Genomic DNA, 57,671 nt, shown 5'->3' on the forward strand with positions numbered 1-57,671 from the left:
GACTGATGACTGATGACTGTTCACTGTTCACTGTTGACTGACATATGTGTTACCTCTGTTACTTTTTAACAATATATGGTTAATAAACGCAAAAATGACGGAGGGTGATAAATTATGAATGATGAGTTGATTTTACACCTTACAGCTTAATTAATTGTTCATTTTTAATTATTAATTGATTTCTGTTACTTTTGTTACCTTTTAACTGTATATTGTGAAATAAGGTTAATTTAATAAGGGTTTTGGTCGGATAATAGTTAAATGTGTAGGTGATTTGTAATTCAAACCTGTTACTTTGTTTATATAAGGTTTTTATAGTTTTAGAAATACATTACTGGGGCTGATAGAGGGAACCTGTCAGCTAAAACTAAATACAATGATAGATAATTCGATATTTGAAAATAAAAAAGCAGCCTATCTTACATTAGGATGTAAATTGAATTTTGCCGAAACATCTGCTATCGGGAAGCAACTCTCCCAGGTGGGTGTACGCAGAGCAAGAGAAGGGGAAATTGCGGAGATATGTGTGATAAATACTTGTTCGGTTACCGAATTTGCTGATAAAAAATGTCGTCAGGCTGTCCGTAAATTAATTAAGGAGAATCCTGGGGCATATGTAATCGTGACCGGTTGTTATGCTCAGCTCAAGCCTGAGGATATAGCCGGTATTGAAGGTGTCGATATTGTATTAGGCTCGGAGCAGAAACTTGATGTAGTCGCTTATCTGGATGAGTTGAAGAAGAAAGACAAGGGAGTAGTACATACATCGAAAACAAATAAAATAAAGTCCTTTGTACCTTCCTGTTCGCAAGACGACCGTACCCGCTACTTTCTGAAAGTGCAGGACGGATGTGATTATTTCTGTTCTTTCTGTACCATACCTTTTGCCCGTGGGCGCAGCCGTAATGGTACGATTGAAAGTATGGTAAAGCAGGCGCAGGAAGTGTCGGCAAAAGGAGGAAAAGAAATTGTGCTTACAGGAGTGAATATCGGTGATTTCGGGCGTACAACAGGAGAGACATTTTTTGATCTGATAAAGGCATTAGACGAGGTGGAGGGTATCGAGCGTTACCGCATATCATCTATTGAACCTAATTTGCTGACAGATGAAATTATAGATTTTGTGTCAAAATCGAAACGTTTTGCACCGCATTTCCATATTCCGCTGCAATCAGGCTCTGATGCTGTATTGAAGCTGATGCGCCGCCGGTATGATACGGCACTGTTTCGCCACAAAGTGGAAAAAATTAAAGAAATTATGCCTGATGCTTTTATCGGGGTGGATGTAATTGTAGGTACAAGGGGAGAAACGGATGAATACTTCGAAGAAACCAGGCAGTTTCTGGAAGGTCTTGATTTTTCTCAGCTTCATGTCTTTACATATTCTGAACGCCCGAATACACAAGCATTGAAGATAGAACACGAGGTGGACCCGAAAACAAAACATGCCCGTTGCAAGGTTTTGCTGGATTTATCGGATAGTAAACTGCAAGCATTTTACCAGTCGCAGCAGGGTACGCAGCGCAAGGTGTTATTTGAGCATGCGCAACATGATAATATGATGTATGGATTTACCGAGAACTATGTGAAAATAGAGACGTCTTATCAGGCAAGTAAGGCAAATGAAATAAAAATAGTTACCTTAGGAGACTTTAATAAAGTAAAAACAGCACTGGTAGAAAATTAAGAAATGAGCAGACTGTTATATTATATACTATATGTATGGATGTATTTACATGCCCTTTTGCCGTTCAGGGTATTGTATGTACTATCCGATATACTTTATTTTTTCGTCTATAAAGTAGCCGGTTATCGTTTAAAAGTAGTCAGGCACAATCTGGAAGCCAGCTTTCCGGAGAAGACTAAACAGGAAAGATTGACCATAGAGAGGGAGTTCTATCATCACTTTTGTGATTATTTTGTTGAAACATTGAAACTGTTGTATATATCTGATGGAGAAATGCAAAAGCGAATGCAGTTTGAAAATGTGGAGCAAATCAAAGAATTAATGAAAGATGGAAATTCTGCCCTGATGTATCTCGGGCATTATTGTAACTGGGAATGGGTTACATCTATAAATCTGGTTTTTAAGCAAGAGGGTAAAATTCTGGGTGAGATATACAAGCCATTGAAAAATAAAGCGATGGATGATCTGTTTCTCAAGATACGGAGCCGCTTTGGTTCTCTGGCTATTTCTAAACAAGATACATTCCGGGTAATTGTAAAACTCCGGAACGAAGGTAAACAGACCTTAATCGGTTTTATGGCAGACCAAACGCCTGCATGGAGGAATATTCATTACTGGACACCTTTTCTTAATCAGGAAACACCGGTATTTACCGGAGTTGAGCGCATTGCAAAGCAAACCGGTTTTGCAGTTGTTTATCTGGATATGGAGAAAATAAAGAGAGGCCATTATAAGGCTACCGTTCGCCTGATTACAGATGATGCGAAGGAAGATCCCGAAAATCATATTACCGAAACATATATCAGGGCTATGGAGAAAACGATTCTTCGCAATCCTGCTTACTGGCTCTGGACTCATAAACGTTGGAAACGGACACGTGAAGAAGTAGAAGCAATGCAACAACATAAATGAAAAAAGTAGCAGTTGTTATTCTTAACTGGAATGGTAAGGTGCTTTTAGAGCAATTCCTGCCTTCCGTAATACGATACTCTACACATGCCGATGTGGAACTGGTCGTGGCCGATAATGGTTCTACTGATGATTCTATTGCTTTTCTTCAAGCTGTATATCCCCAAATTTCCAGAATAGCCTTATCCGGGAATTACGGCTTTGCAGGTGGATATAACAAGGCTTTACAGGAGGTGAATGCCGAATATTATGTCCTGCTCAATTCGGATGTTGAAGTGACTGACGGCTGGTTGTTGCCAATAATAGATTATTTGGATAGCAATAAAGATATAGTTGCTGCCCAGCCTAAAATATTGGCTCAGAGAAATAAAGCGTACTTTGAGTATGCCGGCGCGTCAGGGGGATTTCTCGATAAATATGGTTATCCTTTTTGCCGAGGGCGTATTTTTATGCATGTGGAGGAAGATAAGGGACAATATGATAACCCGATTGATGTGCTTTGGGCTACCGGGGCATGTTTGTTTATCCGCTCCAAAGATTTTTTTGAAGCTGGAGGCTTTGATGCATCGTTTTTCGCTCATATGGAAGAAATTGATCTTTGCTGGCGTTTGAATTGCCGCGGAAAGCGGATTGTTTGCCTGCCCTCGTCGGTTGTCTATCATGTAGGCGCTGCTACATTGAAGAAAGAAAGTCCGCGCAAGACTTTTCTCAACTTTCGCAACAATCTGATTATGCTTTATAAGAATCTGCCACAGGAAAAATTGAAGAGGGTGATGTCAGTCCGTCTTATTCTTGATTATATCGCAGCCATTCAATTTACTCTAACAGGAAAGTATGCCAATGCAAAAGAGGTTATCCGGGCGCATAAAGACTTTTATGATAACAGAAGGTTATATCGTCAGGCGCGTCTCGAGAACTTGCAAAAGAGGGTGACGGAGGAGATCGAAGCCATTTACCCGAAAAGTATTCTTGCTGCATATTACCTGAAATGGGTGAGGATCTTCTCTAAATTACAGGGTTTTAATTGACTTATAATTATTCTGCATATCAGGATTGTTTGTGTGCGTTTTTTCGGAGAATCTTTATCTATGGTTGTGAGCGTATAACTTTTGTACAGGCTCACCGTTCTTTGAAAAAATGATATACCATACCATATGACGAAAAACAGCAATATCTGTCACTGTTATATTCTGATGTAAAATGAAACACCTGCGAGCTTAATTTATTCTAAAAATGATTTCTCTGTTTATTTTTCTTGTATATTTGAATGTTTTTATTCAATGAAATATGAAAAGGGTTTTATCTGTACTATGTTTACTCCTGCTTCTTTCTATATCGGTCAGGTCGCAGGAAGAGAAACCCAAAACGTATATAGATATAGCAGCTATATATGAAGGCGATACTATTGCCGTTGTGAATCTGAAACCTGTCTATATTTTTGCACAAATCAAATTTAAAAACAATAAGGAGAGGCAGGAATATTCCAAATTGGTGCGGGATGTGAAAATTGCATATCCTTATGCCAAAACAATCGCATACTCCATCATAGAGACCTACGAATATATGGAAACTTTGCCTACCGAAAAGGCCAAGCAAAAATATCTGGAAGATGTGCAAAAGTACATGATGGATGAGTATAAGCCTAAGATGAAAAAGATGACCAAGAATCAGGGTAAGATATTGGTAAAGCTTATAGACCGGGAATGTAACACTCCTTCATACAATATTGTAAAAGCCCTTGTCGGCAGTTTCAAAGCAGGGGTGTATAACGCTTTTGCAGGGCTTTTTGGCAATAGTCTGAAAACTAAATATGACCCTAGTGATAAGGATGCATCAATAGAAGCTATTGTTATCCAGATAGAACAGGGTACTATCGACTATAATTACGCCCGTAATTATCACGGATTCAGATAATATTCAGACCTGACAAAATAAAAAGAGAGTAACTTTCCTTACTCTCCTTATCCTTTGAACTTTCGGTTAAGAACCTTTTAACCTAAGTAGCTTTTTAATAATTTGCTTCGTGAATTCTGACGCAGACGCTTAATTGCTTTTTCCTTGATTTGACGTACACGTTCACGTGTGAGTTGGAATTTATCACCAATTTCTTCCAGGGTCATTTCCTGATATCCGATACCGAAGAACATTTTGATAATTTCACTTTCTCTTTCTGTCAATGTTGATAATGCGCGCTCGATTTCTTGTTGCAGCGATTCGTTTATCAACGTACGGTCAGCAATTGGGGCATCGTCATTTACAAGTACATCCAGCAAGCTGTTATCCTCACCTTCAACAAAAGGTGCGTCCATAGAAATGTGTCGTCCGGAAACTTTCAGCGAATCGGCGATTTTATCAACGGGTATGTCTAATTGCTCGGCAAGTTCTTCTGCAGACGGTTTGCGTTCGTTTTCCTGCTCGAATTTGGAGAAGGCTTTACTGATTTTGTTCAGTGAACCCACTTGGTTGAGCGGAAGGCGTACGATACGCGACTGTTCTGCTAATGCCTGCAATATAGATTGGCGAATCCACCATACCGCGTAACTGATAAATTTAAACCCTCTGGTTTCGTCGAATTTTTCTGCAGCTTTGATAAGTCCCAGATTTCCCTCGTTGATTAAGTCGGGTAAGCTTAGCCCCTGATTCTGGTATTGTTTTGCAACAGATACGACAAATCTAAGGTTGGCCCTTGTAAGTTTCTCAAGCGCAGCCCTGTCACCTTTTTTTATGGCTTGGGCTAATTCTACTTCTTCCTCGACTGTAATCAGGTCTTCACGACCAATTTCTTGCAAATACTTGTCCAGAGATGCACTCTCACGGTTTGTAATTGACTTTGTAATCTTTAACTGCCTCATATATAAGTATATATGTTAAAATGTCCCAAAAATGTCTGCAAATATAGTAAAAATAATGCTATATATGGCTATCTGTTTGGGCTTAATGTCAGATAGCTTTAGTTAATAATACTCAATTGTTGTTCTTGCTTACTTACTTAAAGTTTATATCTAAGTTATATACAAATAAATAACGCTTAAGCAAGATATTTAGTTTTTACTTAAGCGTTATTTGATATTTGTTAAGTTAATGTTACTCGCTCAGATCCACGGCATAATATTTTCTTGATCCGTTAGCTGTTATTCCGGTTATGAATAGCGCCTTATCCTGACTGTTGGCCGTAGCGGTGATGATGCGTTCCACTTCGCTGGCCGAAGATACAGGCTGATTGTTTATTTTCTGTATAATAAATCCTTTGGCTATACCTTCTTTGTGGAACTTACCGCTATTATCTACGCCGGCTACTTCTACACCATAGCTAACGCCCAAAGCTTTCTTCTTTTCGGGAGTAAGGTCTTTGAATGCAGCTCCCACACTGGCTATACCGTCTTCTTTCTTCACAACGGAAGTGCTACCGGCGCTGTTTTTGAGAGTTACGTCGAATGTCTTGGTTGAAGCTCCGCGTACTACATCTACTTTAACTTTGTCTCCCGGACGGAATCTGTTTACTTGTTCCTGTAATTCGCTTACTGTTTTTACCTCTACGCCGTTTACCGCTGTGATAACATCGCCTTCTTCTATTCCGGCCTGTTTAGCCGGGCTCATATCAGCGAATCCACCAACATAAGCGCCCTCATTTATTTTCAGGTTCTTTGTCTTTTCTGGATCAGCTTCTTTTGCTGCAGCGACTTCACCTATCTGTACGCCAAGAACAGCACGTTGCACAGTTCCGTATTCTTTGATGTCGGCTACTACTTTTCCGGCAATTGAAATAGGTACGGCAAATCCATATCCGGAAAAGTCCCCGGTCTGAGAGTAAATAGCAGTATTGATTCCTATTAGTTCGCCATTGGTATTAACTAATGCACCTCCACTGTTTCCCCGGTTGATGGCAGCGTCGGTTTGTATATATGATTGAATACTCATATCTACTCCCCCCCGGTTACCTCCACTTATGTTACCGCGACCTTTGGCACTAACTATACCGGCTGTAACGGTGGATGTCAGATTGAAAGGGTTTCCTACTGCCAATACCCACTCACCAACTTTCAGATTATCGGAATTACCGAATGGGATATATGGAAATTCTTTACCTTCTACCTTTAGTAATGCTATATCGGTAACAGGGTCTGTTCCGACCAGTTTTGCAGTGTATTTACTGTTGTCGTTCAAAGTAACTTCTATTTCGTCGGCTTTGTCGATAACGTGATTATTGGTGATTATAAACCCGTCGGCGGAGATTATAACACCCGAGCCAAAGCCGACACTTGGCTGAGGTTGTCCGTAACCCTGTCCCCCACGGTCACCGAATCCGAAGAAATATTCGAATGGGTCGATCATCCGTTGGCGTCCCTGGCCTTGCGAAGCTTGTGCTTTAACTGTAGATTTGATGTGCACTACCGCATGAATAGAATTTTCTGCAGCTTTTGTAAAATCAGGATAACCGTCAGCTGTCAGGCTTGCCAGATGCACGCCTTTTTGATCAAATTCGGTTCCATAATTATAAGTATCAGCAGCGCTGTATCCTCTTTTGTAGTCCATGAAGCTATACATACCATATGTAGCTCCTATACTCACTAATGCAACCACAACATAGGTTGAAATATTCTTCCAAAATTTTTTCATATGCAAGTATCGTTTAAATTGTTTATTAATTCACTTTATTTTTATTTCAAATGTAAACACAAAAAGTGTACACTTAGTACGGGGTAACTTCATTTTTTAACACTTTTAACCGAGACGAAAATCTTTATTGCAATTTTAACAATTCGGTCGGACTTTTTGTCAGTTTAACGTAAATGTTCTGAAGTTAAAGATGACAATCTTTTGAAAAATCGTATATTTGCGCGCAAATTAAGGATGCGGATTTTTGTCTGATCTTAAGAGCTAATTAGATATATGGGAACTTCTATCCTGGTTATTATAGCTGTATATTTTGCGGTACTTTTGCTGATATCTCACATTGTGAGTACAAAAGACAGCAATAATGACGCATTCTTCCTTGGAAACAAAAAATCTCCCTGGTATATTGTTGCTATAGGCATGCTCGGAGATTCTATTTCGGGAGTCACATTTGTCTCTGTTCCCGGGATGGTGGGACAATTCGATATGACATATATGCAGATGGTTCTGGGCTTTTTTCCCGGTTATCTCATTGTGGCCTTTGTGCTATTACCTTTATACTATAAACTAAATCTGACTTCTATTTATGGCTACTTGCAACAGCGTTTTGGCCTGTTCTCATATAAAACAGGGGCGTCATTCTTTATATTATCGCGAATTGTAGGAGCGGCCTCTAAATTATATTTGATCGTATTGATTCTACAGACATTGGTTTTCGATCAGTGGCATGTACCGTTTTATGTGACGGTTATCGTTATTGTAGTCCTGATATGGACTTACACGCATCGGAGCGGGATGAAGACAATCGTCTGGACCGATGCCCTGCAAACTATATGCCTGCTGGCAGCATTGGGCCTTATCATCTGGCAGGTGGCTTCGAAAATGGGGCTCGATATTTTGCAGGTTGCTGATACTATTCAGAGTAGCAGGCATAGCCGCATCTTTGTTTTTGATGACTGGGTGTCGAAGCAAAACTTCTTTAAGCAGTTTTTTAGCGGTATTCTTATTGTTATAGTCATGACGGGTCTGGATCAGAATATGATGCAGAAAAACCTGACATGCAAGACACTTAAAGATGCCCAGAAGAATATGGTCAGTTACGGATTTGGCTTTATTCCCATGAATTACTTGTTTCTGTCGCTGGGTATATTATTACTTGCATTTGCATCTCAATATGGGATTACGCTTCCGGATAATCCGGACCAGATATTGCCAATGTTAGCAACTGAATATTTAGGAATGCCTGTGCTGATTTGTTTTACCATTGGTATTATAGCCGCATCGTTTTCCAATGCCGATTCTGCACTAACGTCTCTTACGACCTCGGTATGTATCGATCTGCTGGATGTGGAGAAGAAGGAGGCTAAAGAGGCGAAGAAGATAAGGGCTAAGGTGCATCTGCTTGTCTGTATTGTATTTTTACTGGCTATCCTCTTTATTGACCATATAAATCAGACGAGTATATTAGATACTATTTATAAAGCGGCGTCATATACTTACGGACCTTTGCTGGGACTATTCTTTTTCGGTCTGTTTACAAAGATAAATATAAAGGACAGGTTTGTCCCTGTTGTTTGTATTCTTGCTCCTCTGTTAAGTTATGCCTTAGAATATACTTTACTGCATACTCTGGAATATAGGGTGGGGTATGAGATACTTCTTCTGAATGGTTTACTGACCGCAGCCGGATTATTCCTCTTGTCAAAAAAGGGTAATGAGATTAAAGTTGGCTTGAATTGAAAAGGTAACAAAAGTAACACTATTTACAGTTAACAGTAAACAGTTAGCAGTTAACAGAAATGCAGGTCTTTCAACTTAGTCCTTATTACTTATTAAAAGGTAACAAAGGTAACACCTTTTTACATATTTTTCCGGTGTTACTTTTCTGCAATCTTATAATTGATAAATGATTTCAAAGAACGACAAGATTATCACTGTCTTTAATCTTATTATATAGATAAACCTTTTTACTTTTCTCAATGCAAATATAAAATAAGTAGGAGGGTGTGTCAAAAGCCAAATTGTACTATCAAATTGCTATTCTCTTTGTCATCCTGAGTGCAACGAAGGATCTCGACCCTGAGAAACGAGATGTTTCACTCCGTTCAACATGACAAAAAGAAAGTGAAAAATACTTTTGACACACCCTCCTAATAACTATTTAATAGAATAAATCTCACTTTATGTTTTCCATAATCTCATGCAATGCATTCGACAGACCTTCCAAATTCTTTCCTCCTGCGGTAGCAAAATGAGGTTGCCCGCCTCCGCCGCCTTGGATATGTTTAGCTGCATCACGGATTATCTGAGAAGCATTCAGTTCGTGATCCTTCACCAGATCGTCACTAATCATCAATGTAAGCATCGGCTTATTTTCATATTGGGTAGCCCCAACGAAAATTGAATTGACAGGGAACTGGCTCCTGATTTGGAATGCTATATCTTTTGCAATATCAGCAGGGAATGGTCCGGCTAAAGAATATACATCTATACCGTTGATAACCTGTTTTTTCTTTATTAAAGCGTCCTTTACCTGAACGATTTTTTCCTTGACGTATTCATCCACCTGTTTTTTAAGTTCTGAATTTTCTTCGAGGAATTTCTGGAGAGCCTGAGTCAGATTTGGCGTATTGTTGAAGAATGATCTCACTTCGGTCAATACATCCTGTTGTGTATAGAAGTAGTTTTCACATGCCTCGGCTGTAATAGCCTCTATGCGGCGTATGCCGGCTGCAATAGAGCTTTCATTCACAATGCGGAATGAACCGATACGGCCTGTAGATGAAATATGTGTACCCCCGCAAAGCTCTACGGAATCACCGAAACGTATAACACGTACATCGTCACCGTATTTTTCACCAAACAGGGCCATCGCTCCCATTGCCTTGGCTTCGGAGATAGGAACATGGCGTTTCTCATCGCGGGAAATATCTTCGCGTATTTTTGCTGTTACAAACCGTTCCACTTTACGGATCTCCTTATCCGTCAGTTTCTGGAAATGTGAGAAGTCGAAACGCAGAACACCTGGAGATACATATGAACCTTTCTGTTCCACATGGCTTCCCAGTATTTCGCGAAGGCCTTCGTGCAATAAGTGTGTCGCGGTATGATTACACTCAGTAGCGGTACGGTTCTTCGTGTTGATGCGTGCGATAAATGTAGCTGTCACATCTTCGGGCAATTTAGAAGAGAGATGAACCGCCAGATTGTTCTCACGTTTTGTATCAGTGATTTCTATTTTCTCATCGTCGTGTATCAGCCAGCCGCTGTCACCGACCTGTCCGCCCATTTCGGCATAGAAAGGTGTGCGGTTAAGCACTATCTGGTAAAATTCATGATTCTTTTGTTTTACTTTCCGGTAGCGGAGTATTTCCGTTTCACATTCTGTAAAGTCGTATCCTAAGAATTCCTGATCGCCTTCTTTCAGTACTACCCAGTCGCCGGTTTCCACTGCGGCGGCATTACGCGCACGGTCTTTTTGCTTCTGCATCTCCGCCTTAAACCCTTCGTTGTCTACGGTCATACCGTTTTCGCGAAGGATAAGCTCTGTGAGGTCGAGTGGGAAGCCGAATGTGTCGTATAGTGTAAAAGCGTCGGCGCCATGCAGTTGTGTTTCATTCTTCGCTTTTGTTTCGGATATTTGCTTCTCGAGTAATTTAATCCCTGTCTCAAGTGTACGCAGGAATGATTCTTCTTCTTCCTTTATCACTTTCTCAATCAGCGTTTGTTGTTGGATAAGTTCCGGATAAGCATCGCCCATTGTCTCTATCAGGGCAGAAATGAGCCTGTACATAAACGCCTTATGCTGGTCGAGGAATGTATATCCATAGCGAACGGCACGGCGGAGAATACGCCGGATTACATAACCAGCTTTAGCATTCGAAGGTAATTGACCGTCGGTAATTGAGAACGCGATGGTCCGGATATGGTCGGCAATGACACGCATAGCGATGTCTTGTTTTTCATTCTGCCCATAAGAGCTTCCGGTTAACTCGCCGATAGCTTTTATAATAGTCTGGAATACATCTGTATCATAATTGGAAGTTCTCCCCTGTACTGCCATGCAAAGCCGTTCGAATCCCATACCTGTGTCAATTACTTTTGCAGGTAGCGGTTCCAGTGATTTGTCAGCTTTACGGTTAAATTGCATGAATACAAGATTCCATATTTCAATCACTTGCGGATGGCTTTCATTTACAAGGGTCAGTGCGTCAACCTTTGCGCGTTCTTCGTCGGGACGTAAATCTATATGTATTTCCGAACATGGGCCACACGGTCCGGTATCTCCCATTTCCCAGAAATTGTCTTTCTTATTTCCGTTTATAATGCGGTCTTTGGATAGGTATTGCTCCCAGTATCCGGCAGCTTCGTCGTCGCGCGACAGGCCTTCTTCGGGACTGCCTTCGAATACCGTTACATATAAACGGTTTTTATCCAGCTTGATAACTTTAGTCAGATATTCCCATGCCCATTCTATAGCCTCTTTTTTGAAATAGTCGCCAAAAGACCAGTTGCCAAGCATTTCGAACATCGTATGGTGATATGTATCGTGGCCGACTTCTTCAAGGTCGTTATGCTTGCCGCTAACACGAAGGCATTTCTGTGAGTCCGCCACACGTGGATATTTGATAGGCGCATTTCCCAGAATAATGTCTTTGAACTGGTTCATACCCGCGTTTGTAAACATCAGAGTAGGGTCATCCTTGATAACCATCGGGGCTGACGGTACTATCTGGTGTCCTTTGGAAGCAAAGAAAGATTTGAAAGAGTCACGAATTTCTTTAGAAGTCATCATAGTTTTAATGAGTCAATTTATAATATGCCGATGTGCCGATTTATTCTACCTGATAACTTATAATATTGGCATATTGGCACATTTTCATATTAGCATATTTATATTAATAATTTCAATTTGCAAAAATAGTTCAAAAACTTTACTTTTGTCGAACTCTCTAAACAAAATATCAGAGAAGTACTAAAAATGAAGCGAAAAGTATACTATCGTTACAATCCGCAAACTCTCACATATGAACGGATTTATCCTAGCATGAAGGATAAAGTTTTCACCGTTTTCCGTCATTTAATATCGGGCATAGTGGTTGGGATAGGAGCCTTGATAGCGTTTGTTTATTTCTTTGGTACCCCTTGGGGAGAAGCTCAGAAAAAAGAGAATCAGCTCATACTTACACAGTACGAAGTATTGTCGAAGCGGGCCGACGAGATGTCTAAAGTTCTGAGGGATATACAACAACGAGACGATAATCTGTACAGGGCTATTTTCCATGCCGATCCTATTCCTACATCTATCAGGACATCGGGAGTGGGAGCCCCGGGCAGATATGATTATCTGACGGAATTGTCCAGTCCGGAGCTTATTATTCAGACAACGAAGAAGATCGACTATATTTCGAAACAGATCTATATTCAGTCGAATTCTTTCGATGAAGTACTGAGTATGGCAAAAAATCAAAAAGACCGTCTTAAACATATACCAAGCATTCAGCCGGTTCCTGATAAATTTCTGAAACAGATAGCGTCAGGGTATGGTACGCGTATAGATCCTATTTACGGAACAGCCCGTTTCCATGCGGGAATGGACTTTGCATCCAATATAGGTACTCCCGTATATGTCACGGGTGATGGGGTGGTTACCCTTGCCGACTGGAAACAAGGTTATGGTAAGTGTATTATAGTTGACCATGGTTATGGCTATGAGACTTTATATGCGCATTTGAATGATTATAAAGTGCGTTATGGACAGAAGGTTACGCGTGGGGAACAAATCGGTGAAGTAGGGAATACCGGAAAGTCTACCGGCCCGCATCTTCACTACGAGGTTCATGTAAGGGGTGTTCCCGACAATCCGGCAAAGTATTACTTTATGGACTTATCTCCGGAAGAGTATGACAAGATGTTGCAGATAGCCGCTAACCACGGACAGGTAATGGATTGATGTCAGTTAACAGTTAGCAGTAAACAGTAAAAAAAGCTAAGAGCTATCGGCTAAAATATGAAGATTGATTTAGAAAATAGTAATCGTTTGTACTATTCCATCAAAGAGGTTGCAGCCCACTTTGGTGTAAATGAATCATTACTTCGTTTTTGGGAGACCGAATTTGGTATAATCAATCCACGCAAGACAGATGGGGGTGCCCGCCAATATACCAGGAAGAATATTGAAGATATTGCAGTCGTATATCATCTTGTAAAAGAAAAAGGGCTGACCCTGGAGGGCGCCCGTCAGACTTTGAAACAAAGAAAAGATGAGGAAACACGTAAGGTACAGGTCATACAGAAACTGGAACAGATAAAGAAGGAACTGGAAGACCTGGAGCGTGAGTTCGATAATACCCTTGACTGAAAACGTTCTATACCGGTTTTATAAAAGACCAGTGATTATGGATAATCTTCCATTCATTTGCTACTAACTTATAAACCTCAGTACAGTTCCACTTATATACCGTTTCCCCTGTGTATGATAGCAGATTATAAGTTAAGACCGCCATTTCATCTGTAGCCTGTACCATAGGTTCGATCATTTCATACTTATCTACCAGCACCTTACCTCTCATTTCCTCGTAAAGAGTTTCTATTTTATCGAAGCCATCCGATCTTTTCTCCAGAAAAGGGTCGAAATAAGAGAAGTCCGGCGTGTATAGCTCCAGATAGCCCGACGGATTACCGTTGTTCCATTTCTCTAATGCGGCTGTTTCCAGTGCGATAATCTTTGTTGCGATGTTTTTGTAATTCATGTTTGTAATGATTTAAATTATTTCATTACAAAGGTATTATCTCGCTGTAGAATGCTGGTAATGCATATGATGGGGAAAATAGCACTTTTTATGGTTTATTGGTATTTCGGTATTGTAAAGGTGTATGGCCTGTTTGTTTCCTGAAAAAACGGATAAAGTATGATGTATTTTCGTAATTGAGAGACGCAGCTATATCTGATATGGAATCGGATGTGTATAAGAGCATTTTTTTTGCTTCTTGTATAAGCTTATTCTGAATAACTTGTTTGGCGCTAATCCCCATTGCCGATTTTATCAGTTCGTTCAGATAATTTGGAGTAATACAGAGTTTGTCTGCATAATGACGGATAGAATGGTTTTGCTTATATCCGATGTCTACAAGTTTTATAAAAGTGTCGGCATGTCTGTTTTTTACATTTTCGGTATTACCGGAAGATGAATTTCTAAGGATATAAATTCTGTCCAGTGATTTCAGTATCTGATATAGTAACGCTCTTAGTATATGCTTATCTTTTTCTTTATAAGAGTCTATTTCCTGTTTGATCTCATTTATCAGCCGGATAATGTGCGCGGATTCTTCTTTAAGACTTAATTTATTAAAAGCATACGAGCTTTTGAAATATGATAAGTGCTCCAGAAAATCAGGATCATTAAAGAAGGTGAGCAGAAATTCTTTTTCAAATATGAGGGCGTAACCGTCTGTAATATTATCGATGTCCCACCAGCGTATCTGATTGGGCGAGGAGAATATGATATCCCCTTCCCGTACATAATATTCTTTTTCATCAATTTTAAACTTGCCATAGCCATCTGTAATCAGGGTAATGTCATAGTATCCCAACCTATGGATTGCATCCTCTTTCAGATATTTCTTTATATCCTTTAGCCGGACAACATCAATTAACAGCTCTTCGCCATATTTGGTTTTGTGGAAGGCGTATTGTTTGATCCGATGCATAGGATATACATTTTTAATGACTTTTGTAATGCCATTTAAAATTGGAAATAGATAAACGGCTGAGGGCCGCTCGACATAGTAGCATACACCAGCCAGAATACTAATCCGGCCAATCCTGCTTTGAATACCAACGGAGTATTGTTGAACCCGGCTTTTACCAGATTCACAAACTTCTCAGGTAAGAAATGCATAACATATCCTATGGCGACAAGGATAAATACATTCTTGTATCCTTCGAGTACAACCAGCCAGTCATGTGGTGCGAATGTCAGGTTGCCGATACTCATAATCACATCACCGGCCAGTTCGAAACTACCCGCGCGGAAGAATATCCAGCAGAAGGCTACAAAGTGGAAGGTGAGCAGTATGCAGATGATACGGGTAAAACGGTTGTCCGGTACTTTTATAAATTGTTTGAAGAAACGCTCTACCACCAATATTCCCCCATGTAGTCCGCCCCACATGACGAATTTCCATGATGCCCCATGCCAAAGGCCACCTATAAGCATTGTGAGGAAGAGGTTTACATAGGTTCTTATTTTCCCCTTACGGTTTCCTCCTAATGAAATGTATAGATAGTCGCGTAGCCATGAAGATAATGATATATGCCAGCGGCGCCAGAATTCTGTGATGGATTGTGATTTATACGGAGTCAGGAAGTTGGGTGGAATGGTGAATCCCATCAGTAAGGCCAGCCCGATTGCCATATCTGAATACCCCGAAAAGTCACAATATATTTGCAATGTATAGCCATATACAGCCATCAGGTTTTCGAATGCCGTATAGCTCAATGGAGAATCAAATACACGGTCGACAAAGTTGGTAGATATATAGTCCGATATGACGGCCTTTTTTATCAGACCTATCAGTATAAGGAATATGGCTGTACTGGTTTCCTCTCTGGTCAAATGTAATTTTTTGTACATCTGTGGAAGGAAATCTTTTGCCCTGATGATGGGCCCTGCTACCAGTTTAGGGAAAAAGCTGATATAGAAGCAGAAATCGAGAGTAGACCTGGCCGGTTCCATCTGCCTGCGATAAAGATCTACGGCATAGCTGATAGCCTCGAACACAAAGAATGAAATACCGATAGGCAATATTATATTCCGGAACGATAAATCTCCGTGGAATATCGCATTAATGTTATCAATCAGGAAGTTTGTGTATTTATAATACGACAACATACCCAGATTGGCAACAATGATGAGTGCAAGCAACAGTTTCCGTGAAGAAGGTTTCTCTATCTCATACATCTTTTTTGATAACAGATGGGTAACAACAGCGCAAACAACCAGCAGTATATAATAATTTCCTCCTGCTTTATAATAGAAGAATAGCGAGAAAACAATAATATATATCTTACGGAAAAGCTCATGCTTCTGAGACTTTGTGAGCACATATATAATATAGAATACAAGGAAAAGCCCAAGGAACAGCGCACTATTGAATAACAGGGGATGCTCGGGGTTATATACAAACCACGAATGAATGTCTAAGTCTCCAAATAGTTTGGAGATATAATCGGGAAGATATATGCCGGTTATATTTGATAGTGCTTTCAATTTGTCTTTTTCTTCTTAAAATTATTATATGCATCAATGAAGTCGGAGGCAAATAGCTGTCCTTGAGCCTGATATCCACTAGTGGTGTAGTGGACTTTGTCGCGGGCAATCAGACGTGCATACTCTCCTTTGGGCGCGATACCGGAGGCTCCACCCATACGTGTGTATAAATCCCATACAGGCAGGTTGCTCAGCCCCATAAGGGCATTACTATAGTCCGTAATATAAGTATTTACCCGGCGCCGGCGAAACATGGATGGTGGCGGGGTCATAACCAACACCGTTGCGAAAGGATTCAACCTTTTTATATTTTCTGCGAACTCCTGTATCTGATAAATATATTCCGTATCGGATAGCTTTCCGAATGACTCATTTGTGCCAAAAGACAAGATCACCAGATCGGGGCGGAGGATAGGCAGCTGTTCAAAAAACAACGGATATTTATTATAGTCCGATAGTTTTGCGCCATTAACCCCTATCGAATGGTATATGATACCGGGTTTGTCGTTCTCTATGACAAATCCGTTAAGATTATACATCGGTTGCTTTTCGGCCGGTAAAATAGTAATACGGCTCATCAATGTATCACTGGTATAGGATGAGTAATAGGGTTTGGTTACCATATTCACATAGTCTATACTATCTTTTGCTATATTGGATGTCTGGGCTTTGCCCTGTACAGGCTTGGCGCTTCTTGTGCCTGCTTTTACCGGAATCTTAAGCCTCTGCTTCGGTTTTATCATATTTGACTTCATTCCGTTGGCATTCTTTATCTGCGCTATGGTAACTCCATATTTCCGTCCTATAACCGATAAGCTTTCCCCGCTTTTCACGGTGTGGTATCTCATCCCTATGGTAGATGCCGTGACGGTACCCGATGAAGAAACCTGTAATGGTTCGGCTGTTACGGACATTCTGTATTGGGGTTCTTTGGTCGGGTATATGATTTTTACATTATTAAACTCGTATCCTTCCTGTGTAGACAGTTGCAGGACGAAGTCTTCGGCAGAAGTGTATAGGGCTATTCCACTCAGTCCCACACCAACGTCGGCAACAGGATATACATTCAGCAGGCTCTGCCATGTGGCATTACATGCATATTTTACATAACGGGAACCATTTGTCCTTACCAGACTATAAGGGAATGTAAATCCAAATCCACCGTTCCCGAATTTAATCTGTAGGGCTTCCCGGATTGCATTGGTAAAAAAGTCGGCCTGGATATGTGAATCGCCTATATGCACTATATTAATTTTACCTTGCTTGTTTTTCTCTAAATTGTATAATTTCTCAAAAACGGCTGATAGTAATGCCTGATTAGCAAAAATATTGTCTCCGCCATCCTTTGTTTCCTTGCTGTCGTATCTGCCTTTGGCAGAGAGCATGAATACAGGCAATAATAAAAACAGGAAGAATAGGGGTAGTATTTTCTTTGCAAACTTCATCGGCAGATTATTTTCTTTATTGTTTCGCTTTAAATTTCGTATATCCTTTATCTATTTCATTATATATCAGTTTGGCCACTTTCTTTGAGCCGGAGCCGTTGAAGTGGGTATAATCCTTATTGGCCAGTTTATTATCTACCCAGGTTACCATCGAACCTTTGCCTCCCATCACTTCATACAAGGATATAAAGCCGGAATTGGTCTTACGCGCATAATTCCGTTGCGCATTGGCGAGAGGTACTACAGCTGGGTCGGTTTGCATAGTTCCGTCTATCTTCAGTGCCCTGTCGGCTGTGGAAATAACTAATATATCGGCATTGGGGAAACATTCATGCAGATTGTTCACTACAGTGGTCATATTCCGTTCGTACCAGTTATAATTCAATGAGCCATAGCCTAGTACATTTGCTCCATAGTGAAGGATTATTAAATCATAATTTAATACCTTATCGAAAGCATTCATCAATGCCGGGTTTAATATGGATAGTGGCAGACCCGAATTTCCACGGGTAGAAAAATTATCCACATGCACACCTTCTCCGTTGTCGAAATTAAATCCATAGATAGGTATGGAATCTGCATTATGGAAATTAACTTGCATCGATCTGGCATTGCGAGACAATAAGGGTAGGGTATTTAAAAGGTTTACAGGATTTAAGCTTTTGCTAACAACTGAATCTTTGTCTGCGGCGATAGTTATCTGGGCTTTGTCATTATTGCCTCTACCATAAAATAATACAGGATTATTTAGTTGAGTTGAGTGTTTCTGTGACTGTGCTTTATATCTTACCCAATATGTTTGAGCAGGATCTTTTGCAAAGAAAACCTGCCCGTCTATACCAAATGGTTTCATCGGTTTCTTCACTTTTACGAATGATTGGGAAAACCAGTTTTTAGAATACTGGTGCGATATGGAGCCTCTGGCTCCTGCCGAAAGTGAAGATACTGCTACATAGCCGACTCCTTCTCCTCCATAGTTCTCCTGAAACTCGCTGCGGACATCTTGTACTATGTAGTCTCCGTCATTCATGGAATCTCCAAAGTAAGCGATTCTGACTTTGCCTGTTTTCGTTTCTTGCAGTTTGCGTAGCTTGGTGTAGAAACGATTGAGATTTTGATATCCGTCAGCTGTTAATGCAGGGTTGAAATTGGCATCTACTTCCTTATAAATCTGGGTTTTAGCACTGTCCGATTCTACTATAACCGGGATGTCATGTATTTCTGTCGTATCGCTTTGAGCCATAAGTGCCATGCTATCCATCAGGATATTTTCGTTCGCTTCCACATGTTCCGAAAACAGGCGTTCAGGCAAAACTTCCTTGAAAACTAAAAAGGCTACTATGGATAAAGCTACGAATAAAATTGCCTTACCAAAATACGAATTATTAGATGTACTCACAATCAACAATTTAATCTAATGTTTTATTTGATTCTGAAACTATTTTTATAAAGTTGTGCAAAGCTACTTACTTTTCGCTAAAATATATGATGAGAGAAAATATTTTAGTGATATTTTACTTTTATATCAACGTATTCAGTTCCAACAATCACATAAAACAATGGTTGTTTACTGAGACAAAAGTATATTCTATCTTTTATATTTTATCATTGTTTTAGTACGCTTGTACCAAATACAGCGTTTACTGTATGAAATTTAGATTTCTAGTGGTGAAATAGTACCGTTAATATTTAGCTTTTGCCGTAATGTGTTCTATTTCTATTTTGAATGTGGCTGTCCGGCTCCACGATTTATCCATATACTTTTCTCCAAGTTCTTCATAGTCCGGTGAATATTTACGGACCAGCAGGTGCAGGGCTTTTCGCTTTTCGTCATCCGACAGACTGGTGTTGGCTTTGCCGAATACGATAACACTCTCGAAGAGTGTTGTAAACTGTTCGGCAATAGGTTTGGTAACACCAACCACGCAGAATGAAACTTTATTGTTTTCTTTTAGTATATCCAGTTTTTGCCCCTCCGGTGCACAATGGAAATAGAGGCTGTTACTTTCTTTGTCGAACGCATAGCTGATGGGTATCCCATAAGCATAACCATTCTCTGTTGTTCCTAAGCTCAGGAATCCGTATTCGGAAGTTTGCAGTAGTTCGGTAATGCGAACCTCATCTTCCAGTATTCTGTTTTGTCGTCTTACTTCTCTGAACATTTGGCCTCCCCAACCCCTCCAAAGGAGGGGCTTTTGGTTTATATTTATAAATTACCCACCCTGTTCACCTCCCTTTCGGAAGGTTGTGAAGGGGCTTAGTATCCGTTCCAATAATTATTCTTCGCCTTCTCTCTTGGTCTTTTCACGCTCTCGATAGGAAAGCCGATTACGAAACTATTGGTATAGTGGTGGGTTTGTATACCATGTACTTTCGTCTGATACCACGAACCAAGATAGCCTACGCGGATAGTATATTTATGTATCGGTACATCTACTGTCAGGTAATTGCGCAACGCCCGCTGATTATGCAATGAAGCGAAATTGACTACCCCGACGGAGTTACCTAACGAAATCTCATAATAAGATTGTCCGTATTTGGGAGAGAACAGCACACCCATAAAAGGCGTATCCATTTGCCAGCGTACGGCAAACCATTTGAATTTATAGGATGCTGTAAGCGACAGGTTCAGATTGGTATATCCACGTGCAGTGGCAGGATTATTTCCGTTGCGCTCATTATAAAGTACGCCTGCATTGATATCCCATAGTCCCCCGATACCAAAGCGGAATGCATCAGTATTATATAAACTGTAATGTCCGCCGATACGGTAATTTACTAAAGCCCAGTATTCAGTGGCGTTCTTTGCCGGATTGTCCCCTTTGGAAAAGTCCAGTTCAAAGACCTGTTGTTTGTAGAATTTATAATTGAACCATGTGGTACGGCGCATTTGCTCATACATCAGATGTATGGAAAATCCTTTGTATCCTAATGGTGATAAGTATGTGTCGTGCATATTGGCAGAGCCAATGGATGCAGTGATGGTGTTGTTGGTGATAAGAGGCAGAGGAACATGTAAGCTTGAATCATCAATAATTATCGTTCTTTTCTGTGGAGCGTAACTTTCTATGACTACAGCTTTTAGAGAGTCTTCCTTCATTTGAGCAAATATATTGCTACAAAAAAGTAAATAGGATAATAACCAGATAGATTTACTCTTCACCCTCCTTATCTCCATCTTTAAACAATGATTGTTGTCCTGTTATTTCATCTATGATATCTGATATAGGGCGGTTGTCGATTTCGTCTTCGTCGTCATCTATCTGTACTTCGAATTTCTTTTCTTCTTCCTCTGCTACTTCGGGGAAGCGGATAGGTTCCAGTTCCCTGATTTCTGCGATTTCGAACGTCGACAGGCGTTTCCCTTTTGCTTTGAAGCCTTTTACTGCAATGAATTCATCTGCATCTATTTCCAATGCTTCCCGGTAATTATCACGACCGCCAAACGTAATTTGTATCCGAGGATAAACAATGTCGGTCAGTATCTGTAATTTCGATTCGTGATTTTCGCCCAGGAAGTTCTGTTTTTTTGCTGATGCTTCGAATACAAAGCGTTTCAGGTACATAAATTGCTGATCTGCATCAAATAGTACGGCTGTCCAGATTTTATTCGCGTCGAATTTCTCTATCCGGATAATGCCTGCTTCGTAGTGATTGGTCACATCAAAGTTTGAAGTGTAGAATTCTCCGTTTTGGTTTACAACCAATATCTGGTCGTCGCTTTGGAATTCACCGAGGAATTTGCCCCGCCCGTCATAATTAAGGCGCAATACATCCTGGTCGAACCAGACTTTACGTCCTCCCAATGTGGAGCCGCCTTTTTGTTTCAATGATATTTTATGTACTTCTGCTTTCGTTAGAATATTACCCATCGACTGGCGTCCTTTGATGGCTATATCGCTGAAGTCTTTTTCGAAAACGAGTATCTTCTGGCGAGGTTTCGGTTTCAGTATTACACGTATTGTTTCCGCCTCTCCATTGGGATTTGCGCTGAAATATACAATCCGTGAGCCTTCCTTACCTTGTGTTACGTCGTATTCCTTATCGCGGGTGATACCGGTTACAGCAAAGCGTTTGATATAATCGGGCCCATGCTTTCCATGACGGTATACCACATTGTAAATTGTGCGATTGTCATTACGGCGGAATACATAGAGATACAATACATTTTTGCCGACGAACATTTTGTCACTGACTTTTACAATCTTATATTTTCCATCTTTATAGAAAATAATAATATCGTCGATGTCCGAGCAATTACATACATATTCATCTTTTTTCAGTGCCGTACCGATAAATCCTTCCTCACGGTTGATGTAAAGTTTTTCGTTTGCTTCCACAACCTTTGTAGCTTCAATGGTATCGAAACTCCGTATTTCGGTTTTACGGGGATAATTCTTACCGTATTTTTCCTTCAACATCACATACCATGAAATAGTATAGTCTACGATGTTTTCGATATTATGCTTTATTTCTTCTATCTCTTCCTTGTATCGGGCTATCAGCTCATCCGCCTTGTCGGAGTTGAATTTGAGGATGCGTCCCATCTTGATTTCCATCAGTTTCATGATGTCTTCACGGGTTACCTCGCGGATAAACAATTTGGCAAATTTAGCCAGACGTTTGTCTATATGCTCAACAGCGGCATCCATGTTCGCTGCATTCTCAAATTCTTTATCTTTATAGATACGCTCTTCTATAAATATTTTTTCGAGAGAGGAGAAATGGAGTGTTTCTTCCAGTTCGCTCTTTTGTATCTCCAATTCAAGTTTGAGGAGCCTTTGTGTATTCTCGGTTGTATCTCTGAGTATTCTGCTGACAGTAAGGAAATATGGCTTGTTATCTTCAATCACACAGCAGTTTGGAGAGATACTGATCTCACAATCGGTGAATGCATAAAGCGCGTCTATTGTTTTATCAGACGAAACACCGGCAGCCAAATGTACATGGATTTCTACATTCTGGGCTGTGATATCGTCCACCTTACGGATTTTTATCTTGCCTTTGTCATTTGCCTTCAGGATGGATTCTACGACCGAAGACGATGTTCTCCCATAAGGGATGTCGCTTATTACGAGTGTTTTATTGTCCAGCTTGGATATTTTGGCACGTACTTTTACCGAACCGCCGCGTTCTCCGTCATTATATTTGCTGACATCTATATATCCCCCTGTCTGAAAATCAGGATATAAAGTAAATTCTTCTCCTTGCAGATGCGCTACGGCAGCATCGCATAATTCGTTGAAGTTGTGAGGGAGTATTTTAGAAGATAACCCTACGGCAATACCTTCAGCACCCTGTGCCAGCAATAAAGGGAATTTTACGGGCAGGGTAATGGGTTCTTTGTTACGCCCGTCATACGATGGTTTCCATTCGGTCGTTTTAGGATTGAAGAGCACCTCCAAAGCAAATTTGGAAAGACGGGCCTCTATATAACGGGGTGCAGCAGCACCATCTCCGGTGAAGACATTTCCCCAGTTTCCCTGACAATCGACCAGTAAATCCTTTTGGCCCAACTGCACAAGAGCGTCACCTATAGATGCGTCTCCATGCGGGTGGAACTGCATGGTGTGTCCTATAATATTTGCCACCTTGTTGTAGCGTCCGTCATCCATGCGTTTCATCGAATGCATGATCCGCCGCTGTACCGGTTTTAATCCGTCGGTAATATGCGGCACGGCACGTTCGAGTATGACATAAGAAGCATAGTCCAGAAACCAATTTTGGAACATGCCTGACAAATGTAGCTGATTGTCGCCCGAGTCCTTCACTGGTACTTTATAATCGGAATGACTGCTGTCATTCTCCGATTCCTCATCCATAATGGGTTCTTCGTTCTCTAAATTCTCTGGTTCGTCGATAATATCTTCGGGGAACATGTGTAATATCTGATTTTTAAGTAAAAGATAGAATTTAATGATACATTTCGGATTGCAACCTATTTCTTATTTCTTTACTTCCCAAAAATAATAAATAGGTCTGCGACCTTAGCTATTTCAAAACTCGTTCAAAGATAGTTTTTTTTGCTGTGAAATCAAAATTGATAAATGAATATAGAGAGGGTAATTTATTATTATATTTCGCTCTCTTATCTTGTATGTTTTTTGATATTTTATATCCTGCAAAACAACTATAAGATATCTGTTAACTTACAATTGATGCCATTAAAATCTTATATTTGTATCTGAATAGTATGAAAATTATGATGATACATATTAGATTTTTATATACTTTTCTATTCTTTCTGTCCACTCTTTTCCTGATGGGACAAAAGGCGAATTATCAGACTTTCAGTAATATCAATCTCAATTCGGAAGCCTCTGGTATCAATTGTTTTGCACAGGATACTCAAGGACTGATATGGATAGGTTCTAATAAAGGACTGTTCAGCTATGACGGATATACAGCCCAACAACATTTTTCATTCGACAGCAAGACTAATACGCAGATATATTGTATCCTGGTACTCGATGATACATACTTATGTCTGGGAACTGACAACGGTGTGCTATTTTATAATTACAAAACCGATAGTTATAAAAATACCGATCTGAAATTTCCTCCTGATGTAAGGGCTATGGCATTAAAGAATGGTATTTTATGGATTGGTTCTCTTGATGGACTTTACAGATACAATATTAAGACAAAGCAGATCGAGAACCTTAGCGAAAAAGAAAACAGCGGTCTTCCCCATAGAACTGTCTATTCTATTATAAATACAGAAGATAACGATTTATATATCGGTACTTATAATGGACTCTGCAAATACATTCCGGCAACAGATAAATTCATTATTATTAATTTGCCTGCCAATATAAAACGAAATAATCAGTTTGTAAACTCATTATTGGAAGATACTGTCCGTAATTGTATATGGATTGGTACTGAAGGAGCATTGCTAAAATATACTCCAGGGTATAATACAGTGGAAGAAATCAGCTTTTTTCATGATAATTCTATCAAATCCCTAGAAACAGACACCAATAATAATCTGCTTTTGGGAACTGACAACGGACTTTATGTATATAATGATTCCACAAAAGAGATACAACATGTTGTCCATGACTCCCGCAATGAAAAATCTTTGTCCAACAATATTGTCTGGGGGATATTTGCAGATAGGGAGAGAAATATTTGGCTGGGTACGGATTATGGAATATCCTTGTCGCGCTATAATAAAGTGTTTCAGATTGTCCCGATCTCACAAGTTACAGGCGTGGGGGATGGTAACAGGTTCCATGCTATATTTAAAGATTCGCGTAATAACTTTTGGTTCGGGGGGACAAACGGCCTTATTTTATCTCCGTCTTTTACAAATGATCCCGGAAGTTCTGTCTGGTACAGGATGGGGGACCGGCGTTATCCTATTTCGCACAATCGTATCAGGCATATCTATGAAGATAAAGAGCAGAATCTCTGGGTGGCGACAGATGGGAGCATCAACCGGTATGATTATGCCAGAAAGCAATTTATACATTACAGTATTGTCGACAGTACGCATACCCTCAATTCCAACTGGGCGTATCATATTTTCGAAGACGATAAAGAACGCCTGTGGATAGCGACCTGTCTGGGCGGAATATTTGTTGTGGATAAACAAAAACTGATTCAGTCTTCACCATCCGGTAACTATGTAGCGGACTATAATTATTCTACGCGTAACGGATTGTCGGGTAATTTCATTAACCAGATTGTGCCCGACCGTAAGGGTAATGTCTGGGTATTGCTTTATAACAATGGGATCAATAAGATAGATACAAAGCTGAATAGAGTGACAAAGATCCCGATAGAATCGGGGACCAATAATGAAAATCCGAATTATATAATATGCGACAATGAAGGTTTTATCTGGGCAGGATTCCGGGGAGGGCTGGTACGTATAAATCCCGAAAACGATGAATCCCGCTTCATAAAGTTCGATGCATTCAGCAATAGTGAAATACTCTCGTTAGTAGAAGAGGGGCAACATATATGGATATCCACAAGCGATGGTACATGGGTATTGGATAAGCAAAACTATAACGTGCAGCGCTTGAATATAACGAATAAAGCCTATACCAGCGGCTTTTTCGACAAATCATCAGATAAGATTTATTTTGGAGGAAGTGATGAATTAGCTGTTTTTTCACCGGCTATGTTGCAGGAAGTACGCCCCGATCTGCCTATTGTGCTTACGGCCTTGTATGTAAATGATAAGCTATATCAGTCTGGTATCGACTACGAAGGTTATAGTATCCGCTATCTGGACAAAATAGAACTGAATTATAAGCAAAATAATCTGGGATTTGAGTTTTCGGATTTGACGTATTCGGAAGAGGAAGGAAGTAAATTTGTGTACAGGCTTGAAGGAATAGACAAGGATTGGAATATACTGAAACAAAATTCGGTCCGTATATCTTATCCCAATCTGGAGTATGGAAAATACAGCCTTATCATAAGTAAGCTCGATTCGTCCGGTAAACCGTCAGATAAAATATATACATTTTCCATCCAGATCAATCCTCCATGGTATTATACGCTTTGGGCGAAATGTATTTACGCTTTTTTACTGTTGTGCCTTTTGCTTTGGATAATGAATTTTTTCAGGGTGAGGAACAATCTGAAAATAGAGCGGATAGAAAAGGAAAAAACGTTGGAATTGTCTAATCTCAAGATAGATTTTTTTACTAATGTCTCACATGAATTCAAAACGCCGCTCAGCCTGATTATAGCTCCGGTAAGCCGTCTGTTACTGGAAATAAAAGATCCTTATAAGAAAAAACAACTCGAAGCGGTACAGCAAAATGCATTGAAATTAAATTCCCTCATCCGGCAGGTATTAGATTTTAACAGGATAGATAGTAATACGAATGCAAACCTTATATTATCGAGAGTTGAGTTCGTGGAATTTGCCCGGAGCCTTTTTTCTGTTTATGAAGAAGGATATAGGGAGAAAAATCTGAAGTTCTCATTTTATACCAACCAAGAGAAAATCTATATAAATATAGACGTATTGAAAATAGAATCGGTACTGAATAACCTGATAGTCAACGCCTGCAAATACACGAAAGAAAGAGGAGAAGTCAATCTTAATCTGATAGCGGATAATACTGCTAAAATATTGGAAATAACAGTTTCGGATACAGGCATAGGTATTCCTCAGCAGGATATTCCATATATATTCGAGCGATTCTATCAGTCCTCAAAAACATCGAAAGAAAAGGAGGGTACAGGTATCGGCCTTTATCTGGCTAAGACATACAGCGAGCAGCACGGCGGCCAGATTACTGTTTCGTCTGAAGAAGATGAAGGAACTAGAATTGTTATTACTCTGCCATTAGACGATATTGAGACCGAAACGGATATTGTATCACAATCAGGAGATGCAAATAATAATGAGAGTAAGCCGCTTGTATTAGTAGTGGATGATAATCCCGAAATAGCGGATTTCATAAGCCAGATACTTGCTTCCAAATACAGGTATGAAGTGGCTCATAATGGTAAAATGGGATTGGAAATGGCTTTAAATCTTAACCCCAACCTGATAGTCGCCGACATTATGATGCCGGTGATGGACGGACTGGAGATGAGTCGCCGCATACGCAGGAATATACCGACCTCTACGATACCTGTTATCCTGCTTACGGCTAAAGATGATAAGACCACCGAGTTGGAAAGTATAAATCTGAATGTAGATGCATTCATTCCTAAGCCATTCGATCCGGAAATCCTGTTGTCCCGTATCGAACAATTGTTGAAGAGTAAACAACAACTGGAGGATAAACTGCGGATAGAAACTATAGCCGCCCCGAAAGCAATAGAAGCCACATCTCCCGATGAAAAGTTCTTGTCCGAGATAACAAGGATTATAGAAGATAAGATTGCAGATCCCGATCTGAATGTAAATGCGCTCAGTGATATTTCGGGTATCGGTTCCAAGCAGATTTATCGTAAAATAAAACAATTGACGGGACTCTCACCTGTCGAATTTATCCGCTCGGTACGTTTGAAAAAAGCAGCGATGCTCCTTTCCCAAAATAAATTTTCTATTGCCGAGGTGATGTATATGGTCGGATTCTCGAACCGCTCATATTTCTCGAAAAGTTTTCAGTCTGAATTTGGAAAGACTCCGCGTGAGTTTCTGGAAGGTGAAAAGTAATGTGCATACTTATAGCCGTTTACTGATATATTTGGGATAAGTTAAACTCTTCCGTTGTCCTATTTGTGTTCTCATCTGTCTAATTTGTGCATAGTGTAAATCAGTCATTAGGCATAAATTTGCTGTTGTCCTTAAAGGGGAAAAACAATCTAAAGTACAATACCATGAGAATACTATTCACAACACTATGCAGCTTGCTGTTCTCTTTATCTTTTTTTGCTCAGAAGAAAACGGATGTTCCAACAATTTATATAGACAAAGGCGGTGTGATGCGCTGGTCGGATACCCGTCGGGAAGCTTCTTTCTACGGGGTGAATTATACAATGCCTTTTGCCCATGCCTATCGTGCAGTCAATTATATAGGGAAGAATCATAAAGAAGCTATCGACAGAGATGTATATCATTTCGCGCGATTAGGTTTCAATGCCTACCGTATCCATGTGTGGGATGTGGAAATATCCGATGCAAAGGGAAATCTGACAGAAAACGACCATCTCGACCTGCTTGATTATCTGATTGCAAAGCTGAGGGAACGCAATATACGAGTATTGATTACAACAATGACAAACTTCGGGAACGGTTATCCCGAAAGGAATCAGAATACAGGGGCATTCTCTTATTTATATGATAAATGTAGGATACACAGTACCGAAGAGGCTATTGTTGCGCAGGAAAATTATATCCATCGGTTTGTGAAGCATATAAATCCTTATACGCACTTATCTTATAAAGACGATCCTTATATTGTAGGCTTTGAAATCAACAATGAACCTTGTCATGCGGATACTCCGCAGCAGACCGAAAACTACATCAACAGGATGCTGTCCGCTATAAAAAAGACCGGTAATAATAAACCTGTGTTTTATAATGTGAGCCATAATATGGAACATGTACAGGCTTATTTCAATACGGCTATACAGGGTACTACCTATCAGTGGTATCCTATCGGGCTGGTTGCAGGACATACGCGCAGGGGGAATTTTCTGCCATATGTGGATAACTATGGTATACCGTTTTCTAATATGAAGGGCTTTGACAAAAAAGCGAAAGCCGTCTATGAATACGATCCTGCCGATATCACTTATTCTTATATGTATCCGGCAATGACCCGTGCATTCCGCACGCAGGGATTTCAGTGGATTACTCAGTTTGCTTATGACCCCATTGATATAGCATGGGCAAATACCGAATATCAGACTCATTTCCTTAATCTGGCATACACTCCGAATAAGGCAATCAGTATGAAGATTGCAGCGGAGGTAGCATATAAGGTGCCGATGTATCAGAAATATGCCAAATATCCGAATGATACGGCTTTTGCCGATTTTCATGTCAGCTATGCACAGGATTTGAGTGTGTTGAACAGTACGGACAAGTTTTTTTATTCGAATTATACGGCTTCTTCACCTGTTATGCCTGAAAAGCTACAGTCTGTAGCCGGTTGCGGAAGTTCTCCAATAGTAAAATATGAAGGTACAGGCGCTTATTTTCTGGACAGACTGGAAAATGGGTTATGGAGACTGGAGGTTATGCCCGATGCGGTGCAGATAGGAGACCCGTTCAGTAAGCCGTCTTTGAAAAAGGAGGTGGTTACTATTGCATGGAATACATGGGCTATGGAAGTTAGGTTGCCCGGTTTAGGTGAGAATTTCACCATCACAGCTATCAATGATGGAAATGCTTATAATGGTTTATCAAAGGGTGCAAGCATTTCTGTAAAACCGGGCGTCTATCTTCTGAAAAATACAAGCTATACCCCGAATGCCGAATGGGGAAAGAACACTGTATGGAATAATATACTGCTGGGCGAGTTTGTTGCACCCGAAGCGCATGCAAAAACATTTTCAGTTGTTCATCAGCCTGCAAAGGTAATTGAAAGCGGTAAGTCCTTGCAGATGGAAGCGCAGATAGTAGGGCCGTCGTTTCCCGATTCAGTCATTATTTATACAGACAAAGTTTCTTTCTGGTCGGATAGTAACCCGTCTGTGAAAATGAAACGTGTACACGGCTATACTTATCGTGCGGAAATACCTGCCGGTATGATAAATGAGGGACTTTTCAGGTATAACATAATAGTATGCAAGGATAACAAGAGTTATACTTATCCTGCTAAAACGGAAGGCAATCCCTTGGATTGGGACTATACCCGGCCTGAATATTGGACGGTTGCGGTTGTAAGAGCTGAAGACCCTCTGGAATTGGTAAAGATAACGGATGAATATAGCGATGTAGAGGCGTATGGCATTCCGGAAACATCTTATGTGTTACGAAATTTTGTATCAGGTCTGACAGATGCGAACTCTTTGAAATTCAAATTCAAGGTAACAGATGCAGATGCCCGTTTCTTTTGGCGGAAATATATAAAGGATTATGTCAGTGAAAGGAAGGGTAGATTGAGAGAAGCGCAATATATATGTGTCGATTTGAAAAATATAAAAGGGATCAGTAAGCTGAATGTGGGATTTGTTACTTCTGACGGATTTACTTATACTGCTATGGTGAATCTTGATAAAGACGGACTTTACAAAGTTTCCTTAGCTGGTTTACGGCAGGTGAAAACGGCTCTGTTGCCATCTCCGTATCCTACTTTCCTCGAAAGATACTTCGAGCCTGATACACAGATACCATTTACAATAGGGAAAATAGAGATGTTTGAAATATCGACGGTAGATAATATGGCAAATGATGCGACCTTAGAACTAGGCAGTGTATGGCTGGAATAAAAAGTTATAAAAAAGTAAAGAAATACAAAAACGAAATAATCACCTTATTAAATATTTAAAACCATGAAAAAATACGATAGTTGCAAGAAATTCGCTCATTTCCGCTTCGTAATAGCTTTGGCTTTATTGTTGCTTGCGCCTTTGATGGCTGCGGCTCAGTCGAGGACAATTACGGGAACGGTAGTAGACGAAACAAACGAGCCTGTTATTGGCGCTGTTGTGAAAGTTTCTGAAACCACATTAGGTACTACCACCGATATAGATGGTAAGTACTCGATTGATCTGCCGGAAGGCCGGAACCAACTGGAATTCTCTTTTCTCGGCTATGAAACACAGATCATAGTACTTACGGACAACCGGATTGTAAACATAAAGCTGGAACCGAAAGCGCAGCTTATGACCGAAGTCGTTGTAATAGGCTATGGTACCCAGCTGAAAAAAGACCTGACCGGAACAGTATCCAGCGTGAGCAGTAAAGACTTTAACCAGGGGCTTATCGGTTCTCCCGAACAGCTGATAAACGGAAAGGTAGCGGGAGTACAGATTATGTCTAACAGCGGCTCGCCTACATCGGGAAGCACTATCCGTATCCGTGGGGGAGCTTCACTAAATGCGAGTAACGATCCGTTAATCGTTCTTGACGGTGTACCTTTGGAAAGCGGAGGGATCAGCGGTAACAGTAGTAACTTTCTGAGCCTTATCAATCCGAATGATATAGAGAGTATGACGGTACTGAAGGATGCTTCTTCCACGGCTATCTATGGTTCACGGGCTTCGAACGGGGTAATTATTATCACTACTAAAAAAGGAAGTTCCGACAAACTGAATATCAGTTTCAATACGACATTCTCTCTACAGAATAAGACGAAAGTAGCAGAAACCCTTTCTGCACAGGAGTTCCGTGATTTAATAACAGGCAAAGGTAACGATCAGCAGAAGGCATTATTAGGTGAATACAATACCAACTGGAATGATGAGATATATCAAACGGCAGTTGGCACGGATAATAATCTGAGCGTAGCGGGAAACTTTTCCAAAACTGTTCCGTTCAGGGTATCGGCAGGCTATTATAACCAGGAAGGTATTTTGAAAACTGATAATGCCAAACGCTATACCGGAAGCATCGTTGTAAGTCCTACATTTTTCGACAACCACTTAAAATTTGACTTCAACCTGAAAGGCTCGATAAATAAAAACAGTTTTGCCAATACCGATGCTATCTGGAACGCGACAGTCTTTAATCCTACACAGCCTGTTTATTCCGGTAATTCGGGTTTTGGAGGATATTACGAAAGCTTAGATAATGCAGGTGTTCCGGCAACGGGGGCGTTACTCAATCCTGTAGGACTATTGGAGCAGGAAGAACATAAGAGTACAGTGAAACGCAGTATCGGGAATATGGATGTGGATTATAAATTTCATTTCCTGCCTGAGCTGAAAGCACATCTGACATTAGGTTATGATTATGCTAAAGGTGAAGGCACGAACTATATTCCTGCAGAAGCAGCCAATGTATATAAGATTGGGGGTACAGATAATGAATATTCAGAGGAAAAAACAAATAAGCTATTCACCAGTTATCTGAATTACTCGAAATTCTTTAAGAATATAAAGAATAATCTGGATGCTACTGCCGGTTACGATTATCAGCACTGGAGAGCCAAAAGCCCGGTGTTTATAGATAAGAATATTGCAGGAGAGACGGTAAGTACCTCTCCGGCACAGGATCAGACCCACGTTTTATTATCGTTCTACGGGCGTGTGAATTATTCTTACGATTCCAGATATATGCTGACGGCAACTATTCGCCGCGACGGCTCATCCCGGTTCAATCCGGATAACCGCTGGGGAACTTTCCCGTCGGTAGCATTGGCATGGAGAATATCGCAAGAGTCGTTCCTGAAGGATAATAATATAATCAGCGATTTGAAGCTTCGTTTAAGTTATGGGGTGACAGGTCAGCAGGACGGTATCGGAAACTACTCATTCCTGCCTATCTATACATTGAGTAACGAATATGCACAATACCGTTTCGGGGATAAATATTATTATCTCTATCGTCCTGCAACTTATATTTCGGATTTGAAATGGGAAACAACGGACTCTTATAATGCCGGTTTCGACTTCGGATTTCTCAATAACCGCATCAATGGTACATTCGATTACTATAACCGCAAAACAAAGGATTTGCTGGCGACAGTATCAGTTCCGGCGGGTACAAACTTTGCTGAGAAAGCGACAACCAATGTGGGAAATATAGAGAGTAACGGTCTTGAGTTCGCTATTAACGCGACACCTGTCGATACAAAAGATATAACATGGACACTCGGCTTTAATGCGACATACCAGAAAGTAAAAATTACAAACCTGTCATTGGTTAAGAACGAAAATTCTCCGGGATCTTATACAGGCCCTGAAGTCGGTGGACAAGGTTTACAAATTCTGACAGAAGGATATACCCCTTATATGTTCTATGTCTACAAACAGGTGTACGATGAGGCTGGTAAACCAATTGAAGGGATGTATGCCGACCTGAACGATGATGGGATTATCAATGAAAAGGACCTGTACCGTTACCATTCACCGATGCCTGATTATCTGTTGGGATTCAATTCACAGTTCAGATATAAGAACTGGTCGCTGGGCTTTGCATTGAGGGCGAGTTTCGGGAACTATGTTTACAATAATATGGCGGCAAATGCAGGTGCGTGGGAAACAATGCAGTACATTCCATATGCAATCAATAATATGTCGAGAGACTACCTGAGTACAGGATTCCAGTCTCGCCAGTTCCGTTCCGATTATTATGTGCAAAACGCATCATTCCTCAAAATGGATAATATATCAATCGGGTACAATGTAGGGAAAGTATTCAATGGCCCTAACCTCAGAGTGGGAGCATTGGTACAGAATGTATTTACTATAACTAAATACGATGGTGTAGACCCTGAAATAATGAATGGTTTCGACAGTTCGTTCTATCCTCGTCCGAGAATATTCTCTTTGAGCCTGAATCTTGATTTCTAATACATTATAAAATCTACGAAAATGAAAAAGATAAAATATATATACATTCTTTTGGTGTCGATGACCTTAGGTCTGTTCACATCATGTCTGGGCGACCTCGACCAGATACCCAAAATAGAAGCTACACCCGAAACGGTTTACAATACACCTGAAGGCTACAAATCCGTTTTGGCAAAACTATATGCGTCCCTTGCTATTGCCGGACAGGAAAAAGGGGACGGAAACACCGACCTCGGAGGTAAAACATATTGGGGCTACCTGCGTATTTTCTACAATTTGCAGGAACTGCCTACCGATGAGGCTATTTACACATGGGGTGGGGGTGACGCCTTGAACGGTATCCAGTTTATGACATGGAACTCTTCAGACGAATGGGCTTCGGCGATGTATTACCGTATCTATTATACAGTGGCTATCTGTAATGAATTTTTACGCAATGCGACCGATGATAAACTATCCGGTTTTAACGACAGCGACAGGGAACAGATAAAGGTTTACCGTAGCGAAGCCCGTTTCCTGAGAGCTTTGGTTTATTTTCACGCTCTGGATTTTTACGGGAATGTACCTTTTGTAACCGAGGCGGACCCTGTGGGGGCATTCTTCCCTCCGCGTATTACACGGGCAGACCTGTTCAATTATGTGGAGTCGGAGTTGAAAGGTATCGAAGAGGAATTACCTCTGCCTTTGCAGAACGAATACGGACGGGTAAGCCGTGCGGCAGCCTGGTCGTTATTAGCAAAACTGTATCTGAATGCTAAAGTATATACAGGTACGGAAAAGAATACGGAATGTATTACTTACAGCAAAAAAGTAATAGATGGAGGCTATGCTTTGGAAAATACATATGCCAATCTGTTCAATGCCGATAACGATTTACGGACAAACGAAATTATCTTCCCTATAGAAGCTGACGGACAACATACCACTACATGGGGTGGCAGTACGTATCTGGTTTGCGGGCCTATAGTAGGTTCTATGGTCGCTACCGATTACGGTGTGCAATCCGGTTGGGGTAGTATCCGCACCAGAAAGGAATTTGTAAAACTATTCAGTGATATTACAGGAGCGACAGATAAGCGTGCAGCTTTTTATACGGACGGTCAGACTCTTGATATAGAAGACCCTACTATCAGCACTCAAGGCTATTCTATTGTGAAATACATTAATAAGACATCTACCGGGCAAAATGGCTCTAATTTCGCAGAAGGATTGGTAGATACCGATTTCCCGATGATACGGCTTGCCGATGTATATCTGATGTATGCTGAAGCCGTAGTAAGAGGTGGTACGGGTGGAAGTAAGAGCCTTGCAACTGATTACATAAATCTGATACGTAAAAGAGCTTATGGTAATGAGGCAGGAAAGGTTAGCGAAGATGATTTGACTCTTGATTTTATTCTGGCTGAAAGAGGACGTGAACTTTATTGGGAAGGCACCCGCCGTACCGATCTTATCCGTTTCGGAAAATTCACAGGCTCGTCTTATGTATGGCAATGGAAAGGTGGAACAATGGATGGTACGGGGACAGACAATAAATTCAATTTGTATCCGCTTCCGCCGGCCGATCTGGCAGCTAATCCTAATCTGAAACAAAACGAGGGGTATTAATCTTTAAGATATAGAATAGTATGAAAACAATAAATAAATATATATTCCTGTTCTTTCTTTCTGTACTGGCCGTGTCATGTAACAGTGACGGGGATGAAGTGGTGCTTTCGGGCTTTCAGGAAGGAGAATTGAAAGCGACGGCATCGGAAGTCGTATTGACGAATGATAATAGCGGGAAACTGGTTTTATCCTTTATGTGGAATGCAGGAGAACTGGCGAATACATATTCTCAAAAATATGGGCTTCCTGCCGATGCATTGAAGACAACGCTCCAGTTCGATATACAAAGTTCATTTACCAGTGCAAAAGATGTAGTGGAAACAGCCAGTGCGAAATCCTATACAGGCAAGGCTTTGAATTCACTGGCTCTGAGTATGGGGCTGGAAATCGGGCAGCCTGCAAAACTCTATGTTCGCCTTAAATCTACTATTGCGGCTAATGTAGACCCTCTATACAGTAATGTTGTGGAAGTAACCGTTACCCCATACGAAGAAATAGCATTCTTATATATGCCGGGCGACCTGAGCGGCGGATGGGATAAATACACAACACGCTTATGTTCACGCAGTGGAAATGGCGAATATGAAGGGTTTGTAAATGCACAGCAATGGAATAACTTTAAGTTTACGACTGAAATGAGCAGTACTTCGGGCATAACTTATGGTTCTAATCCGAATGATTTATATACGTTGGATGATAGCAGTGCCCAGTGGAATATCTGGTTTGAAGAGGGTGGATATTTCCTTCTGAAAGCGAATACCAATACAATGAAATGGAGTAAGACGAAGATTTCGGCATTTGCCGTTACCGGAGAGTTCAATGCATGGAGCCTGACTACCGATGTGATGACTTACGATGCTGTCAATCAGGTATGGAAAGTAACTTGTAATATCTCGAATACCTTATATGGCATCCAGATAATTGCCAACAACGATTGGAATTCTAAATACGGAGGCATTAACGGAGAGATTACTTTGGGCGGAGCGAATATAGAAATAGCCACACCGGGTACTTATACCATTACAATGAATCTGAGCAATCCGGAGAAGTACACTTATACAATCGAATGATTATAACTTTTATTTGTCAGAATAATAAACAGGTCTGCGACCCCTAAAACAAAAATATCTATGAAATTATATATAAAGCATTTGATTATAGCACTTTCATTTATTGTTTTCCTCGGATTTATTTCCTGTAGCGACGATGATGATAATGGAGCAACCAGTCCTGACCTATCAACCGGAACTTTTGCCAAAGGGGCCGATGTGAGTTGGATAACCCAGATGGAAGCATCGGGAAAGAAATTCTACAATGCAGCAGGGGCTGAAATGGAAGGCATAAGGCTATTGAGAAGCCTTGGGATGAACTCTGTCCGCCTGCGTGTATGGGTCAACCCTGTAGACGGATGGTGTAATACCGAAGATTTATTGGTAAAAGCATACAGGGCTAAAAATCTGGGGATGCGTATTATGGTGGATTTCCATTACAGCGATAGCTGGGCAGACCCATCGAAACAAGCGAAGCCGGCTGCATGGACTGACCTGAGTTTTACAGAACTGAAAAGTGCCGTAGCGAATCATACGACAGAAGTGCTGAACGTATTGAAAACAAATGGTATCACTCCGGAATGGGTACAGGTGGGTAATGAAACTGGTAATGGCATGCTATGGGATGATGGAAAAGCAGAGGACTATATGAAAAACTATGCCGGGCTTAATAATGCAGGCTATGATGCGGTCAAAGCTGTTTTTCCGGATGCGAAAGTGATTGTTCACCTGCAAAACGGTCAGGATAACGGATTGTTCCGTTGGCTATTCGACGGGCTGAAAAGTAACAATGGAAAATGGGATGTAATAGGCATGTCCTTATATCCGTCTGCCGATGATTGGAAAGCCATGAATAACGATTGCCTTTCCAATATGAAAGATATGATAGAACGTTACGGGTCGGATATAATGATTTGTGAAGTAGGGATGAGTTGGGATGAAGCGGAAACATCAAAAGCGTTTCTGACCGATTTGATAGAAAAAACAAAATCATTACCAAACGGCAGAGGTTTAGGTGTATTCTATTGGGAACCGCAGGCATATGGTAGCTGGAATGCATATACACTCGGTGCTTTTGACGATTCGGGAAAGCCTACGGTTGCTTTGGATGCATTCAGATAATATTTATCTATACTATAAGCTGGTAGCTTTTAGCTATCAGCTTATAGCTCTTTGAAAATGTGAACGAGCCCCCTCAATCCCCCAAGGGGGACTTACAAAGAGAATAAAAAGCAAGAAATTGAAAATGAGAATAGGAATGAGGGAGGACAAAAAAGTAACAGGAGAGAAATATGTAAAAGGTGTTACAATTGTTACCTTTTAACAAGTAGTAAGTTTTAAGTAATAAGTAGTGAGTAAATAGGTACAAGTAGACAAGGTACGAGATACAAGCTGCTGACTGTTTACTGCTAACTGTAAATAGTGTTACCTTTGTTACTTTTTGAATAATATAAACTCATTGTTAACTGTTGATTGTTAACTGAAAGAATCTTATAATGAAAAGAAAATTTATAACTTTTATTTTAGCTATACTGTTTTGTTGCAATGCCACCATGCAGTCGCAGACAAAAAGAGTAGAGTTTTTACTGGAAAAAAACTGGAAATTCAGCAGAGGCGATTATCCCGATGCTGCCGGGACAGGCTTTGATGATAAAAGCTGGGAGTCAGTAACTGTTCCTCACGATTGGGCTATATCCGGGCCATTCGACCGCAAGCACGATTTGCAGGAAGTGGCAGTTATCCAGAACGGAGAAAAAGTAGCAACTGTAAAGACCGGACGTACAGGAGGATTACCCTATGTAGGTATCGGTTGGTACAGAAATACGTTTAATGTAAGTGATTTCGGAAAAGGGAAAAAACGTGTCACCCTTCTTTTCGACGGAGCTATGAGTGAAGCCCGTATATATGTAAACGGGAAAGAAGCCTGTTTCTGGCCTTTCGGTTACAATTCTTTTCATTGCGATGTAACGGATCTGCTGAATGCTGACGGTGAGAACAATACCCTTGCAGTGCGCCTCGAAAACAAACCGCAGTCGTCACGTTGGTATCCGGGCGCAGGCCTTTACCGTAATGTACATGTAGTTGTGACGGAAGAAATACATGTACCCGTCTGGGGTACCTATATTACCACGCCTTTTGTCTCGGAAGAATATGCTTCGGTGAAGCTGAAAACCGAAATCAGTAATTCGGATAATGCGGATGTACGGATAGTTACCGAGATAAAAGATGCATCGGGGAATGTCGTTGCCAAAAAAGATAATACCCTCAGGATAAATCACGGTCAGCCTTTCGAGCAGAATTTCAGTGTAGATAAGCCACAACTGTGGTCACCCGAAACTCCGTATTTATATAATGCAGTATCGAAAGTATATATAAAAGATGCTCAGGTTGACGAATATACCACACGTTTCGGTATAAGGGATATAAAATTGATTGCAGATAAAGGCTTTTTTCTGAATGGTAAAAGGCGTAAGTTTCAAGGGGTTTGTAACCATCACGATCTGGGCCCTCTGGGAGCAGCTATTAATGTGGCGGCATTGCGCCGTCAACTGACTATGCTGAAAGATATGGGGTGTGATGCTATACGTACCGCGCATAATATGCCTGCGCCGGAACTGGTTGCCTTATGTGACGAAATGGGCTTTATGATGATGATAGAACCATTCGACGAATGGGATATCGCTAAGTGCCTGAACGGTTATCACCGTTTCTTTAATGAATGGGCGGAAAAAGACTTGGTAAATATGCTACATAACTACCGAAACAATGCCAGTGTGGTGATGTGGAGTATTGGCAATGAAGTACCGACACAGTGCAGCGATCAGGGATATAAAGTGGCTTCTTTCCTGCAGGATATCTGCCATCGCGAAGATCCTACCCGCCCTGTTACCTGTGGTATGGATCAGGTTACTTGTGTGCTGAATAACGGCTTTGCCGCGATGATAGATGTTCCCGGTTTCAATTACCGGACTCATCGTTATCAGGAAGCTTACGAAAAACTGCCTCAGAATCTGGTACTGGGTTCTGAAACAGCCTCTACGGTAAGTTCGCGGGGAGTATATAAATTCCCTGTGGAGAAGAAAGCCGATGCTAAATATGATGACCATCAGTCTTCTTCCTACGATTTGGAATATTGCTCATGGGCAAATCTGCCGGATGATGATTTCGCATTGGCAGATGACTATGAATGGACTATGGGCCAATTTGTCTGGACGGGATTCGATTATCTGGGCGAACCTTCTCCCTATGATACGGATGCATGGCCGAATCATAGCTCTATGTTCGGTATTATAGATCTGGCAAGTATTCCTAAGGACAGGTATTACCTGTATCGTAGCCTGTGGAATAAGAATGAGAGTACGTTGCATATTCTGCCTCACTGGAACTGGAAGGGGCGCGAGGGAGAGAAAACACCTGTATTCGTTTATACCAGCTATCCGTCTGCCGAACTTTTTATCAATGGTAAAAGCTACGGAAAACAGAGTAAAAACAATACTACATTGCAGAACCGCTACCGCCTGATGTGGATGGATGCCATATACGAACCGGGCGAAGTGAAAGTCGTTGCATATGATGCGCAGGGTAGAGTTGCAGAAGAGAAGATTGTGCGTACGGCGGGTAAGCCGCATCATATAGAACTTGTAGCCGACAGGATGCAGTTAGCTGCCGATGGTAAGGATTTGGCTTATATAAATGTAAGAGTAGTGGATAAAGATGGAAATCTGTGCCCTGATGACCAGCGTCAGATAATCTTCTCCGTAACAGGGGATGGTAGCTATAAAGCATCGGCGAATGGCGACCCTACCTCTCTCGAACTCTTTCATCTGCCCAGGATGCAGGTGTTTAACGGGCAACTGACCTCGATAGTACAATCGGGTGAAAAAGACGGAAAACTGATTTTTGAAGCAAAAGCGAAAGGTTTACAGACGGGAAGGATAGAAGTTATAATAAAATGAATTAGTTGACAGTTGAAAATTGAGAGTTGAAAATTTTTAAGGGCTTTGCATTACTAGTGCGTCAGCATCTGCGCATTAGTTCCGCAGGCGGGGTACCCAATCCGGTAAAGATGGCATAGAATCAAATGGGGCGATAGCCCATTTATTTGATTCAGCCATCGAGGCGGTTTTGGGTCGCCGAGGAATGAAGCGCTAGCCTTTTGATTCGTTTTGGGCAATGCCAAAATGAACATAAATAAATCTTTAATAGAGATGATCGGTTCTCTTTCGTTCTTTGACATACATATTTCGTACAACAGACAAGCTATTTAGTACATAAAATGCCTTTAGATAGCGGATTATATCAGGAATAACCTATTTTTGTATTAAATTAATGAGGTAATGCAGAGATATCTTGTATTGGCAAACAGTAACGACTTGGTGAGGGTCTCTCCCGAGAGGATAGTTTATATATCCTCCGACGGGAATTACTCCACGATGGTGCTGGTCAATAAGGAAGAACATCTGTTTTCTTTCAATCTGGGTACTTTCGAAAGGGTTATCGAGCAGCAGTTGTCCAATGATGCAGGTACTTTTATCCGCTTGGGTAAAAGCTTGATTATAAATGCGCAATATATCTATTACGTGAACGTTTCCAAGCAGCAGATTATTCTTTCAGATATCAGCTTTCCCCATAAATTTGCACTCTCTGCTTCGAAAGAAGCATTGAAAGCATTGAAGACAGTATTGGAAGATAGTATAAAAAGCAGGAGAACCGAATAATGAGCAAGAAAGATATACAAACAGAAAACGAAGTCTACTTTCTTGGCTCAAAAGAAAGTAGGGACAAAAAGCCCGCCTCCAAAAAGAGGTGGCGGCTGATAGCTGCGGCTTGTATCGTGGTAGTAATAATAGCGGTATTGCTGATATTGCTATTGCGGAAACCGGATGCCGGCTATTACTTCGAACCTGAAATCGAAGAGGCTGTGCATACGGCAGGTGTAACTTCCGATACTATAAAAGCTATACCTGGTGATACTATAAAAGGATATGTCGAAATATTGGAAGAAACGGTGAATGATGTACCCATGTTTGTTTATGTACCTCGTCATGCAACACTGTCATTGTCTGTAGGTATGCCGGATAAGTCCGATTCAACGATTATTTTCATAACACAGGCAGCCGATATCAGGGGCGATAATTATGAGATAGTAGGCGATTTTGTCCTTGCCGGGGAAAAATTATCGAGGGGTGTTGCAAAAACAGGATTTTGCGCGGTCATTGACGGTGAAGTTATTATCGGAGTTTCAGATAATACTCCATTGTTGCAAAAAGCGATTGAGTCGAAAGGCTATTTTTTCAGGCAATACCCATTGGTAGATGATGGAGTACTGGTGGAAAACAATCCGAAGAATAAATCGATTCGCAGAGCACTGGCTACACGTTCCGGGAAGGTAATAATGGTTGAAAGCCGCAGCGCCGAGTCATTCCATGATTTTGCGCAGGCGCTGGTCGATATAGGGGTAAATGATGCGATATATCTGGTAGGAAGCAATACTGCATTTGGCTGGTACTATGACAAAGACCATATAAAGACTGAGTACGGAACTATCCAGTCTGAACAGCTTCAGAATATATCTTATATCGTTTGGCGTTCGGAATGAGATACCTGTACGGAAATCACTCCCATCCCTCATACCCGCCGTCGATGCTGTATACATCTTCAAAACCCTGCTCTGCAAGGAATTGGGCTACCATTTGGCTGCTATTTCCATGATAGCACATGACTAATATAGGATAGGTTTTATTTGTCATTGACACAAACCCGGGCAGGCTCAGGTGGGTAAGGTGTGTCGCTCCTTTTACATGTCCTTGCCGGAAACTTTCTTCATCTCTGATATCTACCAGTATTGTTTCGGGATTCGATAGTTTTTCTTTGGCTTGATGCGGTGTAATTCTCTTTAACGGCATTCTTTTCTATTGTTATTAGTTTATTCTATATATTATTTGATGTTATAGATTGAACAAATTCAACTGGTTTTTGTTTTTAGTCTTAAAAATCACAAATAAAGGACACTGACGTGCAAAAGAAACTATTACTTGCCTTATTGGCAATTATTCAATCATCACTGATATTCGCTCAAGCCGAACCTGCCTATAAGAAAGGAACATTCTTCGCCCTGTGGGGCTGGAACAGGGATGCCTATACAAACTCCGATATTCATTTCAAGGGTAATGATTATGACTTTACTCTTCATAAAGTGAAAGCATCTGATAAACAAAATAAGATCAGCTATTTCAATTACCTCCGCCTCGATCGGATAACCATTCCTCAAACAAACTTGCGTGTGGGGTATTTTATAAAAGATAATATGGCTATAACTTTAGGTGTAGACCATATGAAATACGTTATGGATCAGAATCAGACGGTAAATATAGATGGACATGTAAAACCTGAATACCAGTCTCATGTAAATGACGACGGTTCTATAAAACTGACAGACGATTTCCTTACATTTGAGCATACCGACGGGCTGAACTATATAAATGCAGAACTGGAATATTATAAGAATTTCTTCCATAAAGGTATACTTAACGTGAATGGGCTGATCGGCGGTGGAGCCGGATTTCTTATGCCCCGGAGTAATGTCATGATGATGGGGAATGAACGGCACGATGCTTTTCATCTCGCAGGATTCGGGTTGAATGCAAAAGGCGGGCTGGATGTAAATTTCTGGAACTTGTTTTTCGTTCGTTCCGAAGTGAAAGAGGGATATATTAATATGCCAAGTATAAGGACGACCGAATCGTCGGACGACAAAGCTCATCAGGCATTCTGGTTTGCAGAACTGACTTATGCAATCGGGTTTAACTGGCATTTTTAAAAGTATCAAAGTTATCTATATAATATATTCAGTTATACTCGGTGCAGTATTTAAAAAGTGTTTGTTGATTTTAGAGTAATCAGTAGTAAGCATTAAGTGTCTGATAACCGGTTACTGTTAACAGTATCCCCCTTTCGTACCTTTGGGGGACTGTTAACTTAAAAAAATCATAACTCATAACCTATAACTCATAACTAAATCATAACTTTGCATACTTGATTTGTAAAAGCTATAGACCATGCCAGTTAATATACCTAACAATCTTCCGGCGATTGAGATTCTGAAGAAAGAGAACATCTTTGTAATGAACCAACTCAGGGCTAACGAACAGGATATCCGTCCTTTGCGTGTGCTCATTCTCAATCTGATGCCTATTAAGATAATGACGGAGACTGATTTGATAAGGTTATTATCGAACAATCCGTTACAGGTAGAAGTCGAGTTTCTGAAGCTGGAAACCCATACTTCTAAGAACACTTCGGAAGAGCATCTTGAGATGTTCTACAAGAACTTCAGTGAGGTGAGGGATGATTTCTATGATGGTATGATAATAACAGGTGCACCTGTTGAACTATATGAATTTGAAGAGGTAACTTACTGGCCCGAAATATCTTCTATATTCGATTGGGCGCGTACTCATGTGACTTCCACATTGTATATATGCTGGGCTGCACAGGCTGCCATGTATCATTTCTACGGGGTGAAAAAATATCCGCTACCGGAGAAAATGTTCGGTGTATTCAAGCATATTGCCCATGATAAGAAGTTCCCGTTATTCAGGGGGTTCGACGACGAGTTTTATATTCCTCATAGCCGCCATACAACCGTGAGGCGGGAAGATGTGCTTCGGCATCATGAGTTGAAAATACTGTCGGAATCGGATGATTCCGGTGTCGGAATAGTTGCATCCCGTGGAGGACGTGAATTTTACCTGACAGGACATTCCGAATATGCACCATATACACTTCATAACGAATATATACGGGATGCGGAAAAAGGCTTACCTATAAAGATTCCGCTCAATTATTATAAAAATGACAATCCAGAGAACGGGCCGGTGGTACGCTGGTCGGGTCATGGTAATCTCTTATTTAATAATTGGCTCAACTACTTTGTTTATCAGGAAACTCCATATGATAAAACGAAGATTAAAGATCTGGGTAATATAGATCCTATGAATGAGGGGTATATGTACCATATCTAAGCTCAATTAATATAGAAACACTGTAACAAGACAAGCTTTGCTGAAAGCGCGCAAAATAGAGCTACTTGCTCCTGCTAAAAATCTGGAATGCGGTATTGAGGCCATCAATCACGGAGCGGACGCGGTATACATCGGCGCACCGAAATTCAGTGCGCGTGCAGCTGCCGGAAACACACTCGATGATATTAAGTCGCTGGCAGAGTATGCACATCAGTTCGGAGCAAAAGTATATGTCGCTCTGAATACCATACTGACAGATAGTGAATTGCAGGACGCCGAAAAACTCATCTGGCAGTTATATGCCGATGCCAAAATAGATGCGCTGATAATTCAGGATATGGGCATCACTATGCTCAATTTGCCACCGGTTGCGCTACATGCAAGCACACAAATGGATAACCGGAGCGCAGAGAAGGTGAAGTTTCTCGAAGATGCGGGATTTAAGCAAATCGTATTGCCCCGGGAATTGACAATAGATGAAATAGCCGAAATTGCCGCCCATGTAAAAACTCCTCTCGAAGTCTTTGTGCATGGCGCATTGTGCGTATGTTACAGCGGGCAGTGTTATCTCAGTCAGGCTTTGTCGGGGCGAAGTGCAAACAAAGGAGCATGTGCGCAGTATTGCCGTTTACCGTACACGCTGGTTGACGCTGACGGAGAAGAGATAATGCAGAAGAAGCATTTTCTGTCGATGAAAGATCTCAATCTGTCGGATAATCTAGGAGAATTACTGGAGGCAGGTGTCAGTTCCCTGAAGATAGAAGGGCGGTTGAAAGATGTTTCCTATGTAAAAAATATCGTTGCCTATTACCGTATGAAACTGGACGCAGTACTGAAGCGGGATTCCCGGTTTATAAGGGCTTCTTCGGGCAAATCTGTCTACACATTCGAACCCAATCCGGAGAAAAGTTTCAACAGGGGCTTTACCAAATACTTTCTGCATGAACGCAGTAGTAATATGTGGTCGGTAGACTCACCCAAGTCGATAGGTGAACCGATCGGGAAGATTACTGAGATTACGACAAAATATATAAAGATTAATGGCTCTCAAAAGATACACAACGGCGATGGCCTTTGCTACTTCAATAATAAAAAAGAGCTGGAGGGTATCCATGTTAACCGTGTAGAAGGAGAGCTTATTTTTCCGGCAACGATTCCCGATGTTAAGCGCGGTACTTTTGTGTACCGTAATTATGACCATGAGTTTGAAAAGTTGCTGTCGAAGAAATCGGCGGAACGCCGTATAAGCGCGACTATTGAACTGAATGAAATCCCGTTCGGCTTTTCCTTAGAGATTACCGATGAAGACGGCAATTACGCTATACTCAATTTTGAAACGGAGAAACAAACGGCCCTGAAAGACCAAACTGAAAATATCCGGAATAATCTGAGCAAGACGGGTAATACGATATTTAAAGTGGAACAGGTCAATATAAACTGGAACGATAGTTGGTTCGTCCCGGTGTCGCTGTTGTCGGAATGGAGAAGACAACTGACAGATAAACTATTATCCGTAAGGAAAATCAGATATCAACAGGAAGTTGTCCCTCATAAGCATACCTCGCATGCTTTTCCAACTAAAGATATTACATATCTGGGGAATGTGATGAACGAAAAGAGCAGGCAATTTTATACGCAACATCAATCGTCGGTGGTGCAGCCTGCGTTTGAAAAACAGGCTCAAAAAGATGTCCCTCTGATGTTTACTCGTCATTGTATCAAACAGTCATTAGGTTGGTGCCCGAAAGAAGGAACTGAAAAACATCCTTACAAAGAACCTTTCTTTTTGATATATAACAATACGAAATTGCGTCTTTCGTTCGATTGCCGGAATTGTGAGATGAAAGTATTTAACGATTCGTACGCAGAATAATATACATATTGATATTTTCTGTATCTTTGAACCTATATTAGAAATACCTGATATGAGTAATGCATGCAATTCAATGGGATACTCTCAAGTCTTAACCTGCTGTTGTTGTTTTACTTATTCAATGTAATAAATAGGTCTGCGACCTTATTCATGCTATGCTGAAAAGAATTGTAAGATATACCTGGCCCCCCGCGGTCATTGCTGTTATCATTTTTTATCTATGTTGCCTTATCCCTACAGATGATATACCTGATGTCGGGTTTCAGTTCTTTATCCCCGCCGATAAGATTGTGCATTTCCTGATGTATTTCGGTCTGGCCGGAGTGGCATCTTTCAATTATATCTTTTACAAAAAAGGGCATATTATTATATTGAAGCTTGTTGTTTTCGCCATACTGGTCCCAATAATTTACGGGGGAGTGATAGAGATAATACAAGCGGAATATTTCCCGGGAAGGAGTGGAGATTGGTACGATTTTCTGGCTGATGCGCTGGGTGTACTGGCATCCTTACCTATTTCCCTTTGGTTTAGGCGTTTTATGTTAAACAGGCAATTACAGGAAGAAGACATATGAAAAAGTCAATCGTTATTTTGTTCGCGTTATTTTTCTCAATGAGCATATTTTCTCAGGAAGAAAATTACCAATATAAAGTAAAAGTGGGAGATATTGCTCCCGATTTTGAAATGAGTTTGCCTTCGGGGCAAAAGGTGAAATTATCCTCTCTGAGAGGTAAGGTTGTTATGTTACAGTTCACTGCCAGCTGGTGTGGAGTTTGCCGTAAGGAAATGCCTCATATAGAGAAAGAGATATGGCAGAAGCATAAGGATAATCCGAATTTTGCGTTATATGGCATAGACCGTGAAGAGCCTGCCGAAACAGTATTGAAATTTGCCAAAGCGACAGGAGTGACTTATCCTATCGGTTTAGACCCGAAAGCGGATATATTTGGCACTTACGCGGAAAAAGAAGCGGGGATCACAAGGAATATCATCATTGATAAGAATGGAAAGATAGTAATGCTTACCCGGCTTTTCAAGATGGAGGAATTCAACGAAATGGTTGCCCTGATTGATTCTTTACTTTAACAGTGAGCAGTAAGCAGTTATCAACTTGTATCTCGTATCTTGTTTACTTGTAACTCGTAACTTTTTTATTAAAAAATGAGTATCGTTATTATAAAATATAATGCAGGGAATATCTTTTCGGTAGAGCATGCTTTCAAACGTTTGGGCGTTGAAGCTATTGTATCTGCTGACAAAGAATTGATAAGGACTGCTGATAAAGTGATTTTTCCGGGGGTAGGAGAGGCCAGTTCTACGATGCATCATTTGCGTCAAACAGGATTGGATAAGCTTATTCCCGATTTGGAGCAGCCTGTGCTGGGTATTTGTCTGGGCATGCAGTTGATGTGCGCCCATTCCGAAGAAGGCGATGTGGATTGTTTGAATATATTTGGTGCGGAAGTAAAGCGCTTTGCATCCGAAAGACACGAAGATAAAGTGCCTCATATGGGATGGAATACAATTACAAATCTGAAAAGTGAGGTTTTTGACGATTCACTGGAGGGGGAATTTGTATATTTTGTACATAGCTATTATGTAGCCAGTTGCAAGCATACGGCAGCAACAACGGATTATATCCTTCCATTTAGCGCGGCCATTCATAAAGATAATTTTTATGCTACCCAGTTTCACCCTGAAAAGAGTGGGGGAGTGGGCGAAAAAATATTAAAGAATTTTTTGTTGAATACCTAATACCAATTTATCATGGATAAGTACGATGAATTAAGGAAGCTGGAGGAGCTTAGGGCTCAGGGAGCAATTTCGGAAGAAGAATTTCAGCAGGAAAAGCACCGGATATTGAACCCCGGCAGCTATGGAAACGATGGAAGAGGATTAGGTGGTATACAGAAAGATACATATATCGTGCTGATGCACCTGTCGCAGTTTGCAGGCTTCCTGGTTCCGGGATTAGGCTTTATCCTTCCCATTGTGCTGTGGCTGGTAAACGCAAAAGAATATCCGGAAGTAGACAGGCATGGAAAGAATATCGCGAATTTCATGATAAGTATGCTTATTTATGCGACAATAGCCGGTATCTTCTGCATCACGATAATAGGAATTGTAATAGGGCTTCCGATGCTTATTATAATCGCGATACTCGAAATCGTATTCATAATCATTGCAGCAATAAAGGCCAGCAATGGAGAATATTGGAAGTATCCATTATCAATCACCTTTTTTTCTTAAATAACAGAGCATGATAGAGATTATCCCAGCTATAGATATTATTGACGGTAAATGTGTTCGCTTGTCGCAAGGCGATTATAATGCAAAGAAAGTATATAACGAAGATCCGCTGGAGGTAGCGAAAATGTTTGAAGGCGCGGGTATCCGCCGTCTTCATCTGGTCGACCTCGATGGCGCGAAGGCAAAGAGGGTCGTCAATCGGGCTGTTCTGGAAAAGATTGCGTCAAATACTTCCCTCGTCATTGATTTTGGCGGAGGGGTACAAAGTGATTCCGATCTGGATATTGTTTTCGATTCGGGAGCTTCTATGGTTACCGGAGGGAGTATCGCAGTGAGGGATAGAAATTTATTTATCTCCTGGATAGAGAAATACGGCAGCGAAAAGATAATCTTGGGGGCTGATTGTAAGGACGGTAAAATCGCTGTTTCCGGTTGGCAGGAATCTACATCGGTTGATATTATTCCTTTTATAAAAGATTATAAAGCAGAGGGCATAAATAAAGTTGTCTGTACCGATATCAGCAAGGATGGCATGCTTCAAGGTCCGTCTATTGACTTGTATAAGGAAATCCTGAAATCTTTTCCGGATCTCTATCTAATTGCAAGTGGCGGAGTCAGTAGCTTTCAGGATATACTCGATTTGGAGAGTGCGGGTGTGCCTGCTGTTATTTTAGGAAAAGCTATTTATGAGAAACGGGTGACGTTGGACGAATTAAGGGTTAAAAGTTATGAGTTATAAATTATAAATTCTTAATCCTTCATTCTTAATTTTTCATTTTTCATTTTTAATTAAAATACGTGTTAGCGAAAAGAATAATACCTTGTCTTGATGTAAAAGACGGGATGACCGTGAAAGGAACCAATTTTGTGAACCTCCGGGAAGCCGGAGATCCGGTGGAACTTGGTGTGCGTTACAGCGAACAGGGAGCCGATGAACTGGTATTTCTTGATATTACGGCATCGCACGAGGAGCGTAAGACATTTACCGAATTGGTAAAACGTATTGCCGCAAATATAAATATACCTTTTACCATCGGTGGAGGTATCAATGAATTATCGGATGTAGACCGCTTGTTGAATGCCGGAGCGGATAAGGTTTCTGTAAATTCCACAGCCATAAGAAATCCGGAGATAATTGAGGAAATAGCCAAAAACTTCGGTTCACAGGTTTGTGTTTGCGCAATAGATGCTAACTTTGAAGACGGGATATGGTCATGTTACACCAGCGGCGGACGTAACAAGACTGATAAAGAACTTTTCTCCTGGGCTAAGGAAGCTGAAAATCTCGGCGCAGGTGAAATCCTTTTTACCAGTATGAATCATGACGGAGTGAAGACCGGGTATGCGAATGAGGCATTACGCCGGTTGTCCGAAACATTGAATATCCCTGTTATTGCCTCCGGCGGGGCCGGGAATATGGAACATTTTCGCGATGTATTTGTTAATGGTAAAGCAGATGCAGCTTTGGCAGCCAGCGTTTTCCATTTTGGCGAGATAGCGATAAAAGATTTAAAGGATTATTTAAAAAAAGAAAATATAAATGTAAGATAGTTCACGTGAATCAGTATTTGAGAACTTTATCTATATAATAATAAGCTATTAGCTATTAGCCGTTAGCCGTTAGCTTATAGTTCTTTGAAAAGTTGAAAAGGCCTCCTGGCCTCCGAAGTGAAAAGAGAACGGGCCCTTCAATCCTCCAAGGGGCAGGGCTGTTAAGTTCTCCACTTTGTTCTGTTATTTTCGGCTGTCATTGGCTCCGCTTCGCTCTGCCGAACGTTGTTTCTGAGTGGAACGAAGGATCTCTTTCGATTAAAGAGATGTTTCACTTCGTTCAACATGACAAAGAGGATATAAGAATTCAGAACTTAACAGCCCTGCCTCAAGGGGGACTTATAATGAGGGTAAAAAGTAATAAGTAGAAAAAGTGTTACCTTTGTTACTTTTTGAAAGTTACAAGTTACTCCGTCCTGCGGACAGTACGAGTTACAAGTAAACGGGATGCTGAGCGGAGCGAAGCATGACAGGGTATAATAGTTCTCAAAGGCTAATGGCTAAAAGCTATCAGCTAATAGCTAAAAAGCGTTACCTTTGTTACTTTTTAACAATGTATAGTTAATAAATGCAAAAATGGTAAAGGATGATAAATTATGAATGATGAGTTGATTTTACACCTTACAACTAATAAGAGAATTCTTCATTCTTCATTCTTCATTATTAATTGATTTCCGTTACTTTCGTTACTTTTTAACTATATATTGTCAATAAATGTGAAAATTAAACACGACTAAAATTAAAAATATGAATCTCGATTTTGACAAAGTAGGCGGGCTAATACCTGCCATTATACAAGATAATGAGACAAATAAAGTGTTGATGCTTGGTTATATGAATGCTGAGGCTTTGCAGAAAACACAGGAAACGGGAAAGGTGACATTCTTTAGCCGTACAAAGCAGCGGCTTTGGACAAAAGGCGAAGAAAGCGGGAACTTCCTGAATGTAATCAGTATAAAAGAAGATTGCGATAAGGATACACTCCTGATTAAAGTGAATCCGGTTGGCCCGGTTTGCCATACAGGAGCAGATACTTGCTTCGAAGAAGAGAATAAGGAAGATATCCTGTTTTTGAAATATCTTCAGCATTTTATTGAGAAACGTTACAAAGAGATGCCCGAAGGCTCTTATACGACATCACTTTTCGAGTCTGGAATAAACCGCATGGCTCAGAAAGTGGGAGAAGAGGCTCTGGAATCGGTGATAGAAGCATGTAATGGTACCGACGACCGTCTGATATATGAATCAGCAGATATGCTTTATCACCTGATTGTATTGTTAACATCGAAAGGCCTAAGTATCGAAGACCTTGTAAGGGAACTTCAAAAACGGCATAAGAAAAACTAAAAACTAAAAACTAAAAACTAAAAGTGAAAAGTGAAAAATGTTTATCAATCTCCATTTTTAATTTTCACTTTCCGTTCTTCACTTTGTACTGACCTAGTTATGGATAAAGATGTAATTATAAAATATGAAGGGGTTGATTTGGACAGGGATGGTAATAATATCCTTAGTGATATCAACATTTCGATAAATGAAGGTGAATTTATATACCTCATTGGGAAGGTCGGTTCGGGAAAAAGTACATTCCTGAAAAGTCTTTACTATGAAATACCTATCGAAAAAGGTCATGGACGTATCTTCGATTATGAACTGGAAAGTATAAAGAAGAAACAGATTCCTTTTTTAAGGCGAAAAGTAGGAATTGTATTTCAGGACTTCCAATTGCTTATCGACCGTACGGCTGCTAAGAACCTTGAATTTGTTCTTCGCGCTACCGGATGGAAGAATAAAGATCTGATAGATATACGGATCGGGGAAGTTCTTATGCAGGTAGGTATGCAGAATAAAGGTTATAAGATGCCTCATGAATTATCGGGAGGAGAACAGCAACGTATCGTTATAGCGCGTGCTCTCCTTAATTCACCTGAAATTATACTTGCCGACGAGCCGACGGGGAATCTTGATCCCGAAACGGGAAATCAGATTGTACAGCTCTTGCATACGATATCGGAAGGTAATACGGCCGTTGTAATGTCGACACATAATTATGCCGTCGTTCAGAAATATCCGGGCAGAATCATCAAATGTGAGGACGGGCATCTGAAAGATGTGAAGATGGGAAATCAGGTTCAATCACAGAATCACTAAGTAAAAATATAATAGAGGGAATTATGGAAATAAGAAAATTAGATTTAACAAAGAGTAATGAAGTTTCATTTATTGAAAACCTTTACATAGAATCTTTTCCGTTGAGCGAACGCCGCCCGGTGGAAACAATGCTGGATTTATATAAAGGGGATTCGCCTTTTGTTATTGCCGTAACCCTCAAAGACGATAATATAGTCGGATTCCTTACTTACTGGGATCTGGATGAGTTTATATTTGCCGAGCATTTTGCTATTTCTCCTGAGTTCCGCAATGGGGGATATGGGCGTAAAGTGATGGATTTATTTATAAAAGATATCACCAAACCCATTATACTTGAGGTGGAATTACCCACCACTATACTGTCGGAGCGCCGGATTGGATTTTATCAGCGTATCGGATTCAGATTGTGGGAAAATGTACAATATCAGCAGCCGGCTTATCATAAAGATGGTATTGCCATTCCAATGAAGTTGATGACATACGGAAGTTTGGATGTAGAGAAGAATTTGATCGATATCAGAAGCAAGTTGTACAGCGTGGTGTATAATTGCTGAATAAGAGCAGATACCAGGTTTATTGCGCAAAAAACCTTCTTTTCGGTTGAAAATAATAAGTAAAAATTTTGAAAAATTAAAAATAGCCTATATATTTGCACTCTCAATTGCGAAAGTAGCTCAGTTGGTAGAGCACGACCTTGCCAAGGTCGGGGTCGCGGGTTCGAATCCCGTCTTTCGCTCAGACTCTGAAAGATATCAGAGAAAAAATGAAGATAATAGCTTCCGAATCAATAGATTGGAAGCTATTTTTGTTATTTATTCCAATTAAAAGACTAAAAAAATCATTATAAAATCAATCGCATCACAGAATATTTGATGATATCGAAGCATATCTTCATAATCCAGATGATCATATTCGCTCCTAACTGATAAATGGTGGCTTCATATACTCCCGTTCCGCAAGTTCCTAATGGATTTAGATAATATCAAACAATTCGCTATATTCCCTAAAAGTAAATGGTGTACAGTTATCAGGTAATTTGTGGATTTGTCACAGACTAGCTTTTTGTAATTCTTAGCAGAATCTTAATTTTTACATCGTAGCCCTGTAAAGTTTTTGTAACAAATATTGTTTCTCTTTGTATAACTAATATTAAAAAATAGATCATTAATAATATTACTTTATATCGGCCCTTATACTAAAAAAAGAAGATCGGAGAAGCTATATCCATAGTTGTATATCCGGTTTTCTTTTTATGCATATGCCGGATGGCTCCGGAAAGAACTATCTGGACAAGTTAGACAAATCCATTGAGTACGAAATAAATATCGACTGATTTTATGAAAAAAACGATACTATTACTTATCTTACTTACTGCTTTTTCCTGGACCTCAATATATGCATGGGGGAAAAACGGCCACAGGATAATCGCACAGATTACAGAACAAAACCTGAGTAGAAAATCTTATAAAGAAATTAAGAAGTTATTAAATGGTTATCCGATGGCATATTCATCCGACTGGGCAGATCAGATACGATCGGATACCACCGGTATATGGAAACATACATATGTATGGCATTATATAAATATTCCGTCTGATTTAGACAGATTGGAATTCCAAGAAGCTATAGAAGCCGTTAAACAGGAAAATGTATATAGTGAAATTCCAAAACTGGAAGCAATCCTGAAAAATAAAAAAGCCTCTACCGAAGACAGGCGTATAGCACTCAATTTTATTATACATCTTGTCGGCGACTTGCACCAGCCCATGCATATAGGACGGGAAGAAGATTTGGGAGGCAACAGGATTACCGTGAAATGGTTCCGGGAAAACACCAATATTCATGCAATATGGGATTCAAATCTGATTGATTTTGAGCAATACAGCTATACTGAATACGCATCTATATTGGGCAACATTTCTAAATCGCAACAAAAACTGATACAGGAAGGTAATCTTTCCGACTGGCTTTTTGAAACATACCGGTTAACTAACGAAATATATTCTTCTGTTCAGAGTGGCGATGAATTATCATATGGCTATTCATACAAATATAAACACATAGTAGAGCTACAGTTACAACGTGCCGGAATCAGGCTTGCTCTCATTCTTAATAGTTGTTTTTAATCTTAAATATAGTACATATGAGTATTAAGATCAGGCTCATAATAATGAATTTCTTACAATTCTTTATTTGGGGATCGTGGCTCACCACATTAGGAGTATATCTGGGTAATTCTTTGGGGTTTACAGGTAGCCAGACAGCCAGCATATTTGCAACAATGGGTATTGCAGCTGTTATAATGCCGGCTCTTATAGGGGTAATTGCAGATAAATGGATCAATGCAGAACGCTTGTTGTGTGTACTGCATATTGGAGGCAGTATTGTTCTATTCCTTTTATCCGGGACAACAGTTTTCGAACATTTTTTCTGGCTTATGCTTTTATATAATTCCATGTACATGAGTACATTAGGACTAGCTAGCAGCCTTTCATATAATGCACTGAAATTCAATGGGCTGGATATTGTCAAATCTTTTCCGCCAATCAGGGTATGGGGAACTATCGGCTTTATCGGCGCAATGTGGATGGTTGACATATGCCGGTGGACAACTTCGAGACAACAAATATATCTGGCAAGCGCGGCATCTTTATTATATGGTATTTATGCGCTCTCATTACCAAAATATCGGAGAGAACACTCGTCGGAAAATATTTCGATAAAAAATATATTAGGTATAGATGCCCTGCATTTATTCAAGGAAAGACAGATGGCAATATTTTTTATCTTTTCTATGTTGATCGGTTCCGCCCTGCAAATAACGAACACGTTCGGGCAGCCGTTTCTAACGGACTTTTCTTTGGTGGGCACTTATTCAGATTCATTTACTGTCAGGCATCCCGGTATATTGACTTCCGTATCTCAGATTTCAGAAGCCTTATTTATACTTGCTATACCTTTCTTTCTGAGGAAATATGGTATTAAAACAGTAATGTTGATGAGTATTGCAGGATGGATGCTTCGCTTCGGCCTTTTTGGTATAGGAGATCCCGGAAATGGTTTTATCTTTCTCATTCTCTCTATGATTGTATATGGGCTGGCCTTTGATTTTTTTCAGATTTCAGGTTCTCTTTTTATCGAACAGCAGGTAAAACCTTCGATCCGGATAAGTGCACAAGGAATTTTTATTTTCATGACTAATGGTGTCGGCACTATAATAGGGACTAAACTAAGCGGATGGGTAGTAGATTATTTCACTGATGTGAACGGATATCGTAGTTGGGAAAGCATCTGGTTTGTCTTTGCCGGATATGCCCTTGTTTTAGGAATCTTGTTTTTGATATTATTTAATCCTAAGAAATCAATATAGGATTATTGCACAACTTTAACATCTGTTTAAATTACAACTTTACAAAAACGTAACTTTTAGTTAGGCATAAAGAAACTCTTTTCCTATTGCTTTGTGCCGAACTAAAATAGGCAAACTATATGAAAAGAATTATTTTATTATTGTTAATCATTTCAGGTATAAATTACTTTGCATCTGCTCAGGTCACCACATCATCGATGAGTGGCAGAATAACAGATTTAAACAATGAAGTCATTATTGGAGCTACGGTTCAGGCTGTTCATGAACCATCAGGAACTTTCTACGGTGGTGCTACAAATACAGACGGACGTTATACTATTCAGGGTATGCGTGCCGGAGGGCCTTATACGGTTAAAATATCATATGTAGGATATGAGACGACCGTATTTTCCGAAATCACTCTAAAATTAGGAGAAACAGCTAATATTTCAACGATCCTGAAGGAATCAACCCAATCATTAAATGAAGTGGTGGTAATCGGAAAATCAGGTGTCGCAGCAAATAAAACAGGGGCAGCTGCAAGTATGAATGCTGATGAAATCAGCCGTATGCCTTCTATCACACATGGTATTGCCGATGTTATCCGCATGAATCCACAGGTGAATATAAGTAATACGGGAGCAATGTCCTTTGCCGGGATCAATAACCGTTACAATAGTTTTCAGATAGACGGGGCGATGAATAATGATGTTTTTGGCCTTACAAGTAACGGCTCTAATGGCGGGCAGGCAGGAACTCAGCCTGTATCTATGGAAACAATCGAACAAATCCAGATCAACATCGCACCTTTTGATGTCCGCCAATCGGGATTTACAGGTGGAGCCATCAATGCCATTACAAAATCGGGAACTAATACTTTCCACGGATCAGTCTATGGCTTTGGTAACAATCAAAATTTAATAGGTAAAAAATATACGCTGATGAACGGCCAGACCAGCGAGAAATATGACAAGCAATCGGAGTACCAGGCCGGAATTACCCTTGGAGGGCCTATTATTAAAAACAAACTATTCTTTTTTGCCAATTATGAGAAAGCAAACAAAGAATATCCTAATGCATATGGCTTAGGCGATCCTGCTTCAAAAGTCAGTGCAACTGATGCACAAAGAATAATGAATACAATAAAGGAGATGGCCGAAGCACAAGGTGTAACCTATAATGGAGAGTTTAGTAGCTCTGATGTGTACACAAAGTCGGATAAAGCAGGTGCCAGATTAGACTGGAACATTAATGACAAGCACAAAGCTGCTTTTCGCTGGAGTCTCGTTTCCGCAAAACAATTGAATAGTGTGAGTTCCGCATCAAACCTGAATACTTCCGATTACAGTTATGATTTTGTGTCTAAAACCAATACATTCGTTGCAGAATTACAAAGTCGTTTTTCAGATAATATAAGTAATGAGTTTCGTACATCATATGTCCGTGCACGCGACCAGCGCGACCCGGGATCTCCGTTTCCGATGATTCAGATTTCAAATGTAGGAGACGGTACGTTAAATATAGGTAATGAACGGTCTTCTATGGCCAACTCACTCGATCAGGACATATGGTCTTTTACAGATAACCTGACATTATATAAAGGTAATCATACCCTGACATTTGGTACGCATAATGAGTTTTATAATTTTGCCAACCTCTTCATCCAGGATGCTTACGGCACCTATTATTTTAGTAGTGTAGACGATTTCTATGCAGGTAAAATCCGTCAGTATCGATTTTCTCAGGCAAATGTAGATGTAACGGGCGATCCTCTATGGAAAGCTGCATTCGGAGCCGGACAATTAGGCTTATACGCGCAAGATAAATGGAATGTGACGGATAAACTTGACCTGACTTTAGGTCTTCGTATGGATATCCCTTTATTTTTTGATACTCCTGCCGAGAATGCCGGATTTAATGAATATGCGGATTCTAAAGGCTGGGGATTCAAAACGAACCAGAAATTAAGCAGTTCCCCGATGTTTTCTCCGCGTTTGGGT

At 40.5% G+C, this 57,671-nt stretch carries 43 protein-coding genes and 1 tRNA gene (1 of these 44 only partly in view); 32 read left to right on the forward strand and 12 right to left on the reverse strand.

Annotated features, from left to right (window positions below; all coding sequences use genetic code 11):
- Positions 1-376: 376 nt before the first annotated feature.
- The 4 genes from mtaB to B3317_RS14265 all read left to right on the forward strand — a co-directional run bounded on the left by mtaB (position 377) and on the right by B3317_RS14265 (position 4,510).
- Entirely contained in the window at positions 377-1,687 is a 1,311-nt protein-coding gene (mtaB, locus tag B3317_RS14250; protein ID WP_291112759.1) for a tRNA (N(6)-L-threonylcarbamoyladenosine(37)-C(2))-methylthiotransferase MtaB, read from the forward strand.
- A gap of 3 nt (positions 1,688-1,690) precedes the next feature.
- The gene (locus tag B3317_RS14255) at positions 1,691-2,599 is read left to right on the forward strand and encodes a lysophospholipid acyltransferase family protein (RefSeq protein ID WP_291112761.1); all 909 of its coding nucleotides are present in this window, start codon (positions 1,691-1,693) and stop codon (positions 2,597-2,599) included.
- Positions 2,596-3,624, forward strand: a complete 1,029-nt coding sequence (locus B3317_RS14260; protein ID WP_291112763.1) for a glycosyltransferase family 2 protein — start codon at positions 2,596-2,598, stop codon at positions 3,622-3,624. Before B3317_RS14255 ends, B3317_RS14260 begins: the two co-directional genes overlap by 4 nt.
- 259 nt (positions 3,625-3,883) lie before the next feature.
- Positions 3,884-4,510, forward strand: a complete 627-nt coding sequence (locus tag B3317_RS14265) for a DUF4294 domain-containing protein (RefSeq protein ID WP_291112766.1) — start codon at positions 3,884-3,886, stop codon at positions 4,508-4,510.
- Between the two features lie 77 nt (positions 4,511-4,587).
- Here the strand turns inward: B3317_RS14265 and B3317_RS14270 are convergent, their stop codons facing one another.
- Together B3317_RS14270 and B3317_RS14275 are read right to left on the reverse strand one after the other, a co-directional pair.
- Entirely contained in the window at positions 4,588-5,448 is an 861-nt protein-coding gene (locus tag B3317_RS14270; protein ID WP_006797564.1) for a sigma-70 family RNA polymerase sigma factor, read from the reverse strand.
- A 232-nt stretch (positions 5,449-5,680) separates the two neighbouring features.
- Complete coding sequence (locus B3317_RS14275) at positions 5,681-7,213, reverse strand: Do family serine endopeptidase (protein WP_291112769.1); 1,533 nt, start codon at positions 7,211-7,213, stop codon at positions 5,681-5,683.
- Positions 7,214-7,486: 273 nt separating this feature from the next.
- Here B3317_RS14275 and B3317_RS14280 point away from each other — a divergent pair, with 273 nt between their 5' ends.
- Positions 7,487-8,950 carry a sodium:solute symporter gene (locus B3317_RS14280; protein WP_291112771.1) on the forward strand — a complete coding sequence of 488 codons (1,464 nt, stop codon included), beginning with the start codon at positions 7,487-7,489 and terminating at the stop codon, positions 8,948-8,950.
- Between the two features lie 436 nt (positions 8,951-9,386).
- Here the strand turns inward: B3317_RS14280 and alaS are convergent, their stop codons facing one another.
- Positions 9,387-12,005 carry an alanine--tRNA ligase gene (gene alaS / locus B3317_RS14285; protein ID WP_291112773.1) on the reverse strand — a complete coding sequence of 873 codons (2,619 nt, stop codon included), beginning with the start codon at positions 12,003-12,005 and terminating at the stop codon, positions 9,387-9,389.
- Positions 12,006-12,191: 186 nt separating this feature from the next.
- Here alaS and B3317_RS14290 point away from each other — a divergent pair, with 186 nt between their 5' ends.
- Both B3317_RS14290 and B3317_RS14295 read left to right on the forward strand, forming a co-directional pair.
- On the forward strand, positions 12,192-13,163 hold the full coding sequence (locus tag B3317_RS14290) for a M23 family metallopeptidase (protein ID WP_291112775.1): 972 nt from the start codon (positions 12,192-12,194) through the stop codon (positions 13,161-13,163).
- Positions 13,164-13,220: 57 nt separating this feature from the next.
- Positions 13,221-13,571: a MerR family transcriptional regulator gene (locus B3317_RS14295; RefSeq protein ID WP_291112777.1), complete on the forward strand. Its 351-nt coding sequence runs from the start codon at positions 13,221-13,223 to the stop codon at positions 13,569-13,571.
- 7 nt (positions 13,572-13,578) lie between these two features.
- Here B3317_RS14295 and B3317_RS14300 read toward each other — a convergent pair whose 3' ends face one another.
- From B3317_RS14300 to B3317_RS14335, 8 genes are all read right to left on the reverse strand, one after another.
- Positions 13,579-13,962, reverse strand: a complete 384-nt coding sequence (locus tag B3317_RS14300) for a YybH family protein (RefSeq protein WP_291112779.1) — start codon at positions 13,960-13,962, stop codon at positions 13,579-13,581.
- Positions 13,963-14,050: 88 nt separating this feature from the next.
- The gene (locus B3317_RS14305; RefSeq protein ID WP_291112781.1) at positions 14,051-14,920 is read right to left on the reverse strand and encodes an AraC family transcriptional regulator; all 870 of its coding nucleotides are present in this window, start codon (positions 14,918-14,920) and stop codon (positions 14,051-14,053) included.
- A 35-nt stretch (positions 14,921-14,955) separates the two neighbouring features.
- The gene (locus B3317_RS14310; RefSeq protein ID WP_324353609.1) at positions 14,956-16,437 is read right to left on the reverse strand and encodes an MBOAT family protein; all 1,482 of its coding nucleotides are present in this window, start codon (positions 16,435-16,437) and stop codon (positions 14,956-14,958) included.
- A 41-nt stretch (positions 16,438-16,478) separates the two neighbouring features.
- On the reverse strand, positions 16,479-17,927 hold the full coding sequence (locus B3317_RS14315; protein ID WP_291112785.1) for a LysM peptidoglycan-binding domain-containing protein: 1,449 nt from the start codon (positions 17,925-17,927) through the stop codon (positions 16,479-16,481).
- Between the two features lie 16 nt (positions 17,928-17,943).
- Positions 17,944-19,326 carry a hypothetical protein gene (locus tag B3317_RS14320; protein ID WP_291112787.1) on the reverse strand — a complete coding sequence of 461 codons (1,383 nt, stop codon included), beginning with the start codon at positions 19,324-19,326 and terminating at the stop codon, positions 17,944-17,946.
- A 283-nt stretch (positions 19,327-19,609) separates the two neighbouring features.
- On the reverse strand, positions 19,610-20,089 hold the full coding sequence (locus B3317_RS14325) for a pyridoxamine 5'-phosphate oxidase family protein (protein ID WP_291112789.1): 480 nt from the start codon (positions 20,087-20,089) through the stop codon (positions 19,610-19,612).
- 95 nt (positions 20,090-20,184) lie between these two features.
- Positions 20,185-21,105: a DUF3316 domain-containing protein gene (locus B3317_RS14330; protein ID WP_291112791.1), complete on the reverse strand. Its 921-nt coding sequence runs from the start codon at positions 21,103-21,105 to the stop codon at positions 20,185-20,187.
- Positions 21,080-23,749 (reverse strand): DNA gyrase/topoisomerase IV subunit A, encoded by a 2,670-nt coding sequence (locus B3317_RS14335; protein ID WP_414647506.1) that lies wholly within the window; start codon positions 23,747-23,749, stop codon positions 21,080-21,082. Before B3317_RS14335 ends, B3317_RS14330 begins: the two co-directional genes overlap by 26 nt.
- A 383-nt stretch (positions 23,750-24,132) precedes the next feature.
- On the opposite strand from B3317_RS14335, the gene B3317_RS14340 reads away from it, so the two are divergent.
- The 9 genes from B3317_RS14340 (at position 24,133) to B3317_RS14380 (ending at position 42,071) form a co-directional block, all read left to right on the forward strand.
- Positions 24,133-28,065: a hybrid sensor histidine kinase/response regulator transcription factor gene (locus tag B3317_RS14340; RefSeq protein WP_291112948.1), complete on the forward strand. Its 3,933-nt coding sequence runs from the start codon at positions 24,133-24,135 to the stop codon at positions 28,063-28,065.
- Between the two features lie 164 nt (positions 28,066-28,229).
- Positions 28,230-30,788 carry a cellulase family glycosylhydrolase gene (locus B3317_RS14345; protein ID WP_291112795.1) on the forward strand — a complete coding sequence of 853 codons (2,559 nt, stop codon included), beginning with the start codon at positions 28,230-28,232 and terminating at the stop codon, positions 30,786-30,788.
- A 63-nt stretch (positions 30,789-30,851) separates the two neighbouring features.
- A complete protein-coding gene (locus B3317_RS14350) occupies positions 30,852-33,815 on the forward strand; it encodes a SusC/RagA family TonB-linked outer membrane protein (RefSeq protein WP_414647504.1) in 2,964 nt (987 codons plus the stop codon).
- Positions 33,816-33,836: 21 nt separating this feature from the next.
- The gene (locus B3317_RS14355; protein WP_291112797.1) at positions 33,837-35,423 is read left to right on the forward strand and encodes a RagB/SusD family nutrient uptake outer membrane protein; all 1,587 of its coding nucleotides are present in this window, start codon (positions 33,837-33,839) and stop codon (positions 35,421-35,423) included.
- 20 nt (positions 35,424-35,443) lie between these two features.
- The gene (locus tag B3317_RS14360; protein WP_291112799.1) at positions 35,444-36,493 is read left to right on the forward strand and encodes a SusE domain-containing protein; all 1,050 of its coding nucleotides are present in this window, start codon (positions 35,444-35,446) and stop codon (positions 36,491-36,493) included.
- Positions 36,494-36,553: 60 nt separating this feature from the next.
- Complete coding sequence (locus tag B3317_RS14365) at positions 36,554-37,594, forward strand: glycoside hydrolase family 53 protein (protein ID WP_291112801.1); 1,041 nt, start codon at positions 36,554-36,556, stop codon at positions 37,592-37,594.
- 431 nt (positions 37,595-38,025) lie between these two features.
- Complete coding sequence (locus tag B3317_RS14370; protein ID WP_291112952.1) at positions 38,026-40,428, forward strand: glycoside hydrolase family 2 TIM barrel-domain containing protein; 2,403 nt, start codon at positions 38,026-38,028, stop codon at positions 40,426-40,428.
- A 381-nt stretch (positions 40,429-40,809) separates the two neighbouring features.
- Complete coding sequence (locus tag B3317_RS14375; protein WP_006797590.1) at positions 40,810-41,190, forward strand: LytTR family transcriptional regulator DNA-binding domain-containing protein; 381 nt, start codon at positions 40,810-40,812, stop codon at positions 41,188-41,190.
- Positions 41,190-42,071 carry a hypothetical protein gene (locus tag B3317_RS14380; protein ID WP_291112805.1) on the forward strand — a complete coding sequence of 294 codons (882 nt, stop codon included), beginning with the start codon at positions 41,190-41,192 and terminating at the stop codon, positions 42,069-42,071. Before B3317_RS14375 ends, B3317_RS14380 begins: the two co-directional genes overlap by 1 nt.
- A gap of 16 nt (positions 42,072-42,087) precedes the next feature.
- Here the strand turns inward: B3317_RS14380 and glpE are convergent, their stop codons facing one another.
- Complete coding sequence (glpE, locus tag B3317_RS14385; RefSeq protein WP_291112807.1) at positions 42,088-42,378, reverse strand: thiosulfate sulfurtransferase GlpE; 291 nt, start codon at positions 42,376-42,378, stop codon at positions 42,088-42,090.
- A gap of 110 nt (positions 42,379-42,488) precedes the next feature.
- Between glpE and B3317_RS14390 the strand changes: the two genes are divergently transcribed.
- From B3317_RS14390 to B3317_RS14465, 16 genes are all read left to right on the forward strand, one after another.
- Positions 42,489-43,292 carry a hypothetical protein gene (locus B3317_RS14390; RefSeq protein ID WP_291112809.1) on the forward strand — a complete coding sequence of 268 codons (804 nt, stop codon included), beginning with the start codon at positions 42,489-42,491 and terminating at the stop codon, positions 43,290-43,292.
- A 238-nt stretch (positions 43,293-43,530) separates the two neighbouring features.
- Entirely contained in the window at positions 43,531-44,496 is a 966-nt protein-coding gene (gene metA / locus B3317_RS14395) for a homoserine O-acetyltransferase MetA (protein WP_291112811.1), read from the forward strand.
- 37 nt (positions 44,497-44,533) lie between these two features.
- Complete coding sequence (locus tag B3317_RS14400; protein ID WP_291112813.1) at positions 44,534-46,369, forward strand: peptidase U32 family protein; 1,836 nt, start codon at positions 44,534-44,536, stop codon at positions 46,367-46,369.
- Between the two features lie 155 nt (positions 46,370-46,524).
- A complete protein-coding gene (locus B3317_RS14405) occupies positions 46,525-46,944 on the forward strand; it encodes a VanZ family protein (RefSeq protein WP_006797597.1) in 420 nt (139 codons plus the stop codon).
- A gap of 38 nt (positions 46,945-46,982) precedes the next feature.
- Complete coding sequence (locus B3317_RS14410) at positions 46,983-47,456, forward strand: TlpA family protein disulfide reductase (RefSeq protein WP_414647507.1); 474 nt, start codon at positions 46,983-46,985, stop codon at positions 47,454-47,456.
- A 75-nt stretch (positions 47,457-47,531) separates the two neighbouring features.
- Positions 47,532-48,125, forward strand: a complete 594-nt coding sequence (hisH, locus tag B3317_RS14415) for an imidazole glycerol phosphate synthase subunit HisH (RefSeq protein WP_291112840.1) — start codon at positions 47,532-47,534, stop codon at positions 48,123-48,125.
- A gap of 12 nt (positions 48,126-48,137) precedes the next feature.
- Positions 48,138-48,620 carry a DUF4870 domain-containing protein gene (locus B3317_RS14420; RefSeq protein ID WP_291112842.1) on the forward strand — a complete coding sequence of 161 codons (483 nt, stop codon included), beginning with the start codon at positions 48,138-48,140 and terminating at the stop codon, positions 48,618-48,620.
- A gap of 10 nt (positions 48,621-48,630) precedes the next feature.
- A complete protein-coding gene (gene hisA / locus B3317_RS14425; RefSeq protein WP_291112844.1) occupies positions 48,631-49,359 on the forward strand; it encodes a 1-(5-phosphoribosyl)-5-[(5-phosphoribosylamino)methylideneamino]imidazole-4-carboxamide isomerase in 729 nt (242 codons plus the stop codon).
- Between the two features lie 59 nt (positions 49,360-49,418).
- Entirely contained in the window at positions 49,419-50,171 is a 753-nt protein-coding gene (hisF, locus tag B3317_RS14430; protein WP_291112846.1) for an imidazole glycerol phosphate synthase subunit HisF, read from the forward strand.
- Positions 50,172-50,909: 738 nt separating this feature from the next.
- Positions 50,910-51,518 carry a bifunctional phosphoribosyl-AMP cyclohydrolase/phosphoribosyl-ATP diphosphatase HisIE gene (gene hisIE, locus B3317_RS14435; protein ID WP_291112954.1) on the forward strand — a complete coding sequence of 203 codons (609 nt, stop codon included), beginning with the start codon at positions 50,910-50,912 and terminating at the stop codon, positions 51,516-51,518.
- Positions 51,519-51,617: 99 nt separating this feature from the next.
- Entirely contained in the window at positions 51,618-52,322 is a 705-nt protein-coding gene (locus B3317_RS14440) for a cell division ATP-binding protein FtsE (RefSeq protein WP_291112848.1), read from the forward strand.
- Between the two features lie 23 nt (positions 52,323-52,345).
- On the forward strand, positions 52,346-52,876 hold the full coding sequence (locus B3317_RS14445; RefSeq protein ID WP_291112850.1) for a GNAT family N-acetyltransferase: 531 nt from the start codon (positions 52,346-52,348) through the stop codon (positions 52,874-52,876).
- 109 nt (positions 52,877-52,985) lie between these two features.
- Positions 52,986-53,058 (forward strand) — tRNA-Gly (locus B3317_RS14450).
- Positions 53,059-53,659: 601 nt separating this feature from the next.
- Positions 53,660-54,448, forward strand: a complete 789-nt coding sequence (locus tag B3317_RS14455; protein WP_291112852.1) for a S1/P1 nuclease — start codon at positions 53,660-53,662, stop codon at positions 54,446-54,448.
- A gap of 17 nt (positions 54,449-54,465) precedes the next feature.
- On the forward strand, positions 54,466-55,692 hold the full coding sequence (locus tag B3317_RS14460; RefSeq protein WP_291112854.1) for a nucleoside permease: 1,227 nt from the start codon (positions 54,466-54,468) through the stop codon (positions 55,690-55,692).
- A gap of 119 nt (positions 55,693-55,811) precedes the next feature.
- Positions 55,812-57,671: the 5' portion of a TonB-dependent receptor gene (locus tag B3317_RS14465; RefSeq protein WP_291112856.1), read on the forward strand. It continues 1,308 nt past the right edge of the window; only the first 1,860 of its 3,168 coding nucleotides appear in the window; it begins with the start codon at positions 55,812-55,814; the stop codon falls past the right edge of the window.

It is taken from the genome of Dysgonomonas sp. UBA7710 (genome assembly GCF_002482385.1).
Classification (GTDB): Bacteria; Bacteroidota; Bacteroidia; order Bacteroidales; family Dysgonomonadaceae; genus Dysgonomonas.

Bases quoted from the DNA above. Each gene is read 5' to 3' on its own strand.
- hisA (WP_291112844.1), top strand. From the start codon at position 48,631: ATGATAGAGATTATCCCAGCTATAGATATTATTGACGGTAAATGTGTT.
- metA (WP_291112811.1), top strand. From the start codon at position 43,531: ATGCCAGTTAATATACCTAACAATCTTCCGGCGATTGAGATTCTGAAG.
- B3317_RS14355 (WP_291112797.1), top strand. From the start codon at position 33,837: ATGAAAAAGATAAAATATATATACATTCTTTTGGTGTCGATGACCTTA.
- B3317_RS14295 (WP_291112777.1), top strand. From the start codon at position 13,221: ATGAAGATTGATTTAGAAAATAGTAATCGTTTGTACTATTCCATCAAA.
- B3317_RS14375 (WP_006797590.1), top strand. From the start codon at position 40,810: ATGCAGAGATATCTTGTATTGGCAAACAGTAACGACTTGGTGAGGGTC.
- B3317_RS14360 (WP_291112799.1), top strand. From the start codon at position 35,444: ATGAAAACAATAAATAAATATATATTCCTGTTCTTTCTTTCTGTACTG.
- B3317_RS14340 (WP_291112948.1), top strand. From the start codon at position 24,133: ATGATACATATTAGATTTTTATATACTTTTCTATTCTTTCTGTCCACT.
- B3317_RS14420 (WP_291112842.1), top strand. From the start codon at position 48,138: ATGGATAAGTACGATGAATTAAGGAAGCTGGAGGAGCTTAGGGCTCAG.
- B3317_RS14440 (WP_291112848.1), top strand. From the start codon at position 51,618: ATGGATAAAGATGTAATTATAAAATATGAAGGGGTTGATTTGGACAGG.
- alaS (WP_291112773.1), bottom strand. From the start codon at position 12,005: ATGATGACTTCTAAAGAAATTCGTGACTCTTTCAAATCTTTCTTTGCT.
- B3317_RS14330 (WP_291112791.1), bottom strand. From the start codon at position 21,105: ATGGAGATAAGGAGGGTGAAGAGTAAATCTATCTGGTTATTATCCTAT.
- B3317_RS14380 (WP_291112805.1), top strand. From the start codon at position 41,190: ATGAGCAAGAAAGATATACAAACAGAAAACGAAGTCTACTTTCTTGGC.
- B3317_RS14405 (WP_006797597.1), top strand. From the start codon at position 46,525: ATGCTGAAAAGAATTGTAAGATATACCTGGCCCCCCGCGGTCATTGCT.
- hisH (WP_291112840.1), top strand. From the start codon at position 47,532: ATGAGTATCGTTATTATAAAATATAATGCAGGGAATATCTTTTCGGTA.
- B3317_RS14265 (WP_291112766.1), top strand. From the start codon at position 3,884: ATGAAAAGGGTTTTATCTGTACTATGTTTACTCCTGCTTCTTTCTATA.
- B3317_RS14275 (WP_291112769.1), bottom strand. From the start codon at position 7,213: ATGAAAAAATTTTGGAAGAATATTTCAACCTATGTTGTGGTTGCATTA.
- B3317_RS14410 (WP_414647507.1), top strand. From the start codon at position 46,983: ATGAGCATATTTTCTCAGGAAGAAAATTACCAATATAAAGTAAAAGTG.
- B3317_RS14270 (WP_006797564.1), bottom strand. From the start codon at position 5,448: ATGAGGCAGTTAAAGATTACAAAGTCAATTACAAACCGTGAGAGTGCA.
- B3317_RS14460 (WP_291112854.1), top strand. From the start codon at position 54,466: ATGAGTATTAAGATCAGGCTCATAATAATGAATTTCTTACAATTCTTT.
- B3317_RS14300 (WP_291112779.1), bottom strand. From the start codon at position 13,962: ATGAATTACAAAAACATCGCAACAAAGATTATCGCACTGGAAACAGCC.
- B3317_RS14315 (WP_291112785.1), bottom strand. From the start codon at position 17,927: ATGAAGTTTGCAAAGAAAATACTACCCCTATTCTTCCTGTTTTTATTA.
- B3317_RS14255 (WP_291112761.1), top strand. From the start codon at position 1,691: ATGAGCAGACTGTTATATTATATACTATATGTATGGATGTATTTACAT.
- B3317_RS14445 (WP_291112850.1), top strand. From the start codon at position 52,346: ATGGAAATAAGAAAATTAGATTTAACAAAGAGTAATGAAGTTTCATTT.
- mtaB (WP_291112759.1), top strand. From the start codon at position 377: ATGATAGATAATTCGATATTTGAAAATAAAAAAGCAGCCTATCTTACA.
- B3317_RS14325 (WP_291112789.1), bottom strand. From the start codon at position 20,089: ATGTTCAGAGAAGTAAGACGACAAAACAGAATACTGGAAGATGAGGTT.
- B3317_RS14365 (WP_291112801.1), top strand. From the start codon at position 36,554: ATGAAATTATATATAAAGCATTTGATTATAGCACTTTCATTTATTGTT.
- B3317_RS14455 (WP_291112852.1), top strand. From the start codon at position 53,660: ATGAAAAAAACGATACTATTACTTATCTTACTTACTGCTTTTTCCTGG.
- B3317_RS14350 (WP_414647504.1), top strand. From the start codon at position 30,852: ATGAAAAAATACGATAGTTGCAAGAAATTCGCTCATTTCCGCTTCGTA.
- B3317_RS14260 (WP_291112763.1), top strand. From the start codon at position 2,596: ATGAAAAAAGTAGCAGTTGTTATTCTTAACTGGAATGGTAAGGTGCTT.
- B3317_RS14335 (WP_414647506.1), bottom strand. From the start codon at position 23,749: ATGGATGAGGAATCGGAGAATGACAGCAGTCATTCCGATTATAAAGTA.
- B3317_RS14280 (WP_291112771.1), top strand. From the start codon at position 7,487: ATGGGAACTTCTATCCTGGTTATTATAGCTGTATATTTTGCGGTACTT.
- B3317_RS14345 (WP_291112795.1), top strand. From the start codon at position 28,230: ATGAGAATACTATTCACAACACTATGCAGCTTGCTGTTCTCTTTATCT.
- B3317_RS14305 (WP_291112781.1), bottom strand. From the start codon at position 14,920: ATGCATCGGATCAAACAATACGCCTTCCACAAAACCAAATATGGCGAA.
- glpE (WP_291112807.1), bottom strand. From the start codon at position 42,378: ATGCCGTTAAAGAGAATTACACCGCATCAAGCCAAAGAAAAACTATCG.
- B3317_RS14290 (WP_291112775.1), top strand. From the start codon at position 12,192: ATGAAGCGAAAAGTATACTATCGTTACAATCCGCAAACTCTCACATAT.
- B3317_RS14370 (WP_291112952.1), top strand. From the start codon at position 38,026: ATGCAGTCGCAGACAAAAAGAGTAGAGTTTTTACTGGAAAAAAACTGG.